The sequence below is a fragment of the Nocardioides sp. AN3 genome (assembly GCF_054653495.1).
In genome coordinates, this window is the sequence record NZ_BAAIGC010000003.1 from 223360 (window position 1) to 281030 (window position 57671).

Annotated in this window: 52 protein-coding genes (2 of these 52 only partly in view); 13 read left to right on the forward strand and 39 right to left on the reverse strand. The window is 71.5% G+C overall.

What is annotated here, in order from left to right; genetic code table 11:
- From ACYQ1K_RS05525 to ACYQ1K_RS05565, 9 genes are all read right to left on the reverse strand, one after another.
- Positions 1–56 carry the start of a VOC family protein gene (locus ACYQ1K_RS05525; RefSeq protein ID WP_459981807.1) on the reverse strand. 340 nt of this gene lie to the left of the window's left edge, so only the first 56 of its 396 coding nucleotides appear in the window; its start codon is at positions 54–56; its stop codon lies off the left edge, out of view.
- Between the two features lie 4 nt (positions 57–60).
- Positions 61–1440, reverse strand: a complete 1380-nt coding sequence (locus tag ACYQ1K_RS05530; RefSeq protein WP_459981808.1) for an anthranilate synthase component I family protein — start codon at positions 1438–1440, stop codon at positions 61–63.
- On the reverse strand, positions 1437–2054 hold the full coding sequence (locus ACYQ1K_RS05535) for an anthranilate synthase component II (protein ID WP_459981809.1): 618 nt from the start codon (positions 2052–2054) through the stop codon (positions 1437–1439). Before ACYQ1K_RS05535 ends, ACYQ1K_RS05530 begins: the two co-directional genes overlap by 4 nt.
- A gap of 6 nt (positions 2055–2060) precedes the next feature.
- Positions 2061–4082: an anthranilate synthase family protein gene (locus tag ACYQ1K_RS05540; protein ID WP_459981810.1), complete on the reverse strand. Its 2022-nt coding sequence runs from the start codon at positions 4080–4082 to the stop codon at positions 2061–2063.
- Positions 4083–4151: 69 nt separating this feature from the next.
- Entirely contained in the window at positions 4152–4748 is a 597-nt protein-coding gene (locus tag ACYQ1K_RS05545; RefSeq protein WP_459981811.1) for an SGNH/GDSL hydrolase family protein, read from the reverse strand.
- A 144-nt stretch (positions 4749–4892) separates the two neighbouring features.
- Entirely contained in the window at positions 4893–7079 is a 2187-nt protein-coding gene (locus tag ACYQ1K_RS05550) for a HelD family protein (RefSeq protein WP_459981812.1), read from the reverse strand.
- 174 nt (positions 7080–7253) lie between these two features.
- Positions 7254–7652, reverse strand: coding sequence for a type II toxin-antitoxin system VapC family toxin (locus tag ACYQ1K_RS05555; protein WP_459981813.1), 399 nt, complete (start codon positions 7650–7652; stop codon positions 7254–7256).
- Positions 7640–7894, reverse strand: a complete 255-nt coding sequence (gene vapB, locus ACYQ1K_RS05560; protein ID WP_459981814.1) for a type II toxin-antitoxin system VapB family antitoxin — start codon at positions 7892–7894, stop codon at positions 7640–7642. The genes ACYQ1K_RS05555 and vapB overlap by 13 nt, the downstream gene beginning before the upstream one ends.
- Positions 7895–7946: 52 nt before the next feature.
- Positions 7947–8699: an enoyl-CoA hydratase family protein gene (locus tag ACYQ1K_RS05565; RefSeq protein WP_459981815.1), complete on the reverse strand. Its 753-nt coding sequence runs from the start codon at positions 8697–8699 to the stop codon at positions 7947–7949.
- Between the two features lie 111 nt (positions 8700–8810).
- Between ACYQ1K_RS05565 and ACYQ1K_RS05570 the strand changes: the two genes are divergently transcribed.
- Entirely contained in the window at positions 8811–9368 is a 558-nt protein-coding gene (locus ACYQ1K_RS05570) for a protein-L-isoaspartate O-methyltransferase family protein (protein WP_459981816.1), read from the forward strand.
- A 4-nt stretch (positions 9369–9372) separates the two neighbouring features.
- Here ACYQ1K_RS05570 and ACYQ1K_RS05575 read toward each other — a convergent pair whose 3' ends face one another.
- Positions 9373–10650 carry a YihY/virulence factor BrkB family protein gene (locus ACYQ1K_RS05575; protein ID WP_459981817.1) on the reverse strand — a complete coding sequence of 426 codons (1278 nt, stop codon included), beginning with the start codon at positions 10648–10650 and terminating at the stop codon, positions 9373–9375.
- Between the two features lie 17 nt (positions 10651–10667).
- Positions 10668–11918: a DNA polymerase IV gene (dinB, locus tag ACYQ1K_RS05580; protein ID WP_459981818.1), complete on the reverse strand. Its 1251-nt coding sequence runs from the start codon at positions 11916–11918 to the stop codon at positions 10668–10670.
- Positions 11919–12086: 168 nt separating this feature from the next.
- Between dinB and ACYQ1K_RS05585 the strand changes: the two genes are divergently transcribed.
- From ACYQ1K_RS05585 to ACYQ1K_RS05595, 3 genes are read left to right on the forward strand one after another with little or no spacing between them, the layout of a single operon-like run.
- Positions 12087–12404, forward strand: coding sequence for an STAS domain-containing protein (locus tag ACYQ1K_RS05585; RefSeq protein WP_459981819.1), 318 nt, complete (start codon positions 12087–12089; stop codon positions 12402–12404).
- Positions 12401–14065 (forward strand): PP2C family protein-serine/threonine phosphatase, encoded by a 1665-nt coding sequence (locus ACYQ1K_RS05590; protein ID WP_459981820.1) that lies wholly within the window; start codon positions 12401–12403, stop codon positions 14063–14065. Before ACYQ1K_RS05585 ends, ACYQ1K_RS05590 begins: the two co-directional genes overlap by 4 nt.
- On the forward strand, positions 14062–14439 hold the full coding sequence (locus ACYQ1K_RS05595; protein WP_459981821.1) for an ATP-binding protein: 378 nt from the start codon (positions 14062–14064) through the stop codon (positions 14437–14439). The genes ACYQ1K_RS05590 and ACYQ1K_RS05595 overlap by 4 nt, the downstream gene beginning before the upstream one ends.
- Positions 14440–14519: 80 nt before the next feature.
- Here ACYQ1K_RS05595 and ACYQ1K_RS05600 read toward each other — a convergent pair whose 3' ends face one another.
- The 6 genes from ACYQ1K_RS05600 to ACYQ1K_RS05625 all read right to left on the reverse strand — a co-directional run bounded on the left by ACYQ1K_RS05600 (position 14520) and on the right by ACYQ1K_RS05625 (position 23880).
- Positions 14520–16787, reverse strand: coding sequence for an SCO7613 C-terminal domain-containing membrane protein (locus ACYQ1K_RS05600; protein WP_459981822.1), 2268 nt, complete (start codon positions 16785–16787; stop codon positions 14520–14522).
- Positions 16788–16860: 73 nt separating this feature from the next.
- Positions 16861–18408, reverse strand: a complete 1548-nt coding sequence (locus ACYQ1K_RS05605) for a hypothetical protein (protein ID WP_459981823.1) — start codon at positions 18406–18408, stop codon at positions 16861–16863.
- Positions 18383–19105 carry an ABC transporter ATP-binding protein gene (locus tag ACYQ1K_RS05610; protein WP_459981824.1) on the reverse strand — a complete coding sequence of 241 codons (723 nt, stop codon included), beginning with the start codon at positions 19103–19105 and terminating at the stop codon, positions 18383–18385. Before ACYQ1K_RS05610 ends, ACYQ1K_RS05605 begins: the two co-directional genes overlap by 26 nt.
- A gap of 116 nt (positions 19106–19221) precedes the next feature.
- A complete protein-coding gene (locus tag ACYQ1K_RS05615) occupies positions 19222–21393 on the reverse strand; it encodes a 3-hydroxyacyl-CoA dehydrogenase NAD-binding domain-containing protein (protein ID WP_459981825.1) in 2172 nt (723 codons plus the stop codon).
- A gap of 73 nt (positions 21394–21466) precedes the next feature.
- Positions 21467–22678 carry an acetyl-CoA C-acetyltransferase gene (locus ACYQ1K_RS05620; protein ID WP_459981826.1) on the reverse strand — a complete coding sequence of 404 codons (1212 nt, stop codon included), beginning with the start codon at positions 22676–22678 and terminating at the stop codon, positions 21467–21469.
- A gap of 68 nt (positions 22679–22746) precedes the next feature.
- Positions 22747–23880, reverse strand: coding sequence for an acyl-CoA dehydrogenase family protein (locus ACYQ1K_RS05625; protein WP_459981827.1), 1134 nt, complete (start codon positions 23878–23880; stop codon positions 22747–22749).
- Between the two features lie 173 nt (positions 23881–24053).
- Here ACYQ1K_RS05625 and ACYQ1K_RS05630 point away from each other — a divergent pair, with 173 nt between their 5' ends.
- The gene (locus tag ACYQ1K_RS05630; RefSeq protein ID WP_459981828.1) at positions 24054–24686 is read left to right on the forward strand and encodes a TetR/AcrR family transcriptional regulator; all 633 of its coding nucleotides are present in this window, start codon (positions 24054–24056) and stop codon (positions 24684–24686) included.
- Here ACYQ1K_RS05630 and ACYQ1K_RS05635 read toward each other — a convergent pair.
- The 5 genes from ACYQ1K_RS05635 to ACYQ1K_RS05655 form a co-directional block, all read right to left on the reverse strand.
- The gene (locus ACYQ1K_RS05635) at positions 24662–26098 is read right to left on the reverse strand and encodes a DEAD/DEAH box helicase (protein WP_459981829.1); all 1437 of its coding nucleotides are present in this window, start codon (positions 26096–26098) and stop codon (positions 24662–24664) included. The two genes, ACYQ1K_RS05630 and ACYQ1K_RS05635, sit on opposite strands and share 25 nt — an antisense overlap.
- Positions 26099–26308: 210 nt before the next feature.
- Positions 26309–27841: a flavin-containing monooxygenase gene (locus ACYQ1K_RS05640; RefSeq protein ID WP_459981830.1), complete on the reverse strand. Its 1533-nt coding sequence runs from the start codon at positions 27839–27841 to the stop codon at positions 26309–26311.
- Positions 27842–27884: 43 nt separating this feature from the next.
- Positions 27885–29054 (reverse strand): CaiB/BaiF CoA transferase family protein, encoded by a 1170-nt coding sequence (locus tag ACYQ1K_RS05645; RefSeq protein WP_459981831.1) that lies wholly within the window; start codon positions 29052–29054, stop codon positions 27885–27887.
- A gap of 74 nt (positions 29055–29128) precedes the next feature.
- Entirely contained in the window at positions 29129–31231 is a 2103-nt protein-coding gene (locus ACYQ1K_RS05650; RefSeq protein WP_459981832.1) for an MMPL family transporter, read from the reverse strand.
- A 133-nt stretch (positions 31232–31364) separates the two neighbouring features.
- Positions 31365–32708, reverse strand: coding sequence for a GH1 family beta-glucosidase (locus tag ACYQ1K_RS05655; RefSeq protein ID WP_459981833.1), 1344 nt, complete (start codon positions 32706–32708; stop codon positions 31365–31367).
- A 15-nt stretch (positions 32709–32723) separates the two neighbouring features.
- Between ACYQ1K_RS05655 and ACYQ1K_RS05660 the strand changes: the two genes are divergently transcribed.
- Together ACYQ1K_RS05660 and ACYQ1K_RS05665 are read left to right on the forward strand one after the other, a co-directional pair.
- Positions 32724–33395, forward strand: a complete 672-nt coding sequence (locus ACYQ1K_RS05660) for a pirin family protein (RefSeq protein WP_459981834.1) — start codon at positions 32724–32726, stop codon at positions 33393–33395.
- Between the two features lie 57 nt (positions 33396–33452).
- Positions 33453–34454 (forward strand): helix-turn-helix transcriptional regulator, encoded by a 1002-nt coding sequence (locus tag ACYQ1K_RS05665; RefSeq protein ID WP_459981835.1) that lies wholly within the window; start codon positions 33453–33455, stop codon positions 34452–34454.
- Positions 34455–34886: 432 nt separating this feature from the next.
- Here ACYQ1K_RS05665 and ACYQ1K_RS05670 read toward each other — a convergent pair whose 3' ends face one another.
- The 6 genes from ACYQ1K_RS05670 to ACYQ1K_RS05695 all read right to left on the reverse strand — a co-directional run bounded on the left by ACYQ1K_RS05670 (position 34887) and on the right by ACYQ1K_RS05695 (position 41930).
- The gene (locus ACYQ1K_RS05670) at positions 34887–35378 is read right to left on the reverse strand and encodes a hypothetical protein (protein ID WP_459981836.1); all 492 of its coding nucleotides are present in this window, start codon (positions 35376–35378) and stop codon (positions 34887–34889) included.
- A gap of 2 nt (positions 35379–35380) precedes the next feature.
- Entirely contained in the window at positions 35381–36010 is a 630-nt protein-coding gene (locus ACYQ1K_RS05675) for a phospholipase A2 (RefSeq protein WP_459981837.1), read from the reverse strand.
- Between the two features lie 175 nt (positions 36011–36185).
- Entirely contained in the window at positions 36186–37643 is a 1458-nt protein-coding gene (locus ACYQ1K_RS05680) for an NAD-dependent succinate-semialdehyde dehydrogenase (protein WP_459981838.1), read from the reverse strand.
- 286 nt (positions 37644–37929) lie between these two features.
- Complete coding sequence (locus tag ACYQ1K_RS05685) at positions 37930–39723, reverse strand: DEAD/DEAH box helicase (protein ID WP_459981839.1); 1794 nt, start codon at positions 39721–39723, stop codon at positions 37930–37932.
- A 97-nt stretch (positions 39724–39820) separates the two neighbouring features.
- Positions 39821–41656 (reverse strand): glutamine--fructose-6-phosphate transaminase (isomerizing), encoded by a 1836-nt coding sequence (gene glmS, locus ACYQ1K_RS05690; RefSeq protein ID WP_459981840.1) that lies wholly within the window; start codon positions 41654–41656, stop codon positions 39821–39823.
- A 13-nt stretch (positions 41657–41669) separates the two neighbouring features.
- Entirely contained in the window at positions 41670–41930 is a 261-nt protein-coding gene (locus ACYQ1K_RS05695; protein WP_459981841.1) for a hypothetical protein, read from the reverse strand.
- A 608-nt stretch (positions 41931–42538) separates the two neighbouring features.
- Between ACYQ1K_RS05695 and ACYQ1K_RS05700 the strand changes: the two genes are divergently transcribed.
- Both ACYQ1K_RS05700 and ACYQ1K_RS05705 read left to right on the forward strand, forming a co-directional pair.
- On the forward strand, positions 42539–43126 hold the full coding sequence (locus ACYQ1K_RS05700) for a YceI family protein (RefSeq protein ID WP_459981842.1): 588 nt from the start codon (positions 42539–42541) through the stop codon (positions 43124–43126).
- Between the two features lie 108 nt (positions 43127–43234).
- A complete protein-coding gene (locus ACYQ1K_RS05705) occupies positions 43235–44152 on the forward strand; it encodes a GNAT family N-acetyltransferase (protein ID WP_459981843.1) in 918 nt (305 codons plus the stop codon).
- A 91-nt stretch (positions 44153–44243) separates the two neighbouring features.
- Here the strand turns inward: ACYQ1K_RS05705 and mctP are convergent, their stop codons facing one another.
- From mctP to ACYQ1K_RS05745, 8 genes are all read right to left on the reverse strand, one after another.
- A complete protein-coding gene (gene mctP, locus ACYQ1K_RS05710) occupies positions 44244–45872 on the reverse strand; it encodes a monocarboxylate uptake permease MctP (RefSeq protein ID WP_459981844.1) in 1629 nt (542 codons plus the stop codon).
- Complete coding sequence (locus ACYQ1K_RS05715) at positions 45869–46135, reverse strand: DUF3311 domain-containing protein (protein ID WP_459981845.1); 267 nt, start codon at positions 46133–46135, stop codon at positions 45869–45871. The genes mctP and ACYQ1K_RS05715 overlap by 4 nt, the downstream gene beginning before the upstream one ends.
- Positions 46136–46215: 80 nt before the next feature.
- Entirely contained in the window at positions 46216–46599 is a 384-nt protein-coding gene (locus ACYQ1K_RS05720; RefSeq protein ID WP_459981846.1) for a DUF1707 SHOCT-like domain-containing protein, read from the reverse strand.
- Positions 46596–47291, reverse strand: a complete 696-nt coding sequence (locus ACYQ1K_RS05725; protein WP_459981847.1) for a PadR family transcriptional regulator — start codon at positions 47289–47291, stop codon at positions 46596–46598. The genes ACYQ1K_RS05720 and ACYQ1K_RS05725 overlap by 4 nt, the downstream gene beginning before the upstream one ends.
- Before the next feature lie 70 nt (positions 47292–47361).
- Entirely contained in the window at positions 47362–49299 is a 1938-nt protein-coding gene (locus ACYQ1K_RS05730) for a M3 family metallopeptidase (protein ID WP_459981848.1), read from the reverse strand.
- Between the two features lie 54 nt (positions 49300–49353).
- The gene (locus ACYQ1K_RS05735; protein ID WP_459981849.1) at positions 49354–50679 is read right to left on the reverse strand and encodes an RNA polymerase sigma factor; all 1326 of its coding nucleotides are present in this window, start codon (positions 50677–50679) and stop codon (positions 49354–49356) included.
- A complete protein-coding gene (locus ACYQ1K_RS05740; RefSeq protein ID WP_459981850.1) occupies positions 50676–51041 on the reverse strand; it encodes a YciI family protein in 366 nt (121 codons plus the stop codon). The genes ACYQ1K_RS05735 and ACYQ1K_RS05740 overlap by 4 nt, the downstream gene beginning before the upstream one ends.
- A 1-nt stretch (position 51042) precedes the next feature.
- Positions 51043–51414, reverse strand: a complete 372-nt coding sequence (locus ACYQ1K_RS05745) for a YciI family protein (protein ID WP_459981851.1) — start codon at positions 51412–51414, stop codon at positions 51043–51045.
- A gap of 194 nt (positions 51415–51608) precedes the next feature.
- Here ACYQ1K_RS05745 and ACYQ1K_RS05750 point away from each other — a divergent pair, with 194 nt between their 5' ends.
- On the forward strand, positions 51609–52883 hold the full coding sequence (locus ACYQ1K_RS05750) for an MFS transporter (RefSeq protein ID WP_459981852.1): 1275 nt from the start codon (positions 51609–51611) through the stop codon (positions 52881–52883).
- On the opposite strand, the gene ACYQ1K_RS05755 is transcribed toward ACYQ1K_RS05750, so the two are convergent.
- The gene (locus tag ACYQ1K_RS05755) at positions 52880–53380 is read right to left on the reverse strand and encodes a mycothiol transferase (protein ID WP_459981853.1); all 501 of its coding nucleotides are present in this window, start codon (positions 53378–53380) and stop codon (positions 52880–52882) included. The genes ACYQ1K_RS05750 and ACYQ1K_RS05755 overlap by 4 nt on opposite strands.
- A gap of 30 nt (positions 53381–53410) precedes the next feature.
- Between ACYQ1K_RS05755 and ACYQ1K_RS05760 the strand changes: the two genes are divergently transcribed.
- From ACYQ1K_RS05760 to ACYQ1K_RS05770, 3 genes are all read left to right on the forward strand, one after another.
- Complete coding sequence (locus ACYQ1K_RS05760; protein ID WP_459981854.1) at positions 53411–54400, forward strand: TIGR03557 family F420-dependent LLM class oxidoreductase; 990 nt, start codon at positions 53411–53413, stop codon at positions 54398–54400.
- A gap of 52 nt (positions 54401–54452) precedes the next feature.
- The gene (locus ACYQ1K_RS05765; protein ID WP_459981855.1) at positions 54453–54944 is read left to right on the forward strand and encodes a hypothetical protein; all 492 of its coding nucleotides are present in this window, start codon (positions 54453–54455) and stop codon (positions 54942–54944) included.
- 124 nt (positions 54945–55068) lie between these two features.
- Entirely contained in the window at positions 55069–55926 is an 858-nt protein-coding gene (locus ACYQ1K_RS05770) for a sigma-70 family RNA polymerase sigma factor (protein WP_459981856.1), read from the forward strand.
- On the opposite strand, the gene ACYQ1K_RS05775 is transcribed toward ACYQ1K_RS05770, so the two are convergent.
- On the reverse strand, positions 55927–56838 hold the full coding sequence (locus tag ACYQ1K_RS05775) for a pseudouridine-5'-phosphate glycosidase (RefSeq protein WP_459981857.1): 912 nt from the start codon (positions 56836–56838) through the stop codon (positions 55927–55929).
- Positions 56835–57671 carry the 3' portion of a carbohydrate kinase family protein gene (locus ACYQ1K_RS05780; protein WP_459981858.1) on the reverse strand. 60 nt of this gene lie beyond the right edge of the window, so only the last 837 of its 897 coding nucleotides appear in the window; its start codon lies beyond the right edge, outside the window; its stop codon occupies positions 56835–56837. Before ACYQ1K_RS05780 ends, ACYQ1K_RS05775 begins: the two co-directional genes overlap by 4 nt.

The window sequence follows — 57671 nt, forward strand, 5'->3', positions numbered from 1 at the left end:
GCCAGGCGCGGGACGTCCGTGGTGTCGAGGACGACGTTGCGCAGCGAGATGCCCATGTGCTCAGCCTGCCACGCCGCCGCTGCCGTCGTCGTCGACCGCCTCCAGCGCCGCGAGCAGACGCTGCGCCTTCAGGACCGTCTCGTCGTACTCCTCCTCCACGTCGCTGCGCACCGTGATCCCGCCGCCGGTGCCGACCGTCCACCGCTTTCGGTCAGGGCTGGTCAGCGTCCGGATGACCACTCCGAGATCGGCTCGTCCGTCGGCACTGACCCAGCCGAAGGCGCCGGCATAGGGACCGCGCGGACCGCCCAGCTCGGGCGGTGTCTCGACGCGGTCGATCAGCTCCATCGTCCTCAGCTTCGGAGCTCCCGTCATCGACCCGGCCGGGAAGAGCGCCCGGAGCGCCTGGATCGTCCCGACCCCGTCGCGCAGCCGTCCGCGGATCGTGCTGACGAGCTGGTGGACGCTCGCGTAGGACTCGACGTGCATCAGCTCCGGAACGCTCACGGTGCCGGGCTCGCAGACCATGGAGAGGTCGTTGCGGAGGAGGTCGACGATCATGAGGTTCTCGCCGCGGAACTTCGGGTCCTCCGCCAGGCGGCGGGCGTTCTCCCGGTCGGTCTCCGCGTCCTCGCCTCGGGGCATGGTCCCCTTGATGGGGCGGGTCTCGATCCAGCCGTCCGCGTCGACCAGCGCATACCGCTCCGGGCTCGAGCTGAGCAGCCACGCCTGCGCGCCGGGCACATCGTGCTGCAGGAAACCGGCGTAGGGCGCCGGGTTGAGGTGGCGCAAGGTCAGGTACGCCGCCGCCGGGTCCAGCGCCTTCCCCACAGCGACCCGGTAGGTCAGGTTGGTCTCGTAGGTGTCCCCCGCGTGCAGTGCCTCCTGCACCTGCTCGAACGCCCGGCGGTAGGGGGCGGGGGCGGGGGCGGAGTCACCGGTGAACCGGGGACTCCGGAACTTCTTGGGTGCCGTGGCCCCTGAGAAGTTCCGTTCTTCCCTGGGTCCTGTGACCGATGTGACCGTTGGGACGACAGGCTCGTGCTCGATCATCCGGAGATGACTCGGCCGCATCCAGACCGCATCGGGCAGGTCGGCGGACGGCGCGGCGGGCAGATCGGCCCGGCAGGCGTAGCCGAGGTAGCCGAACCACTGCCCCCCGGTCGCGACCTCCCGCTCGAGCACCTCGAAGATGTCCTCACCGACCACGAGAGCGCGGCCCTCAGCGTGCCGGGTGACCTCCCGACGCGCAGCCGAGTAGGACAGCGACACGTCGGACGGCTCGAGCCATCCGAGCACCGAGCGCCGGCCCGACCACTCCCGACCGCCGCCTCCGTCGAGCCACACGCAGCGTGGGTGCGCGCCGGCGACCCGGGTGAAGAGCTCCTCGACCCCTCGTGCTGAGTGGGACGGTGACCCATGGGTCGCGTCGGCACTCACGAGACCCCCAGGAAGTTGGCGACCAGCGCCTCTCCGTGCTCCGACAGCACCGACTCGGGGTGGAACTGGACGCCCTCCAGGGGCAGGGTCCGGTGCCGCACGCCCATGACCACGCCGTCCGAGGTCCAGGCCGTCGCCTGCAGGCAGTCGGGCAGCGCCACCGCGGCCAGCGAGTGGTAGCGCACCACCTCGAACGGTGACGGCACGCCCGTGAACACGCCTCGCCCGTCGTGCGACACCGCCGCCACCTCGCCGTGCGCGGGCGCGACGCGGTCGACCACGCCGCCGTAGGTCGTCACGATGCCCTGCATGCCGAGGCAGACGCCGAGCACGGGACGGTCGGCGGCGAGCAGCACGTCGCGCCCGAGAGCGAAGTCGCGCTTCGAGCCCGGATGGCCGGGCCCTGGTGAGAGCACCACGTGCGAGTAGCCATCGAGATCCGCCCAGGTCGCCTCGTCGTGCTCCAGGACGTCGGGAAGGGCGCCGGTGACGCCGGCGATGAGGTGGACCAGGTTCCAGGTGTAGGAGTCGTGGTGGTCGACGACCACGACGCTCGGGGTTGTGAAGCCCAGCGTGACCCCAGGGGCACGCTGGGCTTCACGAGGCAGTGCCACGGCGCGTCAGTCCAGCAGCAGACGGGCCACGAGCTCGTGGAGCACGTCGTAGCCGCGCTCGGTGAGGATCGACTCCGCGTGGAACTGGATGCCCTCGAAGTGCGGGCCGTGCACCGCGTGGACATCGCCCGAGTCCGGGTCCGTGTCCACGGTCACGCCGGCGGGCAGGGTCTCGATACGCTCGCTGGCGCTCGCTACTCGACCTCCGAGATCGCTGGCGCTCGCTACTCGCCCGACGAACGTGTTGTAGAACCCCACCCGCTCGGTGCGGGCCTGCCCGCGGATCGTGAGCGGCACGGCCGACTGCGTGCCTTGGAAGACGATGTCCTTGTAGTGCAGGCCGATCCCGAGCTGGTGGCACAGCGCCTGATGCCCGAGGCACACCGCGAGGAAGGGCCGCCGCGTGGCGAGCAGCGAGGAGACCGCCGCGCGGAGGTTGGCCATCTTCGGGTCGGCGTCGTCGCGGGGGTCGCCGGGACCTGGGCCGACGATGACGAGGTCGTAGCCGTCGAGGCAGCCCTCGGCGTAGTCCTCGTGCCGCACCACCGCCGAGGTCATGCCGAAGACCCCGAGGATGTGGCGCAGCATCTTCACGAAGTCGTCCTCGCCGTCGAGGATGACCACGGAGCGACCGGCCAGGCGCGGGTCGGGCGCCGAGCCGGCCTGGTCGGTCAGCCAGAACGAGGACAGCCGCCGGTTGCGCTTGTTGAGCTCGAGCAGCACGTCCTCGTCGGCGACCAGCTCGGGGACGCCGAGCCCCGAGGGGACGGGCGCCGGCGGGACGAGTCCGAAGGCGGCGAGGATGCCGCCGGCCTTGGCGTGGGTCTCGGCGACCTCGTACGCCGGGTCGGAGTCGCGCACGAGTGTCGCACCCGCGGTGACCTTCAGCTCGCCGGAGACCGACACGTCGGCCGTGCGGATGACGATCGGGCTGTCGAGGATCGGCGCGCCCGACGGGTCACGCCCGAGGATGGCCAGGGCGGCGCCGTAGTAGCCACGCCCCTCCGGCTCGTAGGCCTTGATCAGCCGGCACGCGTTCTCGACCGGGGAGCCGGTGACGGTGGCGGCGTACATGGTGTCGCGCAGCACCTCCCGCGGGTCGCGCTCGGTGTGGCCGGCGAGGAGATACTCGGTGTGGATGAGCCGTGACATCGGCTTGAGGAACGGCCCCAGGACCTGGCCGCCCTCGGAGCAGATGTCGCACATCATCTTCAGCTCCTCGTCCACGACCATGTAGAGCTCGTAGATCTCCTTCTCGTCGCGCAGGAAGTCGAGGAGGGCGGGCTTGAGCTCGGCCGTGACGGCCTCGACGGAAACATCTTCGGTGGTCGAGTAGCGAGCGCCAGCGAGCGTATCGAGACCCGGCAGGCGGAACGTGCCGGAGATCGGGTTCATCCGGACGTCGCCGTCGACGATGGACACGTGCCGCTCGGGCGAGGCCCCGATCAGATACCGGTCGCCCGTGAAGAACAGGAAGGTCCAGTAGGCGCCACGCTCGCGCTCGAGCAGCCGGCGGTAGACCGTCAGCGCCTTCTCGACGCCCCAGTCGGCCACGACGGCGCGGTAGTGCCGGCCGATCACGAGGTTGGCGCCCTCGCCCTGGCCGATCTCGTCGCGGATGATCGCCTCGACGGTCTTCTCATACTCGGCGTCGGAGGTCTCGAAGCCGCCCCGGTCGGTGAACTCGATCTCGCCTGCCGGCAGAGCCTCGATCACGTCGGCGACCGTCAGCTCGATCTCGGTCTCGACGTCGACCACGACCAGAGGCGTCCCGTCGTCATGCGCCTCGAAGCCGCGCTCGGCGACCTGGCGGAACGGCACCGCGACGAGCCGGTCGACGGTGTGGCCGGGCTCCGGCGCACCGGTCTCGAGAGGTACGTCGAGAAGCGACTGCGCCACCCAACGTCGCCCACCGAGCGCACCGATGGTGTCCTTGCCGCCCACCCTCGTCGAACGACGGATGAGCGCCCACGCCTCGTGCCCCTGGATCGCGGCGATGGCGTCCCGGGCGTTCGTGTGCGTGGTCATGGACAGCAGGGTAGTGGCCGGTCGCCACCTCGTTTCCGACGAGCACCCGCCGTGGACGGCAGGTCGGGATCAGCGACAGCCGCTGTCCGTCTTGAGCAGGAGCTCGACCCAGCGGGGGTAGCCGTCATCCGTGGGATGGAGGCCGTCACGCAGCCACTGCGGATGCGCAGCGGCGACCGCGCGCCACGGCACGGCGCAGGTGTGCGGCCGCTGCCGGCTGATCTGCTGCATCCAGCGCGCATAGCGCAATGTCGCCTGCACCCCGGTGGTCGACCAGCGCGCGTTCGGGGACTTGTACGGCGTCACCAGCAGCACCCTCGTCGAGGCCGGGAGCCGCGCGATCGCGGACACGTAGTCGGCCTTCGACCATCGCGGCGTCTGGTTGGAGCCCAGCTCGATGACGACCCGGGAGGGGTGTCGATCGACGGCCCGCACGTTCTCGATCAGTTGCGGGAGCGTCGAGACAGGGCGCCCGTGCAACGCGTTGATGGTCCAGTCGGGCCGGCGACGCGCGAGCTCGGAGGCGGCTCCTGCCGTGATCGAGTCGCCGATGACGTAGGACCCTGCCGGCGACCAGGCGATCCGGTTGACCGGCGGTCCGACCTGCCGGCCGTGCAGCTCGCGGCCGGCGTGCGCGGGGCAGAGGAGCGACGCCGCCACGGCCACCGCAGCGAGAGCAGCGAGAGCACCAAGGGCAGGACTGAGGAGCAGGCGCAACGGCGAGCGGTCGCAGATGCCCGCGGACGACCGACCATCTGCGTCCGCTCGCCGCGCATCCCGTGAACATCTGCGACTGCTCGCCGTCATCGGTCAGCCGATCGTCGTGAGCAGCTGGGTCGCGCGGGTGAGGACGACGTACAGCGTCGCACGCCCGGTCGGTGACTCGTCCTCGATCTCCTGCGGCCGCACGACGACGATGGCGTCGAACTCGAGGCCCTTGGTGTCGAGGCCGGTGAGGACGACCACGCGGTCCTCACCCGAGGGTGCCGACCCGGCGTCCGCCGCCGAGGCTCGCGCCGACGGGGCGTCCTGCGCGAGCTCGGGCCACGAGGCGAGCCAGGAGTTGACCTCCGACCGGCGGGCGAACGGGACGACGATGCCGACGGTGCCCGTGACCTCTGCGGCGAGGCGGACGACCTCCTCGCGGGTGGTCGCCTCGAGATCGGTGACGGCGTCGAGCACGCGAGGCTCGACCCCGGTCGACCGCACGGCCGTCGGCAGGTCGGCGTCGAGTCCGACACGTTGGGCGTACGCCGCCGCGAACGCGTAGATCTCAGCGCTGTTGCGGTAGTTCGTGCCGAGGTGGAAGTCGTGCACCGGCTTGCCCTCGAGCGCCTCGGCACGTGCCGCGGCCGCCTCCTCCGGGACGGGCCACGAGGACTGCGCGGGGTCGCCCACGATCGTCCACGATGCGGTGCGACCGCGCCGTCCCACCATCCGCCACTGCATGGGCGTCAGGTCCTGCGCCTCGTCGATCAGGACGTGGGCGAACGGGTCGTCCTCGATGCGGTGGGTCGGCGGCCGCCAGCCAGGGCCGGTCGCGAACTCCCGGTCCGCCGCCGTCATGAGCTCCTGCACGTTGATGCCGAGCTCCGGGTCCACGTCCCGCTCGTCCTCCGGGGCCTCGGGCATGTCGCCCAAGGCGTAGCGCAGCTCGTCGAGGAGCGGCACGTCCTGGATGGAGAGATCGACCCCTCCGTTCGCGGCAGGGTGCGAGGACCACGACTTCAGCAGCAGCGTCTGGTCCTCGGCCGAGACGACACCGTCGCCCACCCGGGCTAGGAACTCCGGCTCACGCAGCCAGCCGAGCACGGTCTGCGCGTCCAGCGCCGGCCACCACCCGGCCGCGAAGTCGAGGAAGCGCTGGTCGCCCAGCATCTCGTCCTCGAACGCCTCCTTGCCACGCTCCCGCCCGCGCTCACCGCGGACCTGGCGCCACAGGGCGTCCAGCAGCGTGTTCGCCACGCGTGGGAGCTGGCGGTTGCGTCGGCCCTGGCTCATGAGCTGCCGGCGCAGCTGGCCGAGCTTGCCGCGGTCGAGGGTCAGCACGTCGTCGCGGTAGAAGATCCGGAACTCGCTCGGGCTGCTCGGCGCCTGCTGCCGGGCGGCGCGACGCAGCAGCTCGGCCATCCGGGCCGAGCCCTTGACCGCGGCGACGGCCGGCTCGTCCTGCCGGGTCGCCCTCACGCCGTCGACGACCTCGCCGAGGCTGCGCAGCGCCACCGCCGTCTCGCCGAGGCTCGGCAGGACGCGGGCGATGTAGGTCATGAAGACACCGGACGGGCCGACGATGAGCACGCCGCCCGACTCGTAGCGGCGACGGTCGGTGTAGAGCAGGTACGCCGCTCGGTGGAGCGCGACGACCGTCTTGCCGACACCCGGGCCACCGGAGATCGACACCACGCCCTTGCCCGGCGCGCGGATCGCCTTGTCCTGCTCGGCCTGGATGGTGGCGACGATGGAGTGCATCTGCCGGTCGCGCGCACGGCTGAGCTGGGCCATCAGGGCGCCCTCGCCGACGATGGGCAGCTCGGTCTCGACGGTGCCGTCGAGCAGCTCGTCCTCGACACCGAGGACGTCGCGCCCGCGCGAGCGCAGCACCCGGCGGCGTACGACGCTCTGCGGCTCCGCCGCGGTCGCCTGGTAGAAGACCGCGGCCGCGGGTGCGCGCCAGTCGATCAGCAGCGAGTCGCGGTCGTCGTCGCGCAGGCCGATCCGGCCGATGTAGCGCGGCTCCTCGTCGACGTCAGGGCGCAGGTCGAGGCGGCCGAAGACCAGCCCCTCGTGCGCGGCGTCGAGCTGCGCGATGCGCCGCGCGGCCTGGAAGACCATCGCATCGCGCTCGACCAGCCCGCCCTCGTGACCGAGGCCGCCGCGCGCGTAGCCCTCCGTCGCCAGCGCCTGGGCCGACTTCGCCGACCTCTCGAGCTGCACGTAGACCCGGTCCACGAACGCCTGCTCGCGCGCGATCTCCTGTTCGACAAGCTCCTCGCTCAACCCGCTGTCCCCTCGAGGCTCATCTGTGTCCCAGCCACCCCTCTCCTACGGGGGCAGCGAGTCGACAAGCCTACCCGTCGACCCGCCGCGGACGCAGATCGTCTCGACAATTCCCCACCCGGGACGTCATGCGAGACGGCTGTCACAACGGCCACCTCGTAGGACGCTGCGGGGTCACCACACCTCGATGACGAGTCCCTCGACCCGCTCGAAGTCGCGGCGGTTGCGGGTCACGAGCGGCACCCCGAGGGCAAGCGCGTGTCCGGCAATCAGGAGGTCGTAGCCACCGATCATCGTGCCGGCCTCGGCGAGGGCGGCTCGCACATCGCCGGACCGCTGCGCGGCGGCAAGGCTCAGGTCCTCGATGTGCAACCGGCTGAGCGCGGCCTCGACCAGTCGCCTCTCGAGGTCCGGCTGTCGCGCCCGCGCCGCGCCTAAGCGCAGCTCCGCCACGGTCACGACGGAGACGCACACATCAGGCGTTGCCTGCAACCGTCGGTCGAGCTCGACGTCGCGACCACGCACCAGCTCGACCATGACATCGGTGTCGAGCATGCGCATCAGTCGCGCCACACACGCTCCTGCGGCTCAGGCTGGTCGCGCTCGGGGAGCTCGCTGTCGGGAAACTCTCGCCTCAAGGCGTCGCGGAGCTCGAAGAAGCCGCCCCATGAGATGTCGACGCGCACCGGCCGGATGAGGCGCGCCTCGCCTTCGACCGTGATCTCGACCTCGCTGACGTCCTCAGGGAACGCGACGTCCTTGGGCAACCGCACCGCTTGGGTCCGGTTGCTGAGGAAGAGCTTGGTATGAACCACGACCACCTCCTTGTATATACCCATCGTATATACAAAGATCCGTCCACGCCAGTCACGTCCGGGAGAGGAAGGCCCGCATCGCCTCGCGAGCCTCATCCGACGCGAACAGCCGCGCGCTCAGGGCCGCCATCTCGTCGGCCCCGGCGTCGATACCGGCCAGGAGCGGCCGGGCGAGCAGCGCCTTGGTCTCCCGCAGCCCCTGCGGTGCCCCGGAGGCGACCGAGCCGCACACCCGCGCGACCTCCTCCTTCACCGCGTCACCGGCGACGACGCTCGTCACCAGGCCGAACTCGCGCGCCGCAACGGCGCCGAACCGCTCGCCGGTCAGGCACGTGTACGCCGCCGCCCGGCTGCTCAGCCGCGGCAGCACCGTCAGCGAGATCGCCGCCGGCGTCAGGCCCAGCTTCACCTCGGTCAGCGCGAAGTCCGCCTCCTCGGCCGCCACCACGATGTCGGCGGCGGCCACGATGCCGATGCCGCCGGCGCGGACCGGTCCCGCCAGCTCGACCACGACCGGCTTCGGGTGGGCGACGATGGCCCGCTGCAGCGCGACGATGGAGCGCGGCCCGTCCTCCGCGGCGCCGCTCGAGGCCTCGGAGAGGTCCGCTCCGGAGCAGAACACGCGCCCCGAGGAGGCGAGCAGGACGACCTTGACCTGCTCGTCGCCGGCCGCGCGCTCGAGCCGCTCCAGCAGCTCGGCCATGAGCTGCCTCGACAGCGCGTTGCGGTTGTGCGGGGAGTCGAGGGTGATCGTCGCGACCGAGTCTGCGACGTCGTAGTGGACCAGCTCTGCGCTCTCAGCCATGGTCGTCATCCTGCCCCACTCCCTCCCTGCACCTGGACCGAGGAGTCCGGACGGCCATTAGCATCGGCGTCGTGGCCTCGCACGAGGACGCGTGAAGGGATACCGGGAGGCATGGACCGCGTCGACGAGGCCTTCGCGGCAGTCCCGCGGGAGGGCTTCCTCCCCGAGGCGGAGCGACACCGCGCCGCCACAGACGCTCCGCTGCCGATCGGTCATGGGCAGACCAACTCGCAGCCGTCGACCGTGGCCGCGATGCTGCGGCTGCTCGACGTCCGCGCCGGCCATCGGGTCCTCGACGTCGGCTCGGGGTCGGGCTGGACGACCGCCCTGCTCGCCCACCTGACCGGACCGGGTGGAGCGGTCGTCGGCGTCGAGCTCGACCCCGAGCTCGCTCGCTGGGGCGCCTCGAACCTCGCCGCCACGGGCCAGCCGTGGGCGCGGATCGAGCCGGCCACGCGAGGCGTTCTCGGGGTGCCGGCGGAGGCGCCGTACGACCGGATCCTCGTCTCCGCCGGTGCCACTCGGATGCCGCGGCCGCTGCTGGACCAGCTGGGCGACCCGGGCCGGCTCGTGGTGCCGGTCGGCGGCTGGATGACGCTCGTCGTCCGCCGTGAGGGGCGCGAGGAGATGTCGACGCACGGCGCCTACCGGTTCGTGCCGCTGCGCTGAGCCCTCAGCGCCGGTCGCGCGGCTGGCCGGCCCCGCGCGGCCCCGGCGCCTCGACCGCCGGCGCCGGCCCGCCGACCGCAGGCCCGCCGACCGCAGGCCCGCCGACCGCAGGCCCGCCGACCGCAGGCCCGCCGACCGCAGGCCCGTCGACGGCGGGGCCGTCGACGGGGGGGCGCCCGGGCGCGTCGACCTCCGGCCGGCCGGCTGTCTCGATCTCCCCCGGCCTGGACCCATCCGCCTCGAGGCGGCGCCGCGAGCGTCGGCTCTTCCGCGCCCAGCTCGGGTCCATGACGATCTCGTGGGTGTCACCGTCACGACCGTCGAAGGTCACCGCCACGGTCTCGAACCCCTTGTGCCGGTTCATCAGCGCGTACGACGCATAGGCCCGCCGGTCCGCGTCGGTCAGGTCCACCGCGTCGGTGAACGGCGTCAGCAGGGCGCGCGGCCACAGCCGGCGGACCAGCACCACGTTGATCTCGATGCCGAGCACGCCCATCACCGCCGCCACGTAGATGAAGGCGACCAGGCCGAGGATGGTGGCGAAGGTCTTGTTCATGCCCTGGGCCTCGTTGATGACCTTGGTCACGTAGACCGCGCCGCCCCACTGGAGGATCTGCCACATGATCGCCAGCGCGAACGCACCCGGCGCCGCCGAGCGCAGGGAATGGTCCCGGGCGGTGGCGAGGCGGAACAGCAAGGTGAGCATGGTCCCGATCAGGAGCACGGTGACGGTCGTGATCAGCCACCGCAGCGTGGTGTTGATGCCCGTGCCGAAGACCTGGGTGTTGGCGCCGAGCGTCGAGACGATGGAGAGCGCCAGCACCGCCACACCCGCCGTCGCGAGCACGAGGAGGCTGCGCAGCCGCAGCAGGAACGGGTTGGGGCGGCTGTTGCGCGGCACCGACCAGGCGGTGTTGAGGGTGTTCTGAATGGCCTGGCCCAGGCCCATCGCGCCATAGAGAGCGGCCAGCGAGCCGACGATCACACCGCCTGTCGAGCCCTGGATCGACTCCGGCCGGCCGAGCTGGTCGCCGATGATCGGGAACTGGCTGAACGCCGAGTTGAGCAGCTCATGCTGCAGCTTCGGGTTGCCGTCGAGGAAGAAGCCGAGGATCGAGGAGCCGATCAGCATCAGTGGGAAGATCGCGATGAAGGCGTAGTAGGTGACGACGGCGGCGAGGTAGTTGCCCTGGTCGTCGAAGAACTTGTAGATCACGCCGATCGGGAACGCCACCGGGGGAAACCGGCGCTGGGCCTGGTCCACCGCCGCCACGACGCTCACGCGGGCAAGGCTAGTGGCTAGGGCATCGCACCCTCGCGATCGCGAGCGGAAGCGCGCGTCGGGGCTGCACCGGACCCGGCCAGGCCCGGGTCCGGGAGGGTAGGCATCTCGTGCCCGACGTGCCGGCCCACCAGCACCGCCCGTGTCACCGCCTGCTTCCCGAACCGGTCGCTGATCGCATCGAGGGCGCCGTCGAGCTCGACGCCACGCGTCTGGGCGGTGAAGAGCGGCAGCTCGAGCTGCTCGGTGCGCGCGTCGACGAGGCCGGAGATGGTGATGCCGAGCAACGTGCAGCCACGCTCCTCGATGAGCGGACGCGCGTCGTGCAGGACGCGACGGCCGGTCGCCAGCCAGGTCGCGGTCGCCCCGGTCGAGCGTGGGATGGTGGCCGATCGTGTGGCACGGGTGTAGTCGTCGAACCGCAGCCGGAGCGTGAAGGTCCGCCCGATGCGCTCACCGGCACGCAGCCGACGGGCGACACGGTCGACCAGGGCCGCGAGCAGCGCCTCCAGGTCCTCGAAGGAGCGGTGACGCCGGCCGAACGCGCTCTGCGACCCGATCGATCGGCGCCGTCGGCCCACCTCGACGGGGCGAGGGTCACGGAGGTTGGCGAGGGCATGCAGGTGCCGCCCGGACGCCTTGCCGACGGCGAACGTGAGCTCGGCCTCCTGGCGCGCCGCGAGCTGGCCGATCGTGAAGATGCCCTCCGCATGCAGCTTGGCCGCGGTCACCGCACCGACGCCCCACAGCCGCTCGACGGGGAGCGGGTGGAGGAAGTGCTCCTCGCCGTGGGGAGGGACGAGCAGCAGACCATCGGGCTTGCTCACCGCGCTGGCCACCTTGGCGAGGTACTTCGTCCGTGCGATCCCCACCGAGATCGGCAGGCCGACCTCCTCGCGCACCCGCGCTCGCAGGGCAGCCGCGATCTGCTCGGGCGGCCCGACCAGCCGCCGCAGACCGCCGACGTCGAGGAACGCCTCGTCGATCGAGATGCCCTCCACCAGCGGCGTCGTGTCGCGGAAGATCTCGAAGACGCGCTTGCTCGCCTCGACGTACGCCTCGAACCGCGGCGGCACGACGACCGCATCCGGGCACGCCGCCTCAGCGGCGCGGCCGCCCATCGCCGAGCGGACGCCGAACGCCTTGGCCTCATAGCTCGCCGCCAGCACGACCCCGCCGCCGACGATCACCGGCCGGCCGCGCAGCCGAGGGTCGTCGCGCTGCTCGACCGACGCGAAGAACGAGTCGAGGTCGGCGTGCAGGATCACGCCTCCATGGTCGAACACACGTTCGATGAACGTCAAGCAGGCGCGCCCTCGAGGCGACCGGCAGCCGCGGGACTCCGTTCTCATAGATCGGGGATCCGTCGCCGTGACGCCGCAGGTGGCGCTAGGTTTTCTCCGACCCTCCCCACTCGCTCGTAAAGGGTGACACGCATGGCTGAGTTCGGGACCGTGACCGGTCAGGACGGCGCATCGGCGCTGGCCGTGTCAGGCGATCTCGACATCTCGGGAGTCGACGAGTTCCTCGCTCACGTCGGCGAGCTCCTGACCACCGGATCCGGGCCGTTCGTCCTCGACCTCGGCGGCGTCACCTTCATCGACTCAAGCGGACTGGGCGCTCTCGTCCGCGTCCAGAAGTCCGCCTCGTCGGTCGGCAGGGACCTGCGCCTGGAGCACGTGCCGCGCTCGGTCTCCCGCATCCTCGAGCTGACGGGCCTGACCGATCTCTTCCCAGAGCGGCACGAGAGTTGACCCTGCCGCCGCAGCCCACGCCAGCCGCCACCGCGAGCCGGGCCTCGCGGCGGCTGGCGCGTGACCCGCGCCGCGTCACGGCCATCGTCGTGGCGCTCGGCGTGGTGCTGACGGCGGTGGCGGTGTGGTCGACGGCACGCGTCGACGCCAACAGCGAGAAGAGCCTCCTCGACCAGCAGACGAAGCAGGTCGCCGCCGTCCTCTCGACCGCCATCCTGGTCGTCGAGCAGCCGCTCACGACGGCGCTCAGCCTCCAGGCGATGTCCGGCCCGACCGGGTCGCCGACCGCGTTCACACGCTTCATGGCGTCCTACGTCGGCTCCGGCCCGACCCGGCCCTTCGTCTCGGCCTCCCTCTGGCGGCGCCAGGGCGACCGGATCACCGAGGTCGCGACGACCGGCGCCGCCCCCGCCCTGCCGCCGGGCGGCTCGCAGATGCAGGGCTACCTGCGGCACGCGTTCGACGTCACCACCTCGAGCGTCCACCAGGTCACAGCGGGCGCCGAGACGCGCATCACCTGGACGAAGGCCGACCCGCGGACGGGCTTCGTCGTCTACGCGGAGCGGGCGCTTCCCGCCAACAGGCGCTCGCCGGCCGACCGCAACTCGGCCTTCTCGACGCTGCACTACGCGATCTACGTCGGCCCCAGGACGACAGCCTCGGCGCTCTCGACGACCGACGTGTTGCCGTCGGCGCTGCCGATGGCCGGACGGACCTCGCGGGCCGCCGTCCCGCTCGGCGACACCGTGCTGACGGTGGTCACCACGCCACGCGACCACCTCGGGTCCTCGTTGAGCCGTTGGCTCCCGCTGTGCCTCCTGCTCGGCGGGCTGCTGCTCACGGCCCTGGCCGCGATCGCCGCGCGACGCCTCGCCCGAGGGCGACACGACGCGGAGCAGGACGCCGCGACGATCACCCGGCTCTACGAGCAGGTCGAGACCCTCTACGGGGAGCAGCGTGTGCTCTTCGAGCGGCTGCAGCGGGCACTGCTGCCGCACGTCATCCCGACGCTGCCCAACCTCGAGGTCGCCTCGAAGTATGTCGCGGGTGCCCTCGGCACCGAGATCGGCGGCGACTGGTACAGCCTCGTCGCGATCGACGAGCACCGGTTCGCCTTCGTCGTCGGGGACGTGTCGGGGCGCGGCGTCGACGCGGTCGCCGTCATGGCGCAGGCCCGGTTCACGCTGCGCGCCTATCTCCTCGACGGCCAGGGGCCGGCCGAGGCGCTCGAGAAGTGCTCGCGCCAGTTCGACATCGCCTCAGATGGGCACCTCACTACCGTGATCACCGGAGTGGGCGACGTCCGCACCGGAGAGATCACGATCGCGAACGCGGGCCACCCGGCGCCGATGCTCCTCAACGGTGTGGTCTCGCCGCTCATCGCCCCCGTCGGCCGCCCGCTGGGCACCGGCCCGGCGTGCTACCGAGAGGCCACGTTCCAGCTGCCGCCGGGCGCCACCCTGTTCTGCTTCACCGACGGGCTGGTGGAGCGACGGGGCGAGGACATCGACGTCGGCCTTGCTCGGCTGGCCAGCACCCTCGCCGGCGCGGACGAGCGCTCTGTCGACGAGCTCGTCGCACATGTGGTGGACACCCTGAGGAACCCCGACGCGGCCGACGACATCGCCGCGCTCGCCGTGCGAAGGGTCGGTGCGAGGTGAAGACCGAGCTCCGGGGTGATTTGCAGGCGCCTGCCGCCGCCCGGCGGTTCGTCGACGCTCCCCTGCGCGACATCCTCGGTCGTGCGGCCCGTCCCACCGCCGAGGACGTGGTGCTGGTGGTCAGCGAGCTGGTGACGAACTCCGTGCGCGCGAGCGCGGTGGTGATCGGCCTCGCGCTGCGCGTCGACGACGAGCGCGTCGAGATCGAGATCTCCGACGACGCTGCCGGATGGCCCGTGCCGCGCGACGCCTCCTGGGACGATGCGAGTGGCCGAGGGTTGGCCATCGTCGACGAGCTGGCCGACGACTGGCATGCCACCGAGCTCCACCCCGGCAAGCGGATCACGGTGACCTGGTTCCGCCAGTCACCGTGAGCCAGCCACGCCGAGCCGCTGCCTGGCCACGCTGAGCCGGACGCAGGCGGGCCGCAGCGGGGCTCAGCCGAGGGAGGCGCTCAGCCCAGGGAGGCCAGCCACGCGGTGCTGCGGCGCCCGGCCACGATGGCGCGCTCCCAGGAGACGCCCACGGCCAGGAGCACGGCGCCGGCACCACCGATGGTGACCCACCCGGGGACGTAGGAGAGATAGGGACCGCCCTGGGTGACGGCGATGACGGCGAGACAGATCGATCCCACCAGGACCGGCGCCTTCAGGCGCCGCACGAACCCGATGACGACGCAGGCCACGCCGGCGGCGAGGACGAGCGCGACCCGGACGGCGTCGCCGCCGCTGACCGCCACCACGGTGCTCGGCCCCAGTGCGACGCTCAGGGCGGGGGCGAGGAAGACCATCGAGCCGATGGTGCGACCTTCGCGGCGAGCCCGCGCTCGGGTCACGGCTCCGACGATGGCCAGCATCGCGGCGGGCGGCAGCGTGTACGCCTCGATCAAGGTCACCCCTCCCTGCCCGAGGAGAAGCCAGCTCGCCGCAGATGTCAGCGCGGTGCCGGCGTACGCGACGGCCAGTCGGCCGCGTTGGCCTGCATAGACGAACACGAGGACAGCGGCGGTGTAGCAGGCCCCCGCCACCAGGTCAACGGCGGTCGTGCCGACCTCGGCCGCGGCCGGGACGGCCGCCAAGCACGCTGCAAGGAGATAGCCTCCAGCGGCCGCGACCGCGAGCCCTTCCAGCAGCGGCCACACGCGCGGGAGGTCGTCGTCGAGCAGCCACCTCCGCAGATCGGCCGACCGCACGATCAGGACGGCGAGCACCATCTCGGCGGCCATCAGGGCCAGGACCGAGCCGAACACGACGATCGCAGGGGCGTCCACGAGGGCCGACCAGGCGGTGACGGCGAGGGCGACCTGCACGGCGCCCACCCACCCCGCGCGCCGGAAGAGCCCGAGTCCGGCAGCGTTGACGACCAGCAGGCCGAGCGCCGGCACGACGAGGGACCAGCCCCCGTGCGCCGCCTCGAGGCCCGTCGAGACCACGTCGTCACCGGCGCCGGCGGCCACCGCGAAGAGGACGACCTGGACCCACACGGAGCACGCGGTCAGGGGCCGGATCCAGGTGCCCCAGGTGGCTCCCGGACCCTGACGCCAGGCGCGCAGAAGGGCGATCGAGGTGCCGGCTGCGAGGACCGCGCCGAGCGCGGCGAGCACGTGCGGCGCCTCGAGGACCGCGGCGGGCACGACGAGCGCGAAGGCCGCCGTCACCACGACCGGCGTCAGTCGCGCCACCGGCGTGAAGCGGGTGGCCCCGGCGCCGGCGACGACTAGGGCCCCGGCGACCCATCGCGTCCATGCCGGCTGCCCGGCGTCGTACGCCAGCCCCAGCCCCACCGCGAGGAAGACGGTCGCGCCGGTCAGCGCCACCGCGGCCAGCACGACCGCGGCGGCCAGCGTGCAGCTCCGGGCGGCCGTCCTGGCTGTGGCCAGGGCCGCCAGTCCCAGTGCCGCAGCGGCAGCGCCGACGCCGATCTGCAGTGCCACGCCGCTCACGTCGAGTGCCGCGAGCGCGCACCAGGGAACGCCGCAGACCGCCACCGCCGCGGTCGGCTGGTAGGTCCAGACACCTCGACCTCCGTCGTGGGCCGGCACGACCCGATCGAAGGCGACGAACAGGAGGGCGCAGATCGCGAGCGCGCCGGCCCAGTAGGAGTCCTCAGCCACGCGGTCCAGACCGGCGAGACCCCGCGCATGCGCGGCGTTGGCCCCGACCAGCGTCAGACCGACGGCGATGACCGCCGCGGTCTCCGCTGCCGCGGGCAGGCGCCGGCCGGCGAACAGGCGGCTGCCCAGCACAGCGGTCACCACCAAGGAGGCGAGGATGACGGCCTGCCCGACGAGACCGACGACCAGCCAGACCACGACGGTGAACAGGGCTGCGGCAGAGATGAGGAGCAGGGCCCCCAGCCCCAGCACGACCTGCTGGCCCGAGAGCGAGCGACGCCGGCCGTCTGCTGTGGCGACCGGCTGGGAAGCACCGGGCGCGGTGGGGAAGCGCGGGAGGCCGGCGGTGCCCGCGGCGCGCGTCCCGCTGACGGTCGACGCCGCGCCCCCCGTGGTCGACCCCCGCTGTCCGCGCAGCCGGGCGAGGAGCTCGAGACGCTCGAGACGCAGGGCCTCGAGCTCCTGGTCGACCTGCCAGAGCCGGCCCGCGTCGGGACCGGTCAGGACGATGCCGCACGCCGGACACGTGGCGCGCGGAGCCGAGAACATCACCCCGCAGGACGGACACGGGACGGTGGCGGACGGTGTGGTCCTGGTCTGGTCGTTCACGCTTCCACCCTGGCCCAGCTGCTCCTCTGTCCGCATGAGCACCTGTACTCAACCCGACGACCGTGTGCTCAGCTCAGCCGGCGACGGTCATGACGACCCGAGCCCGGGTCGTCGGCTCCGTCCAGCCGTCACGGGCCCTCAGCAGCCGCGTGAGGGACCAGCCCACGAACGGGGCGGCCACGAGCACGGACAGCGGCCAGGCATCCACCTGCGCAAGGCCGGAGAAGATCAGGCTCGTGAGCGTGGTGCAGGCGGCGAGCTTCGTCGAGTAGCCCACCATGGCCATCGGCGGCGCCGGGGTGGCCCGGGCCGAGCGCAGGTCGACGGAGTACGGCGAGCGCAGCGACCAGCGCATCGAGGCACTGAGCACCTGCAGCACGACGACCAGCCACGTGCACAGCAGCGCCGCGAGCTCGGCCGCCGTCGGCAGACCCGCGCGGAGGGCCGCCAGGCCCAGCGTGATGCCGGAGGCGACGACCAGGAACTCCAGCAGGACCCACGCACGTGCGGCAAAGACAGTGTCAGGGGTGACGGGGAGCGACTCGCGCCACAGCGCACCCCGCGCCTCCAGGCTCCACGCGTTCACACCGAACAGGAGGGCGCCGCCCGAGGCCACGAGGCCGGGCAGGATCGTCATCTGGTTCCACGGCAGGTCCCCGGCCAGGGAGACCAGCCCCGGGCCGACGGCGAGCACGACGAGGCCCCGGCGCATCGGCACCGCGCGCCAGACCGACGCCCGGTCCACGCGGAGCAGCGCCCCGAAGTCCGACAAGCTGGTCGGGCGGGCCCGGTAGCGACCGCTCTCCACCCGCAGCTCCTCCCGCGGCTGGAGCCGGGCGGTGAGATGCGCGGGGATGGCGCCGACGACGACGGCGACGACGAAGAGCGCGACGACCACCGTCACGGTGAGGAGCCAGCGGCCGCCGAAGCCGGCGAGGAGGCCCTGCACCACCCACCGGGTGGGCACGGCGTCGAGGACATGACCCAGGTGGTGGGTCAGTTGGAGGGCGGCCGCCGCCGAGATGCCGGCGATGGCGATCCCGCGGGCGACGAGGACGCCGTACGTCGTCCTGCGCAGTCCCTCGATCGACCAGGCCACGACCTGGCCGATGGCGGTCGCGGCCAGGACCCAGGCGAAGGCACCGAGGGCGACCGGCGCGAAGTGGCCGCGGCCGAGGGCGTACGCCCCCGAACCCAGCAGCAGCCAGCACTGCAGCAGCCACGCGATGTTGAGTGGCGCGAGCAGGAGCGCGCCGAGGTGGTCCGTTGTCGGGCTCACCGGGTAGGCGACCAGCTGGTCGCGCGGCACCATCTCGCGACCGCCGCCGGAGGCCACCGCAGACGCCAGGGTGATCACGAGGAACCCGGCGAACGCGGTCGGCATGAGCAGCAGCAGGTTGAAGGCGTAGCCACCGCCTCCGGCCCCCGGGAGGTACGCCGGCACGACGGCGGCGCTGAGAGTGATGACGAGGAAGATCGTCAGCCCGACCAGGGTGCGCCGCCGTCGGACGGCGCTGGCGCGCAACCGCAGCAGATGGCCGACATCCTGGACGGCCCACCACTCCTGCCGAAGCCGTCGGGCGAGCCCGCGTGGGTCAGTCGAGGAGCCCGCGGTAGGCACGCGCCCCCTCCTCGCCGGCCATCTCAGTGGCGGACACGGCGGCGACGCGCGACCCGCCGCGCAGCACCAGGACCGAGGTGCACGCCTCGATGGCGAGCTCTCGAAGGTGCGTCGAGACCAGGACGCAGGCGCCTCGGGCGCGGGCGTCGCTGACCACGTCGAGGGTCGCCTCCACGCCGATCGGGTCGACGCCGTCGAAGGGCTCGTCGAGCAGCAGCACCTCGGGCTTGTGGAACGCAGCGAGGACCACCGAGAGCCGCCGCCCCATGCCGTGCGAGAAGCCGCTCGTGACGCGGTGCGCGACGTCGCCGAGCTCGAAGCGCTCGAGCAGGTCTCGCGCCCGGTCCTCCCACCCGGGCCCGAGCCGGCGCAGCCTCGCCGAGAGCTGCAGGTGCTCCCAGGGGGTCGCCCGCGGGACGAGGCCACCGACGTCGGGGCAGTAGCCCACCGCGCGCTTGACCGCGAGAGGCTCGGCCCGCACGTCCGACCCGGCGACGACCACGCGTCCCCGGGTCGGTGGGACCACACCCGCGACGACGCGCATCGTCGTGGACTTGCCGGCACCGTTCCTGCCGAGGAGGGCGGTGCTCTGGCCGGCGTACGCCGCCAGGTCGACGCCGTTGACCGCCTCGACCTCGCCGAAGCGCACGTGGAGGCCCTGCACGTCGACGACCGGCAGGGGGACTTGCTCACTCACTGGCCGATCCTCCCCGCTGTCACGCCTGCGGGGCCACCCTCGCACGGCTGGACCTCGCCGCGCGAGGGTGACTAGGAGCACCCTCCGAACGGACTATCCGCACGGACGACGCCGCGTCACGCGGGGAAGGACTCGCCCTTCGCCGCCATCTCGCGCAGGTACGCCGTCGGCCGCAGCTGCTCGCCGTACCTGTCGGCCAGCTCGTCGCCCCGCTTGATGAACGCGTCGAGACCGATCGAGCCGTCGGCGGCCTCATACCCGGTGATGAACTGCGCCGCACCGCCCAGCGCCGGCGGGAATCCGATGCCGAAGATCGAGCCGATGTTGGCGTGCGCCGCCGAGGTCAGGACGCCCTCCTCGAAGCACTTCGCCGTCTCCACGGCCTCACGGAAGAGCATCCGCTCGCGGGCGTCCTCGATCGGGATCTGCTCCGCTGCCAGCGGGAACAGCGCGGCCAGGCCGGACCAGATCGAGCCGCGCTTGCCGTCGACGTACTCGTAGAACCCGGCGCCCTTGAGCTTGCTCGGCCGCCCCGCCTCGATCATCGCGCCGCAGACCTGCTCGGTGACGGTGGGCTCCTCCACTCCCGCCGCCTCGCGCGTGGTCCTGGCGATCTTCACCATGAGCTCCATGTTGAGCTCGTCGGTGATCTGGAGCGGGCCGACCGGGAAGCCGGCGGAGGTGGCGGCGCGCTCGAGGGAGTACGGCGCCAGGCCCTCCTGCAGCATCGCGAGGCCCTCCTCGATCTGGGTGCCGATGACCCGCGAGGTGTAGAACCCGCGCGAGTCGTTGACCACGATCGGCGTCTTCTTGATGGCCAGCACGATGTCGTAGGCCTTGGCGAGCGCCTCGTCGGAGGTCTCCGCGCCGCGGATGATCTCGACGAGCGGCATCTTGTCGACGGGGCTGAAGAAGTGCAGGCCGATGAAGTCGGCCGGCCGCTCGATGCCCTTCGCCAGGTCGGTGATCGGCAGCGTCGAGGTGTTCGAGCACAGCAGCGCGCCGGGCGCCAGGTGCGGGGCGATCTCAGCGAACACCTTCTGCTTGAGCGCGACGTCCTCGAAGACCGCCTCGACGACGAGGTCGGCGCCGGCCGCGTCCGCGGGATCCGCCGTCGCCGTGATCCGCCCGAGAACCTCGTCGGCCTTCTCCTGGGTGAGCCTGCCGCGGGAGACGGCCTTGTCGTTGAGGCCGGCGGTGTAGGAGCGGCCCTTCTCGGCCGCCTCGATCGTGACGTCCTTGAGGACGACCTCCACCCCCGCGCGGGCGAGCACAGAGGCGATGCCGGCGCCCATCATGCCGGCGCCGAGCACGACCGCCTTCGCGGGCTGGTAGGTCTCGAAGCCGTCCGGGCGCAGGGTGCCGGCGTTGATGGAGCCGAGGTCGAAGAAGAACGCCTGCGTCATGTTCTTCGACTGCTGTCCGGTCACCAGGTGGACGAAGTAGCGCGACTCGATGCGCGAGGCGGTGTCGAAGTCGACCTGAGCACCCTCGACCGCCGCCTCCAGGATCGCCTTCGGCGCCCGCATGTCGGCCTGCTTGAGCTGGCGGCGCAGGATCGGCGGGAACGCCGGAAGGAACGCGGCCAGGGCCGGGGAGCTCGGCTTGCCGCCGGGCATCTTGTAGCCGGGCCTGTCCCACGGCTGCTGAGTGTGCTCGGGGTTCGCCTTGATCCAGGCCTTGGCGGCCGGCACCAGTTCGTCGGGGGTCGCGACGACCTCGTCGACGAGCCCCTTCTCGAGCGCCTGCGCGACCTTGAAGCGGGTGCCCTGGCCGAGGATGTCGGTGAGGGCGGTCATGATGCCGAACATCCGTACCGTCCGGGTGACGCCGCCACCGCCCGGCAGGAGCCCGAGCGTGACCTCGGGCAGCCCGATCTCGTAGCGGCCCTCGACCGCGATGCGGTGGTGCGTCGCGAGCGCGATCTCGAGCCCGCCGCCGAGCGCGGCGCCGTTGATGGCCGCGACGACCGGCTTGCCGAAGGTCTCCAGGCGACGCAGCGTCGCCTTGATCGCCTCGACCTCCGCGAACAGCTCGGCGGCCCTGTCCTGGCGGACGGGCATCATCTTCTTCAGGTCGCCACCGGCGAAGAACGTCTTCTTCGCCGAGGTGACGACGACGCCGGTGACGCGGTCGGCCTCGTCGTGGAGGCGGTCCACGGCGGCCTTCATCGAGGCCGCGTAGGCCTCGTTCATGGTGTTGGCCGACTGGTTCGGGTCGTCGAGCGTCAGGGTGACGATGCCGTCGGCGTCGATGTCGTAGGTGACGGCGGTCTGGTTCTCAGTCATGGGTCATTCCTTGAGGTCACAGGGTCGGTGGTCGAGTGCCGTCGTGAGGGACGAGCGACGGTGTATCGAGACCTCAGAGGAGCTCGACGATGGTGGCGATGCCCATGCCGCCGCCGACGCAGAGCGTGGCGAGGCCGCGGCGCTTGCCCTGGCGGCCGAGCTCGTCGACGAGCGTGCCGAGGATGATCGCGCCGGTGGCACCGAGCGGGTGGCCCATGGCGATGGCGCCGCCGTTGACGTTCGTGACGTCGTGGCTGATCCCCATGTCCTTCATGAAGCGCATGGCGACGGCCGCGAACGCCTCGTTGATCTCCCACAGGTCGATGTCGTCGACCGTCAGACCCGCGCGGGTGAGCGCCTTCCGGGCCGCCGGCGCGGGACCCGTCAGCATGATCGTCGGGTCGGCGCCGGACACGGCGGCCGAGATGATCCTCGCCCGAGGCGTGAGGCCGAGGTCCCGGCCCACCTGCTCGGTGCCGATGAGCGTGAGCGCGGCGCCGTCGACGATGCCGGAGGAGTTCCCGGCGTGGTGGACGTGGTCGATCCTCTCCAGCCAGTGGTACTTCGACAGGGCCACGTCGTCGAAGCCGGCCTCCTGGCCGTGCTGCAGGAACGACGGCTTCAGGCCGGCCAGGCTCTCGGCCGTCGTGCCGGGCCGGATCAGCTCGTCGTGGTCGAGCACGACCTGGCCGTTGAGGTCGACGACTCCGATGACGGCGTCCTTGAAGTAGCCGGCCTCCCAGGCGGCGGCGGCCCGGCGGTGCGACTCGGCAGCGTAGGTGTCGACGTCGGTGCGACTGAAGCCCTCGACGGTCGCGATGAGGTCGGCCCCGATGCCCTGCGGGACGAAGTCGGTCTGCAGCGCGGTGGCCGGGTCCATCGCCCAGGCGCCACCGTCGGAGCCCATCGGCACGCGGCTCATCGACTCGACGCCGCCGGCGAGGATGAGGTCCTCGAAGCCGCCGCGGACGCGGGACGCCGCCTGGTTGACCGCCTCGAGGCCGGAGGCGCAGAAGCGGTTGAGCTGGACGCCCGCGGTCGTCTCCGGGAGACCCGCCTTGAGCGCCGCCGTCTTGGCGATGTCGCTGCCCTGGTCGCCGATCGGGGTGACCACGCCGAGGACCACGTCGTCGATGCGCTCGACGTCGAGCGTGGGGTTGCGCTTGCGGAGCTCGTCGATGAGGCCGACGACGAGGTCGATCGGCTTGGTCTCGTGCAGCCCGCCGGTCGCCTTGCCGCGGCCCCGCGGGGTGCGCAGGTGGTCGTAGATGAACGCTTCAGCCATCAGATCTTCCTGTTCGGGTGAGGAGGGTGGGCGGCCGGTCGGTCCGGCTGGGCCTCGAGTGCATGGGGTCAGGCCGGCGGCGTCAGGGAGCGCGAGATGATCTCCTTCATGATCTCGCTGGTGCCGGCGTAGATCTGTGAGACGCGGAGGTCGGCCCAGGCGCGGGCGATCGGGTACTCGTTCATGTAGCCGTAGCCACCGTGCAGCTGCAGGCACGTGTCGGCGACCCGCTGGGCGCGCTCGGAGCACCACAGCTTGACCATCGCCGCGGTCGGGATGTCGAGCCGCCCCTCGAGGTGGAGGGCGATGCACTCGTCGAGGAAGGAGCGTGCGACACGGGCCTCGGTCGCGACCTCGGCCATCTTGAACTTGGTGTTCTGGAAGGCCCAGATCGGCCGGTTGAAGGCGTGCCGGTCGTGGACGTAGCGCAGTGTCTCGTCGAGACACATCTCCATCGCGGCCACGTTGGCGACTGCGACGAGGAGCCGCTCCTGGGGCAGCTGATCCATCAGCTGAGCGAACCCCTGGCCCTCCTCGGCTCCCAGCAGCGCCGAGACCGGCACGCGCACGTCGGAGAAGACCAGCTCGGAGGTGTCCTGGCCCTTCATCCCGATCTTGTCGAGCGCCTTCCCGCGGGAGAAGCCGGGGGTGTCGGTCGGGACGAGCACGAGGGAGATGCCGGAGGCCGCCTGCTCGGGGTTGGTCTTGACGACGGTGATGACGAGGTCGGCCTGGGTGCCGTTGGTGATGAAGGTCTTGGCTCCGTTGATGACGTACTCGTCACCCTCCCGGATCGCCTTGGTCGTGACGTTCTGCAGATCCGACCCGGTGCCGGGCTCGGTCATTGCGATCGCGCCGACCACCTCGCCGCTCGCCATCTGGGGCAGCCACGCGCGCTTCTGCTCGTCGGTGCCGTAGGCCAGCAGGTAGTGCGCGACGATCCCGTTGTGGAGGGAGACGCCCCATGAGGAGTCCGTCGCCCGCGCCTGCTCCTCGATGAGGATCGCCTCGTGCGCGAAGGTCCCACCGCCGCCGCCGTACTCCTCGGGGATGGAGAGGCACAGGAGGCCGACGTCGCCGGCCTTGTTCCACAGGCCGCGGTCGACCTGCCGGTTGGCGATGTAGGCGTCGACGTTCGGCTTGATCTCCTTCTCGCAGAATGTGCGCGCCAGGTCGCGGAAGTCGTCGAGATCGGGGTCCATCCACGATGATCGACGTGGCGGCATCGCTCCTCCGATCGCGGTCGCCCGGGAGAACCCGCGGGGTGGTACAGCCTGTACCTTGGTACAAGGTGTACCACCGGAGACGGGTCCGCTACAAGCACACCTACAGTGACGTGACGCCGCTCACAGGAGGGCGTACAGGAGGCCACGAGATGACGGAGTCGAAGGCGACGGGCGCCACCCGCCGCGACGCGCTGGTGGCGGCCGCGGTCTCCTGCATCGAGGAGCTCGGTCCCGGCGTCGGCATGGCGCAGATCGCCGAGCGGGCCGGCGTGCCGCGACCCCACGTCTACCGGGTGATCGCGAGCAAGGAGGAGCTCGACGCCGAGGTCGGCCGCCTGGTCGCGGAGGAGTTCGTCGAACAGGTCCGGCCGACGCTCGCCGAGCCGGCGACGATGCGCGAGAGCACGTATGCCGCGGCGGAGGCCGCCGTCGGCTGGGCCGCCGAGCACCCGAACCTCTACCGCTTCCTCGCCGCACGGCAGCACGCGCGCGCGGCGAGCGGCCCGCGGCACGGCGGCGGCCGCTTCCTCGAGATGCTCGTGGCCTCGAGCAGCGAGTACGTCCGGCGCGCCGGCAACGAGGTCCCCGTGATCCCACCGGGCGTGTACGCCGGCATCATGGGCCTGATCGACGCCAGCATCGTGTGGTGGCTCGACCACCAGGACGAGACCCAGCAGCACGTCGTCGAGCGCGTCGCGCGCCAGGTCACCCTGATCCAGCAGGACCTGCTCGCCCAGCTGGGCATCGCCTCCGACGACTACGCGGTCTTCGGCGCCCTCTGACCGCCTCCGCGGCGGCGACGGCGACCCGAGCCGCTCCGCGCGCCTGCTCCGTCGGCACGGTCCTCGGTGCGCGAGCGGGTGCCGCCAGCGGCCTGGCCGCGCGACTGACCTGCGGCCCGGCCGGCGCTGGAGCCGACGCTGGAACCGCCTGAGCCGCCGGCACCGCGCGAGGAGCTGCGTCGACGCGGGGAGCCGCTCCTGGCCGGCTGTGCGACCGGCTGCACCGGCTCGGCGACGTACCCACCCTCGATGAGGACGCGCTCACCCGGGGCGAGCCGGGCGAGCATGGGGTGACGGGGTCCGTCGACTCGCGTGATGGTCGGCTTGATGCCCGCGGCCCGGGTCAGGGCGCGGACGTCCTTCACCTGGTCGTCGAGCATGAGCGTGATCACCGTGCCGGCCGCGCCGGCGCGGGCCGTGCGGCCCGAGCGGTGCAGGTAGGCCTTGTGCTCGGCCGGCGGGTCGGCGTGCACGACGAGCGCCACGTCGTCGACGTGGATGCCGCGCGCGGCGATGTCGGTCGCGACGAGCGTCGTCGCCGCTCCCGAGTGGAAGGCCTCCATGTTGCGCGTGCGCGCACCCTGCGACAGGTTGCCGTGCAGCTCGACGGCGGGGGCACCCGCCTTGTTGAGCTGGCGCGCGAGCGCCTTGGCGCCGTGCTTGGTGCGGGCGAACACGACCGTCCGGCCGGGCGCGGTGGCCAGGTCGACGAGCACGGGGAGCCGGTCCTCGCGGCTCAGGTGCAGGACGTGGTGGTCCATGGCGGCGACGGGGGACTGCGTCGAGTCGGCCTCGTGGGTGACGGGCTGGGAGAGGAACTGCTTGACCAGCACGTCGATGCCCTGGTCGAGCGTCGCCGAGAAGAGCAGGCGCTGGCCGTCGCGGGGCGTCCTCTGCAGCAGCCGGCGGACCGCGGGCAGGAAGCCGAGGTCGGCCATGTGGTCGGCCTCGTCGAGCACGGTGATCTCGATCGCGGACAGGTCGGCGTGGCCCTGGCCGATCAGGTCCTCGAGCCGGCCGGGGCAGGCCAGCACGATGTCGGCGCCCTTGAGCAGCCCCTGGACCTGCGGGTTCTGACCCACGCCGCCGAAGACGGTCTGGACGGTGAGGCCCGCGTCGGCGGCCAGCGGGTCGAGCGACTCCTTGATCTGCGCGACCAGCTCACGGGTCGGGGCGAGGATGAGCGCGCGGGGCTTGCGTGCCTTCGCGCGCGGCCCGTCGAGCAGGCGCGTGACGAGCGGGAGCAGGAACGCATACGTCTTGCCCGAGCCGGTGCGGCCGCGGCCGAGGACGTCACGTCCGGCGAGGCTGTCGGGCAGGGTGGCGGCCTGGATCGGCGTCGGCGTGGTGATGCCGCGCTGCTCGAGGAGGGTGGACAGGCGTGCGGGCACGCCCAGGTCGGTGAACGACAAGGGATCTCAATCTTCTGCGAGGGCGTCTCGCCAGAACGGAACCGACCCCTGCGGGGTGGGAGTGGGCGGGCCGGGGCAAGACACGAACGGCCTCCGCCACGCTCATCTTACGGGTCTGGACCGGGGTTGGACGATTCGCCACGGGACGTCATGCGGAGGGAGCCACTCCACGGACGGAGCGCATGACGCTACGGGGGCTTGACGTGTGCATCAGCCGAAGTGCAGGTGAGCGTCGGCGTACGTCCGGCGCCCGAGCACCTTGAGGTCGGTCAGGTAGCTCTGCTTCGCCGCGAACGGGACGCTCTCTCCCTGGCGGGGCATGCTGGCCGCACCGCGCAGGAGATAGCCGGACTGCATGTCCATCAGCGGACGCGTCGCGGGCGTGGCGGGCTCCGAGACGGTGAAACGGCTCACGCCGCGCCGGTCCATCTCCCCGATCAGCCCGGCGAACCAGCGGGACACCAGGTCGGCCTTGAGCGTCCACGAGGCGTTGATGTAGCCGATGGTGAAGGCGAAGTTCGGCACCCCGGTCAGCAGTGCGCCACGGTAGGCCGTGGTCTCCCCCGGCGCGACCGGCCGACCGTCGACGCTCACCTCGATGCCGCCGAAGATCTTGATGGCCAGCCCGGTCGCGCTCACGATGATGTCGGCTTCCAGGTGCTCGCCGGACTCGGTCTCGATCCCGGTCGGGGTGATCCTGCGGATGCGGTCGGTGACGATGTCGGCCCGCCCCTCGCGCAGCACCGTCCACAGGTCGCCGTCGGGGACGAAGCAGAGCCGCTGGTCCCACGGGTCGTACGGCGGGGTGAGGTGCCGGTCGACGTACGCCTCCGCCTCCCCCTCGGTGAAGCCCTGCCCGCCGTCGCGGGCGGTCAGCGCGGCCACCTGCTGCTTGCGGATGAACGCCTTCGCGCGCTCCGGCGAGCGCTTGGCGAACCGGTAGAGCCCGGTGGCGAGCGCGATGTTCTCCCAGCGGAGGATCTCGTGGTAGGTCGCCTCGCGCAGCCGCTTGAACGGCAGCCGGTCCCGGAGCGGCAGGCGGCGCAGCCCGCGCCCGACCGGGTCGTTCCCGGGCCGCGAGAGGATGTACGACGGCGTGCGCTGCAGCATCGTCACGTGCTGCGCCCCCGACTCGGCGATGGCGGGCACCAGGGTGACCGCCGTGGCGCCGGAGCCGATGATGACGACCTTCTTGCCCGCGTAGTCGAGGTCCTCGGGCCAGAACTGGGGATGGACGAAGGTGCCCTCGAAGTCGTCGACGCCCGCGAAGTCGGGCTGGAAGCCCTGCTCGTAGTCGTAGTAGCCCGTGCAGCTCCACAGGAACCGGGAGGTCAGCGTGACCGGCTCGCCGTCGCTCTCCGCGTGGATCGTCCAGCTGCTCGCCTCGGTGTCCCACGCGACCGACCGGACGCGGTGGCGGTAGCGGATCAGCTTGTCGACGCCCTCCTCGGCGGCGACGGTCTCGAGATACTCCTTGATCTGCGGCCCGTCGGCCAGCGTCCTGGTCGACTCCCACGGCCGCCACCGGTAGGCGAAGGTGAACATGTCGGAGTCGGACCGGATCCCGGGGTAGCGGAACAGGTCCCACGTGCCGCCGAGGTCGTCGCGCTGCTCGAGCACGACGACGGTCTTGTCGGGGTGCGCGCGCCGAAGCGTCGCGGCGGCGTCGATGCCGGAGAGGCCGGCACCGACGATCACGAGGTCGACGTGCTCGATGCCCGAGGGGAGAGACGTGGGGGCCATGCGCACAACTTAGCCGTTGGCAGCGGTTAGCGCGACACGTGTCTCAGGTATTTGACTGCACGGCAATGCCGTCGGCGAGGAGCTTCTCCACGTCCTCGATCCCCCAGGCCGCGAGCGCCTCGCGGGTATGGGCCCCCGCCGACGCGGCGGGCCCGGCGCCCAGCGACGGCGTCGTGCGGCTGAAGCGCGGGGCGGGCGCCGGCTGCAGCACGCCGTCGCGCTCGACGAGGGTGCCCCGCGCGGACATGTGCGGGTGCTCGGCCGCCTCGACCATCGTCAGCACCGGCGCGACGCAGGCATCGGTGCCCTCGAAGGTCTGGGCCCACTCCGCCATCGTGCGGCCGGCGAAGGTGGCCGCCAGGGTCGAGCGCATCTCGGCGAAGCGCGCGAGGTCGTACTGCTCGGGGAGCTGTTGGCCGTCGAGGTAGGGGGCGAGGAGCTCGCAGAAGCCGGCGTAGAACTTGGCCTCCAGCGGGCCGACGGCGACGTGGCGGCCGTCGGAGGTGCCGTAGACGTCGTAGAACGGGACGCCGCCGTCGAGCAGCCCGGACACCCGCCGGTCTGGGCGCTGGGTGCCCTCGGCCAGGTGGCTGTAGCTCATCGACTGGAGGTGCGCGACGCCGTCGACGATCGCCGCGTCGACGACCTGGCCCCGGCCGCTCGTGCGTGCCTCGAGGACGGCGGCGAGGACGCCGATCACGAGGTAGGTCGAGCCGCCCCCGAAGTCGCCGAGCAGGTTCAACGGGAAGTGCGGACGCGACGGGTCCTGGCCCAGGCCGAAAAGCCCGCCGGCGGTGGCGAGGTAGGTGAGGTCGTGGCCGGACGCCTGCGCCAACGGCCCCGACTGGCCCCAGCCGGTCATGCGGGCGTAGACGAGCCGCGGGTTGCGCGCGAGGCAGTCGTCGGGCCCCAGCCCGAGCCGCTCCGTCACGCCCGACCGCATGCCCTCCACGAGCGCATCAGCCGACTCGACGAGGCGGAGCACGGTCTCGATGGCCTCCGGCCGCTTGAGATCGAGCGCCACACTCGGACGTCCCCGCGTGGTCAGGTCGTGGGGTCCGCCCCCGAGGCCGTTGCCGCCCGGCCGCTCCACCCGGATGACGTCGGCGCCGAGGTCGGCGAGGATCTGACACCCGTGCGGTCCGGGGCCGATCCCGGCGATCTCGACGACCCGCATGCCCGCGAGCGGTCCCGTGCCCTGTCCCAGCTGCATGGTCGCGATCATGGCAGAGGCTGAGTCGTCGAGAGGACGCCGGTCGGCCCCGGACCCCGCTGGTCAGGCGATGGTCAGGCGCGGACCGGCTCGTCGAGCTCGGCGGCGTCGTCCTCGACGGACACGGTCGGCAGGAGGCGGTCCAGCCAGGCGGGAAGCCACCAGTTCCAGCGACCCAGCAACGACATCGTCGCCGGCACGAGCACCATCCTGACGAGCGTCGCGTCGAGGAGGACGGCGACCGCCATGCCGATGCCGAGCTGCTTGACGGTCCAGTCGACCTCGCTGGCGAAGCCGAGGAAGACCGCCACCATGATCGCGGCTGCCGCGCTGATCACCCGGCCGGTGTCCGAGAGCCCCGCGACGACACTGGAGCGCGGGTCGCCGCTGTCGAGCCAGCGCTCGCGCACCCGGGAGAGGAGGAAGACCTCGTAGTCCATCGACAGCCCGAACAGGACCGCGAAGACCAGCACCGGCATCCAGGCCGAGACGGGGAACGCGTGGTCGACGCCGAGGATCCCCCCGCCCCAGCCCCACTGGAAGACCGCGACCATGACGCCGTACGCCGCGGCGACCGACAAGAGGTTCATCACGGCGGCCTTCACCGGCAGGAGCACCGACCGGAAGACCATCGCCAGCAGGAGCATCGACACCGTCACCACGAAGCCGATGACGATCCAGAGCCGCTCGCCAAGCATCGCGGTGATGTCGGAGAAGTACGGCGTCCGCCCGGTCAGCTCGACGCCGTCGGGCAGCCCGGCCCGGATGTCGGCGACCAGCTGGCTCGTGCGGGAGTCGGAGTCGCCGAACCTCGGCACGACCCGGAAGACGTGCAGCGCTCCGTCGGGCGAGGCGGTGACCGCGCCGACCTCGACGACGCCGGGGATGCGGGCCACCGCGGCGTGAGCCTGGTCCACGGCACGCTCGGAGACGGAGGGACCGGCGACCACGGTGTAGTCGGTGTTCGCACCGACGCCGAACTCGGAGGCGATGAGGTCGTGCGCCCGTCGCGTCGTGAGGCTCCGCGACTGGTCGCCGGGGTCCCCGGGCCAGGTGTGCAGGTCGAGGGCCGGCAGGGCCAGCGCCACCATGACGAGCACCGCACCGACCGCCCACGGCAGCGGACGACGGCCGACGCGCGCGGCCCAGCGGGCAGTGAACGGCTCACGGTCCCGCGTGCGCTGACGCCGCACGCCGCGCGGCAGGACCCGTCGTCCGGCGAGGCGGCACAGCACGGGGACGACCGTGAGGGAGGCGGCCGCGACGCCGACGACGGCGATGGCGGTCGCGAAGCCGAAGGTGGAGTACGTCGACAGCCCGGCCAGCCGCAGGCCCATCAGCGAGACCAGCACGGTGCCGGCCGCGAAGACCACGGACCGTCCGGCAGTCGCCGTCGCGCGCCCAGCCGCCTCGACCGGGGTGAAGCCGGCGTGGAGGAACTCCGCATGCCGGGTGACGAGCAGGAGCGCGTAGTCGATGCCGACGCCGAGGCCCACCATCGTCGCCACCGTGGGCGCCATGGTGCTCACGTTCGTCAGACCGGCCAGGATCGTCAGCCCGCCCGCGCCGATGCCGAGACCGACCAGCGCGGAGCCGATCGGCAACCCGGCGCTGACGACCGAGCCGAACGCGAAGAGGAGGATGAGCAGGGCCGCGATGATCCCGATGAGCTCGCCTCGACCCTGCATCGGCGCCGCGGCGTTCTCGGGCACGTCACCGTTCAGCTCGACCTGGTAGCCGGCGTCCTCGAGCGGAGCGATCGCCCGGTCCAGGGCGTCGCGCTTGCCGAACAGGTCGTGGTCGGTGACGGGGACGTCGTAGCCGACCTCGAGGATCGCGGTGTCGCCGTCGGCGGAGAGGCGCGGGTCGCTCACGGTCACCGCGTGCGGCATCGCAGCGAGCCTGTCACCGAGGGCGGTGAGGTCGTCACCCGCGAACGCGCGCTCGCCATGGAGGACCACCCGAGCGGTGGCGTTGCCGGCACCGGGCAGGTGCTGGCGGAGCAGGTCGATGCCGTGCTGCGCCCGAGCGCCGGGGACATCCCAGTCCTCCTGGGTCGGCCCGCCCACCGTGCCGGCGAGAGAGAAGACGGTGGCGGCGACGAGCAGCCAGCCGGCGAGCACGCGCCACGGGTGAGCGGCCGAGCCGCGCCCCAGGCGGTAGAGCAGTCGGGTCATGATGGTGTCCTTGGTCGGAGTGGAATCTCGGTGGAGACGAGGTTCCGCTGCCGACCTTGGGAGCCGCTTGGACCCGACTTGGGGCGCACTCCTTGGCCCGTCCTGGGCTTGCTCCAGAGGTCACTCCCGAGCGCTACTCCGGGGTGGTCGCGGCCTGGGCGGCGATGAGCTGGCCGAACCACTCGAAGGAGCGCTTGGGCGTCCGCTCCAGCGTCGTGCGGTCGACGTGCACGAGCCCGTACGGCGTCGTGTAGCCGCTCGACCACTCCCAGCAGTCCAGGAGCGACCAGACGTAGTAGCCCCGGATGTCGACTCCGCGCTGCACGGCGGCCGAGATCGCCTCGATGTGCGCCTGCAGATACGCGATGCGCCTCTCGTCGTCGACGACCCCGTCCTCCCCGGGTCCCTCCTGGAAGGAGGCGCCCGACTCCGTGATGACGAACGGCGGCAGGCCGGCACGGAAGCGAGCCCGCGTGAGGATCAGCCACTCGCGGAGCGCGTGCGGCACGATCGCCCATCCCGACGCCGTCTGTTCGTGGCCGAGGAGCGGCACGAACCGGAACGGGTTCTCCGCCCCTTCGTCGGCCGCGGCGACGCGGATGGGGCTGTAGTAGTTGACGCCGTAGAAGTCGAGCGGCTGGCGGATGGTCGCCAGGTCGCCGGGCCGCACGACGTCCTCCAGCAGGGGTGCCAGGTCTGCCGGGTAGCGGCCCAGCAGCATGGGCTCGAGGAAGAGGCCGTTCCACAGCGCGTCGAAGAGCTTCGTGGCGCCGATGTCGGCCTCGTCGTCGCTGGCGGGCCACATCGGCGAGTGGTTGTTGGCGCAGCCCACGCTGGTCGCACCGGCGGCGCGCAGCTCGATGGCGGCACGGCCGTGCGCCATGAGCAGGTGGTGGGCGACGCCGAGCGCGTCGAGGAAGAGCTTGCGTCCCGGCGCGTGCTGTCCGATCCCATACCCGAGCATCGCCGCCACGGCCGGCTCGCTGACCGGCACCCAGTGGGTGACGCGGTCGGCGTAGCGGGCGCCGACGAGGGCGGCGTACTCCGCGAAGGCGTCCACCGTGCCCCGATTGAGCCAGCCGCCGTCGTCCTCGAGGTGCTGCGGCAGGTCGAAGTGGTAGAGCGTCGCCATCGGCTCGATCCCCGCCTCGAGGAGGCCGTCGATCAGCCGGTCGTAGAAGGCGAGCCCCTTCGGATTCGGTGTGCCGCGGCCGCTGGGGAGGACACGTGGCCAGGAGATCGAGAAGCGGTATCCGCGCGCTCCGAGACGGCGCAGCAGCCCCAGGTCCTCGTCCAGCCGGTGGTAGTGGTCGGCCGCCACGGAGGCGTCCGTCCCGTCGGCGATGACGCCCGGTTGCTCCGTGAACGTGTCCCAGATGCTCCGCCCCCGGCCGTCCTCGTCGACGGCACCCTCGATCTGGAACGCCGAGGTGCTCGTCCCGAATACGAAGCCCTCCGGAAGCAGCGGAACGGACACAGGACAATTGTGCGCGTGAGCGCCCAGATCCGCAGAGGAACCACCCGTTTCACCGAGCGCGAGGCGGGCCGCGCGACGCGTCATGCGTTCTCGTTCGGTGCCGCCTACGATCCGGGCCATGTGGCCTTCGGGCCGATGATCTGCCATGACGAGCATCTGCTTGCTGACGGCCGCGGGTTCGAGCCCCATCGCCATGCCGATCTCGACATCGTCACCTGGGTGGTCTCCGGCGCGCTGACCCACACCGACTCGACCGGTGAGTCGCACGTGCTGAGGCCCGGCCAGCTCGGGCACCTGCATGCGGCGGCCGGCGTGGAGCACAGCGAGATCGCTGCGGCGCCGCAGACACGATTCGTGCAGGTGTGGTTGCGCTCGGACGGCAGTGGCGAGCCGGCGTACGCCGTGACCGACGTCCCTGCCGGTGACCTGGTGCCAGCCCTCACCGTGGATAGCTCGTCGCTGTGGGTGTCCCGGCTCGGCGCGGGCCAGTCGGTCACCCTCCCGGACGCCGAGCTGCTACACGTCTACGTCGCCTCGGGAGCGCTGCTGCGCAACTCGCTGGCGGAGCCCCTGAGTGCCGGCGACGCGCTGCTCGCCACCGGGGAGCCGGGGCCGCTGGAGGTCACGGCGGCCGTCGAGAGCGAACTGCTCATTTGGGTCTTATCGGCACAGGACCAGACCAGCTGAGCAAATTCCTGCGATTTCTCCCACGGGTGAACGGCGGGCCCCCTACTCTCGCCTCCCGTGGCCCCGACGCTCCCAACGCCGCGGCCGACCTCGTCCTTCTCGGGCCGGCTCGCTGAGAGCTGGGGGCTGGTTCGGACCGGCCTCATCCGACGCGCCGCGAGCGAGCTCGCCAGCGCCTCCCGACGTGATCTCACCCCCATCGAGCAGGTCGAGCACTCCTCGCTGCTCCTCACCTGCCGGTTGGCGGTGGGCGACCTGACGGCCGCCTCGACGGTGGGGGTGCAGCTCGAGCCGGCGCTCGCCGGGACCGGTGCCTCGGCCGTGCTGGCGCACCTGGGCCACGGTGAGCTGACGGCCGCGCTCGGCGACCACGAGCGAGCGGTGGCCGCCTTCCGGCGCGCCGGTGATCTGGCCATCGAGGATGACATGGCCGTCGCCCCCTGGCGAGCGGGTGCCGCCCTCGCGCTCGTGCACCTGCGCAGGCGGACCGAGGCGACCCGCCTCGCCCGGGAGCTGATGAGGCTGGCGAGCCGGACGACCGACGCGTGGCAGATGGCGACCGCTCTGAGGACGCTCGCCGTCGTCGACGCGTCGACCGACGCCCTGACCGTGCTCGACCAGGCCCGGAGACTGGCACGCACGGCCGGCGACATGCGGCTGGCCGCTCAGGTCGACGCCGACCTGGCCGGACTGCTCCTCCTCGCGCCGTCCGGCGACCGCGGGCAGGCGGTCGGCCTGCTCCGCGGCGCCGAGGAGTACGCCGGCGCCGAGGCCCTCTGGCCGCTGCACGCCCGCATCTCCCGCCTCCTCGAGCGGGCCGGCGAGCGAGCCCGCCCCGTGCACGGCGACGCCGCCGCCCTGCTCACCAACGCCGAGCATCGGGTCGCCCGCCTGGCCGCGCGAGGCCTGACGAACCGCGAGATCGCCGAGCAGCTCGCCGTCACCGTGAAGGGTGTCGAGTGGCACCTCTCGCGGGTCTACCGCAAGCTCGGCATCCGCTCGCGTGCCGGCCTCGTCGATCTCGTCGATGCCGGAGGGTCGTACTCGGCGACGGCGTGATCGCTGCTCGCGGCGGTCCTGCGGCGCGACCGGGGCCCCCCGGCCCTGCGGTGCGGCGGAACTGCTGCGACACGCCGATCGGCCAGGCGTGTCGCAGCACTTCGCCGCAACCAATGGCCGCCCGCGACCCACGGTGGCGGCAGGCCGCGACCCGACCCCTCGGCCCCGGCCATTCGCTGCAGCCGCCCGCCACGACACGCCGATCGGCCCGGCGTGTCGCAGCAATTCCGCCGCACCGCAGGGCCGCCCACCCGGGGGCGCCCGCTCCCGCGGCGGCGGCCCGCCGCGACGAGACCCCTCGGGACCCGGCCGTCCGCTGCGCCCGACCGGCGCAACACGCCGATCCGACCGGCGTGTCGCAGCATTTCGCCGCACCGAACGGCCGCCCACGCGGGGCGCCCGCCACGCGGCGCGCCCCGCTTGCGTGCCGTCTCAGCGGGCCATGTTGCCGCACTTGTCCACGGTCAGATCCGACTCAGGCACCGTGGTGTTCTCGTCGAAGCCGGTCACCTTGCCATGCTCAAGCTGAGCGATCTGGTTGAATCGGAACGTCGTCTGACTGCTCCCGCTCTCATCGCCCCAGGCATCCGCCACGATGAGCCCCGGCTTGACAGTGACCGGTGTCTTCACGCGCCAGTTGGCGTCGGGATGAAGTAGGTCGACCCGGTGCACCCCCACCCCGACGGGATCGTCGGCGACGTACTCCCCGATCGTCTTCGACTTCCCATCGCCGAGCATCTCGAGGACTTGCAGGTGGTCGAAGGAGCCTTTACACACCAACACCACCAGCGTCGGATGGTTGCCGGCCCCTCGGGCGATCCCCACCGCCCCCGCCGGCGTGTCGTCCTGGGCCAAGGCGCATCCGCTGAAAGCCAGCATGAGCGCGGTTGCCGAAAGGGCCGACAGGCGGATCGTCGTTGTCACCCTCAGTGTCCCGTCGCCCAGAGGTACGTGGTCCTCGCCGTGACGACTTGGTAGTACTTCTCGGCCACGCCTCGGCAGTTGCACCGGCGCCAGTCCCATCTGCCCCTCGTGTAGTCGCAGTTGGACCTCAGATCCTTGCGAAGCGCACTGTCACAGGTCCCACGGAACGTGCGCACGGCCCGACCCTCGTTGTGAGCGATGCACATGTCGTGCCGTGCGCAGGGTCCCTTGAAGCTGACGCCGAAGTAGGCGTCGGGAGAAGCGGTGCAGTAGTCATGCAGAGACTTCTGCGCATCCCTTGGGTTGTAGTGATAGTTGCTCGGAACAGACACATAGGTCGCGCCGTTCTTCGTCGACGGACTCGCCATGACCAGAGCCGCCCGCGCCGCTGGGGCGCCGGCGGGTCGGCTGGAGACAACCCGAGCTCCCGCCGACACCTCGATCGGCTCGGCCATGCTGACGGCCGGCTCGGCCGCTGCCCGCACGCTGGCCATATCGCGTCCAGCGACGTCCGTGGACGCCTCAACCGGCCCGGCCGCGGACAAGGCCGCGCCGACCAGCAACGCTCCCGATGCCGCCACCGCACGCCACCGCGCGATCGACGCATGGCCTCGGTAGAACCTGCGATCCATCTTCTCTCCCCCCGGAGTGCGCGGGCCGGATGGGCGCGCGCAGGCTTTCGATTCGGGGGAAGTACAACCCGATCAGGCGCCGTGCTCCAGAGGGAGTTTTTCGTCTGTGGAGAACCGAGAAAGTTCGCGATTTGCCGTAACGAAGGGGTCGCGGAAGACGTCTATTGAGTCATTCTCAGCCGGCCGGCAAGGCGACGTACGTCGTCTCCAGATACTCCTCGATGCCCTCGAAGCCGCCCTCGCGGCCGAAGCCGGAGGCCTTGACGCCGCCGAAGGGGGCCGCGGCGTTGGAGATGAGCCCGGTGTTGACGCCGATCATCCCGTAGTCGAGCGACTCTGCGATCCGGATCGTGCGCGCGAGGTCCCGGGTGTAGACGTAGGAGGCCAGGCCGTACTCTGTGGCGTTCGCCTGCCGGATCGCCTCCGACTCGTCGGTGAACGTGACGATCGGCGCGACCGGCCCGAAGATCTCCTGGGTGTTGATCTCCGACTCGGGGTGCACGTCGAGCAGGACCGTAGGGCTGTAGAAGAAGCCGGGCCCGTCGGGCGCGCCCCCGCCGGTCAGCACGCGAGCCCCGTCGTGCACCGCGTCGGTGACCAGCTGGTGCACCGCCTCGACGGCCTTCTCCTCGATGAGCGGGCCGACGTCGACGCCGGCGTCCTGGCCGCGACCGACGACGAGCTTGCCCATCCGCGTGGCCAGCTTCTCGGCGAACTCCTGAGCGACGTCGGCGTGCACCAGGAAGCGGTTGGCCGCCGTGCAGGCCTCCCCCATGTTGCGCATCTTCGCGATCATCGCGCCGTCGACGGCGGCATCGATGTCGGCGTCGTCGAAGACCAAGAACGGCGCATTGCCGCCGAGCTCCATGCTGACCCGTTGCAGCTGGTCCGCGGACTGCTTGACGAGGAGGCGGCCGACCGGGGTGGAGCCCGTGAACGAGACCTTCCGCAACCGGTCATCGGCCATGAGGGCCTTGGACATGTCTCCGGAGTGGTGCGTGGGCACCACGTTGAGCACGCCGTCCGGGAGCCCGGCCTCGGCGAGGATCGAGGCGAGCGCGAGCATCGTCAATGGCGTGAGCTCCGCCGGCTTGACCACCATGGTGCAGCCGGCCGCGACCGCAGGGCCGATCTTGCGGGTGCCCATCGCGAGCGGGAAGTTCCACGGCGTGATGAAGAAGCACGGCCCGACCGGCTTCTTCATCGTCAGCAGGCGCGAGGTGCCGGCGGGGTTCTGCATCCAGCGGCCGTGGATGCGGACGGCCTCCTCGGAGAACCACCGGAAGAACTCGTTGCCGTAGGTGACCTCGCCCTTGGCCTCCGCGACGGTCTTGCCCATCTCGAGGCTCATGAGCTCCGCGAGGTCGTCGGCGCGCTCGTTGATCAGCTCGAAGGCTCGGCGCAGGATCTCGCCACGGTCGCGAGGCGCCGTACGCGCCCAGTCGGCTTGGGCGGCGACCGCAGCATCCAGCGCGTCCATCGCGTCGTTCACGGTCGCCGAGGCGACGCGAGCGAGCACGGAGCCGTCGGCCGGGTCGTAGACGGCGAACGTCTCACCGCCCTCCGCCTCGCGCCAGCTGCCGCCGATGAACAAGCCCCGCTGCTCGGGGCCGAGAAGGTCGAGTCCGCTCATGGGCCCAGCGTGCCACTTTCAACGAACTTTTCGACACACCCACGACCGGCGTCCTATGCTGGCAAGGTCGACTTGGGGAGGGAGCACTCCGCATTCGACCGCGCCCCTCACTGACCCCATGCAGAGAGGGGCGCGTTTCATGTGCCGCGCCGTACTCCAACGGCGGCCGGCCGGCGAGCGGACGCAGATGTCCGCGGCTCGACCGGCCATCTGCGGCTGCTCACCGGCTCCCCGGGCCATCTGCGCCTGCTCACCGGCTCCACGGTGGGCATCTGCGTCTGTTCGGCTACTTGTGGCGGGGCTTGCGCTCCTTCTTCGGCGCACCGTCGCCGAAGCCGTCGTCGCGGCGGCCCCGAGGGGCGCCGGAGCGGAAGCCGGGAGCGCCCCGGTCCAGCTGCAGCTCGATCAGCTTGCCGCTGATCCGGGTGCTCTCCAGCGCGGCCCACGTCTCGGGAGCCAGGTCCGCGGGCAACTCGACAAGGGAGAAGTCGGGTCGGATCGAGATGTTGCCGAAGTCTGCACGCCGCAGGCCGCCCTCGTTGGCGATCGCCCCGACGATCTGGCGCGGCTCGACGCGGTGACGCTTGCCGACGCTGATGCGGTACGTCGCCAGCGGCTGGTCGCTGACCCGGGAGCGGCTCGACTCGCGGGGCCGCTCGCCGCGCTCGCCACGCTCGGGGCGGTCGCCACGCTCGGGCCGCTGGCGGCGGACCGGCTCCGGCTGCTCCTCGAGCAGCAGCGGCTCCTCGCCGTGGAGCTGCGCGGCCAACGCGGCGGCGACCTCCAGCTCGGGCACGTCGTACTCACTCACGTAGTGGGCGACGACGTCGCGGAAGAAGGAGATCCTGTCCTTGCCGGCCAGCGCAGCGGTGATGCCGTCGTCGAACCGGGACAGGCGGGTCGCGTTGACCTCGTCGACGGTCGGCAGCTGCATCTGGTCGGGCGAGGCCTTGGTGTGCTTCTCGATGGCCTTGAGCAGCCAGCGCTCGCGCGGGGTCACGAAGGAGATCGCGTCTCCCGTGCGCCCCGCGCGGCCCGTCCGGCCGATGCGGTGGACGTAGGACTCGACGTCGGTCGGCAGGTCGTAGTTGACGACGTGCGAGATGCGCTCGACGTCCAGCCCGCGCGCGGCCACGTCGGTCGCGACGAGGATGTCGAGGGAGCCGTCCTTGAGCTGGTTGACGGTCCGCTCGCGCTGGTTCTGGGCGATGTCGCCGTTGATGGCGGCAGCCGCGAAGCCGCGGGCCCGCAGCTTCTCCGCCAGCGAGTCGGTCTCGGACTTCGTGCGCGCGAAGACGATCATCGCCTCGAAGTTCTCCACCTCGAGGATCCGGGTCAGCGCGTCGAGCTTCTGGGGGTAGCTGACCATGAGGTAGCGCTGGGAGATGTTGGCGTTCGTGGCGGTCTTCGCCCGGACCTGGATCTCCTTCGGGTCCCGCAGATACTGACCCGTGAGCGCCTTGATCTGGCGCGGCATCGTCGCGGAGAAGAGCGCGACCTGCTTGTCCTCCGGCGTCGAGGCCAGGATCGTCTCGATGTCCTCGGCGAAGCCCATCGAGAGCATCTCATCGGCTTCGTCGAGCACCAGGAACCGCAGCTCGGACAGGTCGAGCGTGCCCTTGTCGAGGTGGTCCATGATGCGGCCGGGCGTGCCGACGACGATGTGGACGCCTCGCTTGAGCGCCGTGAGCTGGGGCCCGTACGCCGAGCCGCCGTAGATCGGGAGCACCCGGATGCCCGGCAGGTTCTGCGCGTAGCGCTCGAAGGCCTCGCAGACCTGGATCGCGAGCTCGCGGGTCGGCGCGAGCACGAGCGCCTGCGGACGCTTCGTCTCGTAGGGGTCCAGGTTGGAGAGGAGCGGCAGGGCGAAGGCGGCCGTCTTGCCGGTGCCGGTCTGGGCGAGGCCGACCACGTCGCGCCCCTCCAGCAGCACCGGGATGGTGGCGGCCTGGATCGCTGAGGGTGTCTCGTAGCCGAGGTCCCTGATCGCCTCCAGCACACCGGCGGACAGGCCCAGCTCGTCGAAGGTGGGGCCGACCGCTTCGGGGGCTGTGCTGTCTGGGCTGGGCTCGCTACTCACCCGACAACGGTAGTGGCTCGGCCCATATCATGGAGATTCGCCGTCGCGGTGCGCTGGGTCACGCGCCCCGGTCACTCCACCGGGCCACTCCACCGGGTCACTCCACCGTGACGGACTTGGCGAGGTTGCGCGGCTTGTCGACGTCGAGCCCGAGCGCCTGCGCGGCGTGGTAGGCCAGCAGCTGGAGCGGCACCGTGAGCAGGATCGGGTCGAGCTCGCGCTGCAGGGGCGGTACGTCGATCCGCCGTACGTCCAGGTCGCCGAGGTCGACCTGCTCGTGCGTGACCACGACCAGCGGACCACCCCGGGCCGCGATCTCGTGCAGAGCCGCGACGTTGCGGTCGGTCAGCTCGTCGTCGGGCACGATCGCGATCGACGGCACGTCCGGCGAGATCAGCGCGAGCGGCCCGTGCTTGAGCTCGGAGGTCTGGTAGGCCTCGGCGTGCCGGTAGGAGATCTCCTTGAGCTTCTGGGCACCCTCACGGGCGACGGGGTAGCCGCGGACCCGCCCGACGAAGAACATCGAGTCGTGCCGGGCCAGCTCCGAGGCGATCTCGGCGATGTCGTCCTCGAGCTTGAGCACCTCGTCGATCTTCGCGGGAAGGTCGGTCAGCGCCGCCACGAGGCGCTTGCCGTCGGCGATGGACAGGTCGCGCACACGGCCGAGCTGGAGGGCGAGGAGCGCGAAGGCGACGTACATGTTCGTGAGCGCCTTGGTGGAGGCCACCGCGATCTCAGGGCCGGCGTGGAGGTAGATCCCGCCGTCGCAGGCGCGGGCGATCGCACTGCCCACGACGTTGACGAGCCCGATGACACGCCCGCCCTTGCGCCTGATCTCCTCGACGGCGAGGAGCGTGTCGACGGTCTCGCCGGACTGCGAGACGGCGACGTAGAGGGTGTCCGGCTCGATGATCGGGTTGCGGTAGCGGAACTCCGAGGCCGCCTCGGCGTCCGCGGGCACCCGGGCCAGCTCCTCGATGAGCGCGGCGCCCATCTGGCCGACGTAGTAGGCCGAGCCACAGCCGAGCATCTTCACCCGGCGGATCGCGCGCAGCTCGCGGGCGTCGAGGTTGAGACCGCCGAGGTGCGCCGTCCCGAACCGGTCGTCCAGCCGACCCCGGAGCGCCCGCTCGACAGCAGCCGGCTGCTCGAGCATCTCCACATACATCCGGGGCACGGTGGACCCGTCGGTCGACGTGGAGAGCTCGTACGCCGACGGGTCGACGTCCAGCGTCGTCGCGGTCGTGGTCGAGGTGCTCAGATCCTGGTGGAACGTCGTGAACCCGCTCGCAGTGACGGTGGCGAGCTCGCCGTCCTCGAGGTGCGCGACGGTGGTGGTGTGGCGGACGATCGCGGCCAGGTCGGACGCGACGTACATCTCCTTCTCCCCCACGCCGATGAGCAGCGGGCTCCCGTTGCGGGCCACCACGATCCGGTCGGGGAAGTCGGCGTGGACGACGGCCAGCCCGTAGGTGCCCTCGACGAGCGCGAGCGCCTCGACGACCTTGCCCTCGAGCGTGTCGGCGTTGCTGCGCCCGACGAGGTGGGCGAAGACCTCGGTGTCGGTGTCGCTGGCCAGCTCGACGCCCTCGTCGGCCAGCTGCTGGCGCAGCACGGCGGCGTTGTCGACGATGCCGTTGTGGACCACGGCCACCGTGCCGGTCGCATCGGTGTGGGGGTGGGCGTTCACGTCGTTGGCGGGGCCATGGGTGGCCCAGCGGGTGTGGCCGACGCCGAGCCTGCCGGCGAACCGCTTCGGGAGACCCTCGCCGAGGTCGCGCACACGGCCGGCGCGCTTGGCGACGCGGACCCCGCTCGGGCCCACGACCGCCATGCCCGCAGAGTCGTACCCCCGGTGCTCGAGCCGCGCGAGGCCCTCCAGCAGCAGCGGGCCGGCTTGCTGCGACCCGACGTACCCCACGATCCCGCACATGCGTTGGCCCCTTCTATCCGTAGATCATCCGGCGCAGCTGACGTTCGGTGAGCCGAGGGGCGGCGACGACTCGGTGCGCCAGCTCCTCGGCTATCCGGGCGAAGATCTCGTCGTTCTTCGCGCCCTGCGTCTTCAGCTGTGCGTGCCTGCGCCTGACGAGCTCCTCGACCGACTCGGCGTGAAAGGCGATCACGTCGCCGATCACCCGGGCCGCCTCGTCAGGCGTCAGACCGGTGGAGGCCACCACGTGGTCGACCAGGGTCCGTTCAGGCACGAAGACCACCCTGACCGCACTAGACGGCGCTTGGCAAGTTCCTGCCCGAATTCGGGCAGGAACTTGCCAGGAATCGGTGAAACGGGACTGTCCTGGTTCGCGAGAGGGCTCGGGTGACGCCCAACGCGACCTTTCCGCGTCAGCCGCGGGAGGGCCGCAGACGCCGCCGTGGAGGAGCCCGCGCTGTCCGGAGGCGACCCAGCCCCGCCAGGGGAGCAAAGAGGACAAGAATTTGGAAATCTTGGCGCGCCGAGTGGAGGTGCGGTACCTTTGGTGAACACAAGGTGAACGGAAGGTGTCTGATGAAGGTCTCTCAGGTGTCTGAGCAGTTGGTGCTCCACTGGATCCCCGTCGTCGACCCCTCGGGCGAGTCTCATCTCGAGGCCGTCTGGACGACCACTACTGCCGCGGTTCCGACCGGCCACGCCGCCTGAGGAGGACTCTCCTCGACCGCGCTCGATTCGACCGCCCGGTGCCCCCTCACCAAGGGGCACCGGGCGGTCGTCGCGCGTTTGCCTGAAGTTCTCACGGAGACCGGGAATGAATCCGCGTCGAGATGAATTGATGTGGTTGAAGGTTCTACCACCTAGTCTCCAGGAGCATCATCCATGGGCATCTTCAAAAAGGGCGGCGACGATTTCGACGCCCCGACCACCGTCGTCGAGGACCTGACCGGCGACTGGACGCTCGACCCGTCGCACACCCGGATCGGGTTCAGCGCGCGCCACGCGATGGTCACGACGGTCCGCGGCCAGTTCACCAAGTTCGAGGGCAGCGCCCACATCGACGGCGCCAACCCAGCCGCCTCGACGGTCTCGGTCACCATCAAGGGCGACAGCATCGACACCGGCAACGCCGACCGCGACGCTCACCTGCGCTCGGGTGACTTCTTCGAGAACGAGACCTACCCCGACATCACCTTCGTCTCCACCTCGGTCGAGCGCGACGGCGACGACTGGGCCGTCACCGGCGACCTGACCATCAAGGGCGTCACGAAGCCCGTCACCGTGGTCTTCGAGCCCACCGGCTCGGCGAAGGACCCGTTCGGCAACACTCGCGCCGGCTTCGAGGGCACCGCCACGATCAACCGCAAGGACTGGGGCATCTCCTGGAACGCGGCGCTCGAGACCGGCGGCGTGCTCGTCTCCGACAAGGTCAAGCTCGAGTTCGACGTCTCGGCGATCAAGAACGCCTGAGCTCGGCACGCACCGGAAGCCGGGTCCTCCTCGAGGACCCGGCTTCCTGCATCTCGACAGGCCGTCGGCTCCAAGAGTTCTCCAAGTGCCGGCTGGTTCCCTCGAGGCATGGCTGACGCACTCACCCTTCCCCCGGGCTACACCGAGCGCCCCCTGACCCTCGACGACGCCGAGCACATCGCGGCGGTGATGGCGGCCGAGGAGCTCGCCGACACCGGCGAGGTCGCCATCGAGGCGGCCGACCTGGTCGCGGACTGGTCGGAGCCGTCCTACGACCTCGGCGCGCACAGCGTCGCAGTCGCCGGCCCCGACGGCCGGCTGGTCGCCTATGCGGAGGCGTACGGCGGCGATCGCGGCGACGCCTCTGTCCACCCCGACCATCACGGGCTCGGGATCGGCACGGCCCTGGCCCAGTGGGTCCGGGCGCGGGCCGGCGAGCTCGGCTCGGACCGGATCGGCATGCCGAAGCCCGTCGGCTCGCCGGGCGACAAGCTGCTCGAGACCCTCGGCTGGGAGGTCCGTTGGACGTCCTGGGTGCTCGACCTTCCCGCCGGTCGCGCGATCCCGGAGCGCCCGCTGCCCGCCGGCTACGCGATCCGTGAGGCGACCGGTGCCGACTACGAGCAGGCGTGGGACGTCGTCGAGACGGCCTTCCTCGAATGGTCGGTACGGCCGCGTCAGCCCTTCGACACGTGGCTCCACCACGTCGTCGGGCGACCCGGCTTCGAGCCCTGGAACCTCCGGGTCGCCACCGACGGGTCCGGCACGGTCGTCGGCGCCGTCATCATCGTGCTGGCGAACGACGGCCAGGAGGGCTTCGTCGACAAGGTCGCCGTCCGGCGCGACCGACGCGGTCTCGGCCTCGGTCAGGCGCTGCTCGCCGACTCGTTCGCGACGGCGCGTGCGCGGGGCGCCGTACGGTCCCGCCTGTCCACCGACTCGCGCACCGGCGCGCTCTCCCTCTACGAGAAGGTCGGCATGCAGGTCGTGCAGGAGTGGGTGAACCGGGCGGTGTCGACGCGGTAGGCGAGCAGACGCAGATGTTTCACGGCAGGGGCCGCGAGCGGGCGCAGATGACCGGTCGAGGGTGAACATCTGCGTCCGCTCGCCGGAGACCTCAGTGCGCGGGCGTCTGGGGGGTCAGCTCGGCCTCGACGCCGGTGTCGCCGGCATCGACGCTGTAGTCGTTCAGCCGGGTGACGTCCACGCCGTCGGGCACCTTCAGTGCGCGGAGGACCACCGTGCCGACGACCGCGACGATGATATTGAGCCCGAACGCGAGCAGAGCGATGTAGACCTTCGTCTGCGTGCCGGGGAAGGCGGTCAGCGGGCCACCGAAGTGCGCCTGCGTCGGCGACGCGACCTCGTAGGCGAGCCATGTGCCCCAGGTCATCGCGACGGCCCACGCCAGCAACAGGGCCCAGCGGTGGAACCAGCGGGTGTAGAGCCCGGCCACGATGGCCGGGAAGGTCTGCAGGATCCAGACGCCGCCCAGGAGCTGGAGGTTGATGGCGAAGTCCTTCGACAGGGCCAGCACGAAGATCAGCGCGCCGAACTTCACGACGAGGGAGACCAGCTTGGACTGCCGGGCCTCCTCCGCCGGCGTCGCATCGGGCTTGATGAACGCCTTGTAGATGTTGCGCGTCCACAGGTTCGCCGCGGCGATGGACATGATCGCGGCGGGGACGAGCGCGCCGATCACGATGGCGGCGTAGGCGACCCCGGCGAACCACGGCGGGAACTCCTGCTCGAAGAGCTGCGGCACCGACTGCTGCGGGTTCGTCACCTTCACGCCCGCGGCGATGGCGACGAAGCCGAGGAGCGCGAGCAGGCCGAGCAGGAAGGAGTACGCCGGGAGCAGCGACGCGTTGCGCCGGATGACGTTGCGGCTCCTGGTCGAGAGCACGCCGGTGATCGAGTGTGGATACATGAAGAGCGCCAACGCACTGCCGAGCGCCAGCGAGGCGTAGGCCCAGTGCGCCGCCGGCGGTGGGATGATGCCGCGCCCCTGCGCCTTCCCCGCGGCGATCGCGTCGGCGTTGGTCTTGTTGAAGTCGGCGAAGCTGCTCTGGGCGGAGCTGAAGACGTGGCCCCAACCGCCGAGGTGGTGCGGGATGTAGATGACCGCGACGATGATCACGACGTAGATCAGCGTGTCCTTGACGAACGCGATCAGCGCGGGGGCCCGCAGTCCGCTGGAGTAGGTGTAGGCCGCCAGGATGACGAACGCGATGAAGAGCGGCAGGTCCTTGACGAACCAGTTGTCGCTCGAGCTCTGCAGGCCCATCACCTGCAGCACGACCTGCATGCCGACGAGCTGGAGGGCGATGTAGGGCATCGTCGCGACGATGCCGGTGACGGCGACGGCGAGGCCGAGTCCCTTGGACCCGTAGCGCCCCTCGACGAAGTCGGCCGGCGTGATGAAACCGTGCCGGTGGCTCACCGACCATAGCCGCGGCAGGAAGGCGAAGATGATCGGGTAGACGACGATCGTGTAGGGCACCGCGAAGAATCCCACCACGCTGCCGGCGTACAAGGTCGCCGGGACGGCGATGAAGGTGTAGGCGGTGTAGATGTCGCCGCCGATGAGGAACCAGGCGATGAACGTGCCGAAGCCGCGTCCGCCCAGGCCCCACTCGTCGAGGTTGTCGAGGGCCGCGGCCCGGCGCCAGCGCGCAGCGGCGAAGCCCAGCACGGTGACGACGAGGAACAGGAAGATGAAGACGGAGAAGGCGACGGCGTTCATCGTCGCTCACCGCGCTCGTCGAGCTCCGGAAGCCCCTTCGCGAGCCGGTCGCGACGGACGGCCTCCTTGGCGACGTAGTAGGCGGTCACGGTGAACGCGGCCGCACAGGGGATCAGCAGGAACTGGAACCAGTAGTAGAAGGGGAAGCCCCACAGGGTGGGCTTGACCTTGCTGTAGACGCTCACGAGGAGCGGCACGACGATCGGGGGCACCAACAGCACCCCGACGATGACCCACAACGGACGCGACGAGCTAGACGGCATGGGCGTTCACCTTCCCGAGATAGAAGTACCCCCCGGTCGGCGACCTTAGTCACCGCCGAGGGGTACGTCGGGGAAGGTGGCTACCAGCGCGTCGAGGTGGGAGCCCGCGGTCCGCCGCAGAGGTGCGAACGATGACGACCGAGCTTGAAGAGCAGCACGGCGCCCAGCACGAGCAGGATGATCGGCAGGTGCGTGAGGACCAGGATGGCGGCCAGGACGACGAGGACGGCGGCCACCGGGAAGGGGAGTCCGCCCCGCCGGCGCTGGCGCACGGGGGCCTGCGGCGCCAGTCGGGGCAGGTCGTGGAACAGGATGTCGAGGTCCGCCCGCGTGCGGGCCGTCCAGATCGCGTCCAGCCGCTCGGCGTACTCACTGTGGTCGAGTCGGCCCGCCGCGTAGTGGTCGCCGAGCACCGCCGCCGCGCGCTCCCGCTCGGCGTCGCCGACCCGGGTGTCGCCGTTCATGACTCCTCGTCCTCCTCTGCGTCGGCGGAGGGGTGGCGCTCCGGGCCGTCGGCGAGGATGCCGTAGAGCCTGCGCCGCGTCTCGACGAGGACGTCGAGGGCTGCCGTGCGCTGCGACTCGGAGCCCTGGGTGGCCAGCTGCCAGACCGCGCCGGCGACCTGCCCGATCTCGGACTTGAGCGTGCGGCCGAACTCACCACCACGGGTCGCGTCCGCGTGCGCGTCGAACGGGCGCCACACGGAGGCGAGCTCGTCGGCGTGCTCCGCGACCCAGGCGTCGCCCTGGTCGGTCAGCCGGATCGCACGGCGGCCGCCGGCCTCGTCCGTCTCGATGAGCCCCTCGTCCTCGAGCTGCTGGATCGTCGGGTAGACCGAGCCGGGGCTCGGCCGCCACTCGCCCTTGCTGCGGTCGGCGATCTGCTGGATGACCTGGTAGCCGTTGACGTGCTCACCCGATGCCTTCGCCTCGGCGAGCACGCTCAGGATCGCCGAGCGTACGTCGCCACGGCGCACGCGCGGTCCCCGCCGCTGCTCGGGCTGGGTGAACCCGAAGAGCGCGCCCGCCCACGGGGGCGGGCCGCCCCGGTGACTACGGCCGCCGCCCCAGGGCTGGTCGATCCAGTCGCTCCACGGTCCTCGGGCGCCGGGGTGGTGACGCCAGGCGCGTCGCAGCTGCTCCTCGAAGTCGTTCATCATGGCCTCCCTGCAGGATCGGCGAATGTCGCCGTACGTTCGCGATATATCGCGAGCGTACGCTCGTCGATCAGAAGAGCCAAGCCCCTTTTCGACCGGCGCGCGAGGCGGCGTAGGCGTCGAAGCTCGACGGGCGCCCGAGGAAGTCGGCCACCAGGTCGGCCGCATCCTTCGAGCCGCCCGGGGCGAGGACCCGGTCGCGGTAGCGGCCGGCCACCTCGGGCGCGAACAGGTCGGCGCGGTCGAAGGCGCTGAAGAGGTCCTTCGCGATCACGAGCGACCACATGTAGGTGTAGTAGGCCGACGAGTAGCCGCCGAGGTGCCCGAAGCTCGCGAACATGTGGGTCCCCTCGATCCACGACGTCGGGGCGTAGCGGTCCTGAAGCTCGACCATCGCCTTCGTCAGGTCCGCAGGCAGGTCGGCGTGGAAGCGGTAGGACATCGCCGCGTAGAACATCTGCTGACGCGCCTGGACGCCCTTGCCGAAGTCGTCCGCCGCGCGCATCCGCTCGACCAGCTCGGCCGGGATCGGCGTGCCCGAGGCGTCGCTGGCGAAGCTGCGCAGGACCGACGCGTCCCACGCCCACTCCTCGAGCATCTGCGACGGCGCCTCGACGAAGTCCCACTCCGTCGCGACACCGGCGAACCGCGCCCACTGGCCGTGTCCCCCGAGGACGTGGTGCAACAGGTGCCCGAACTCGTGGAAGAGCGTGACGACGTGGTCGTGCTCCATCAGGCCGCGGGAGAAGTTGCAGACCAGGACGCCCTCGGGCAGCTGGCGCCCCGCCACGCCGTCGGTGAGCGTGAACTGCGCCGCGTGCTTGTACTTGCCCTCGCGCGGGTGCAGGTCGAGATGGATGCGGCCGAGATGCACGTCCTCGCCCGTCGACGAGACCCGGAAGACGTCGTACGACGCCACGTCCTCGTGCCAGGTCGTCACCTCGACCGGCTCGTAGCGCAGCCCGAAGAGCCGGCCGGTCACGTCGAGGAGACCGGTCCGCACCTTGGCGAAGTCGAAGTAGGTGCGCACCACGTGCGAGTCGACCTCGAGCTGCTCCTTGCGGACGAGCTCCTCGTAGTAGGGGAGGTCGGCCGAGGTGATGACGGTGGCGTCCGGCACGTCCTGGCGGTAGCGCTCGAGGACGACGTCGAGGTCGCGGCGCATCGGCTCGGCCGCGGCCTGCGAGATCTTCTCGATGAAGTCCGCGATCGCGGGGCCGGAGCCGATCATCTTGACCTCGGCGTCGTACGACGGCCAGTCGGCGTAGCCCACCAGGCCGGCCAGCTCGTTGCGGAGCGCGAACATCTCGCGCAGCACGGCGTCGTTGTGCGGCCAGCCGCGCTCGAGGAAGGCGATGGTGACGTCACGTCGCACACTCGGGTCGTGCACGAACATCCTGGCCGGGACGGAGTCGGGGTAGTCGGTCGTCACGCCGACGAGCCCGTCCTCGCCGACCGGGTGGGCCTCCAGCCAGTCCTCGGGCATGCCTGCCAGCCGCTCCGGCTCGACACGCACCTCCCGCACGTCGTCGCGGATCACGCGCGAGAACTCCTGGCCGAGCTCGGTGAGCCGCTCGTTGATCTCCTTGAGCCGCGCACGCACCTTCTCGTCCCGGTCGACGCCCGCGCGCCGGAAGTCCCGCAGGATCCGGTCGAGCAGACGGGCCGCGAGGGGGTCCTCCGGCGTGGCGAGCCCGGCGAAGACCTCGTAGAGGGCGCGGTCCTGGTTGAGCTCGGTGACGAGCCGGTCGACCTCGACCTCGGCGGCCTCCGACGCCGTGCGGACCTCCTCGAGCGGGTGCACGTTGGCCAGGAGCGAGGCGGCGGCCGCCACGTTCCCGAGCTCCAGCGTCAGCTCGTCCCAGATCAGCAGGACCGGCACGGTCTCCGTGGGCGGATCGGTCTTGAGCCCCTCGGCCGCAGAGCGCGCACGGGCCAGACCGGCCTGGGCGCGTTCCTGGATCCAGGCGAGCGTGTCGGACGGGGCGGGGAGATCCAGAGGCGTCACCTCCCGAAGACTAGGAGGTCCCACCGACGAGCGGGGGCGCAGTGGCGGAGTGGATCAGACCAGCTGCTCCCGACGCCGTGCCAAATACGCGCGCTCGGCGGCGTTGCCGGTCGCCTCGATGGCGGCGCCGTACTCCTCGCGCGCCTCGGCGCTCCGACCGACCCGACGCAGCAGCTCGGCCCGCGTGGCGTGCCAGGCGTGGTACGCCGACAGCGGCAGCCGGTCCACGATCGCGAGCGCCACGTCGGCACCGTCGACCTCCGCCACGGCGACCGCCCGGTTCAGGGCGACCACGGGCCCGGAGTCGAACCGCTGGAGCTGGTCGTAGAGCGCGAGCACCTGGGACCAGTCAGTGTCGGAGGCCCGTGCGGCATCGGTGTGCACCGCGTTGATGGCCGCCAGGATCTGGTAGCGCCCGGGCCGGTTGGTCCGCAGACACTCGCGGACCAGGGCGTGCCCCTCCTCGATGAGCGCGCGGTCCCAGCCGGATCTGTCCTGCTCCGCGAGCGGCACCAGCTCGCCGCCGGCGAACCGGGCCGCACGCCGCGCATCGGTGAGGAGCATCAGCGCCAGCAGGCCTGTCACCTCCGGCTCCTGCGGGAGAAGCGACCGCAGGACCCGCCCGAGCCGGATCGCCTCGTCGGAGAGGTCGACCCTGGTCGGGCTGTCGCCCTCGCCGGCGAGGTAGCCCTCGTTGAAGACGAGGTAGACCACCGCGAGCACGGCGTCCAGCCGAGCCGGAAGGTCCTCGACCTCGGGCACCTTGAACGGGATCCGCGCCGCCTTGATCTTGGCCTTGGCCCGCGTGATCCGCTGGCCCATGGTCGGCTCGGCGACGAAGAACGCCCGGGCGATCTCACCGACGGTGAGACCGCCGAGAAGCCGCAGCGTGAGTGCGACCCGCGCCTCTGGCGCAAGTGCCGGGTGGCAGCAGGTGAACACCAGCCGGAGCCGGTCGTCGACCACCGGGCCGGTCGGCTCGCGAGGGGTGCCGTCGCCCCATCGGTCGGGTTCGGTCATGAGGGCCGCCTGGTGCTTCGCGTCGCGCTGTGACTCCCGCCGGAGCCGGTCGAGGGCCTTGTTGGCGGCCGTGGTCGTGAGCCAGCCGCCGGGGTTGGGCGGCATCCCGTCAGCCGTCCACTTCTCGACGGCGACCACGAGGGCCTCGCTGGCCGCCTCCTCGGCGAGGTCGAGATCGCCGAAGCGGCGGGCCAGCGAGGCGACGACGCGCCCGTACTCGTCGCGGAAGACGCGCTCGAACGCGGCGCCGAGACCGGCGCCGGCCCCCGTGCCGGCCCCGATGTCGGCAGGGGCGTCGGCCGGGGCGTCGGTCCGAGGGTCCGACACTGCACCGGACTGAGCGTCGGGCGCGGTGGTCATCCCTCGAAGGGCCGGACTTCGACCTTGCCGCGGCAGGCCTTCGAGGCCCCGGCGGCGATGGCGAGCGCGGTCTCGTCGTCGGGCGCCTCGATGATCCAGAAGCCGCCGATGTGCTCCTTGGACTCCAGGTAGGGGCCGTCGGTGATGACCCGGGAGTCGCCTTGGCCGTCGACGACCACGGCGGTCGAGGGCGCCTTGAGGCCGCCGGCGAAGACCCAGTAGCCGTCCTCCTGGAGCTTGTCGTTGAACCGGCCGGTCTCCTCCATGGCCTCGCGCATCACCTCCGGCGAGCCGTAGCCGCCGCCGGTCTCCATGTCGTGGTCGGCCTCGGTGCCGTGCACCGACAGCAGATACTGCGCCATGTCAGACACCCGCCTCGGTCGTCGCCGGCTCGTCCATGAACGGCCGCACCTCCTGGGGGCACCGGCACGCGGCGGAGAGCCTCCCCGCCCACGCCAACGCGGCGTCGAGGTCGGCCACGTCGATGATCGAGAAGCCGCCCATGGCCTCCTTCGTCTCGGCGTACGGGCCGTCGGTCACCACCGGCGTGCCGCTCGTCGCGTCGACGACGGTCGTCGCGTCGGAGCCGTGCAGGCCACCTCCGAACACGAAGATCCCGGCGGAGCGGGCGTCCTCGACGACCGCGTCGACGTCGGTCATGATCTGCTGGAGGTCCTCGGGTGACATGGACTCGTAGTCGGGCTCACCGACCACGGCGATCAGGTACTGCGGCATGTGACGTTCTCCTCTTCTCACGCGGCCAGCTCTCGTAGGGCCGCTCTCATGGTGTCCACGAACGAGCCGGCACCGATCCGACAGCCTTCGATGAGAACTTTTCACGCGGCACTCCGATTCGGGAAGCAAATGCCGCCCCGGTTAGGTTGTGGTGCGCGGGAGCAGAGAGGCGCACAGTGGGGCTGAAGGATCTGATGGCGGACACACGTCCGCTCGAGAACGCTCACTTCCGACGCCTCTGGCTCGCCAACATCGTCACCGTCATCGGGGCGCAGCTGACGGTGGTGGCGGTGCCGGCTCAGATCTACGCCGACACCGGCTCGACGGCGTACGTCGGGCTGACCGGTCTCTTCGGCCTGGTCCCGCTGGTCGTCTTCGGGCTGTACGGCGGCGCGCTCGCCGATGCCTTCGACCGGCGCACGATCCTCCAGGTCACGACGACCGGGCTGATCCTCACCAGTGGCCTCTTCTGGCTGCAGGCGCTGCTCGGCAACACGGACGTGTGGGTGCTGCTCGCGCTCTTCTCCGTGCAGCAGGCGTTCTTCGCGGTCAACCAGCCGACCCGCAGCGCGGTGCTCCCGAAGCTGATGTCGACCGACCTGCTGCCGGCGGCGAACTCGCTCAACATGACGATCATGCAGGCGGGCGCGATCGCCGGACCGCTGGTGGCCGGCCTGCTCATCCCGATCACGGGCTACACCTGGCTCTACCTGCTCGACACGCTCTCGCTGCTCGCCACGCTGTGGGCCGTCGTCCGGCTGCCGCGCCTGAGCGTCGAGGGCGCCGCGGGCGCGCCGGGCTTCGCCGCGGTGGTGGACGGGTTCGCCTACCTGCGGCACCAGCCGGTGCTGCTCATGTCGTTCGTCGTCGACATCATCGCCATGGTGTTCGGCATGCCGAGGGCGCTCTTCCCCGAGATCGCTCACGTGAACTTCGGCGGCCCGAAGGGCGGTGGCCTGGTCTTCGCGCTGCTCTTCGCCGCGATCCCGGTCGGTGCCGTCCTCGGGGGCGTGCTCAGCGGTTGGGTCTCCCGCGTCGAGCGGCAGGGGCTCGCGGTGGTCGTCTGCATCCTGGTCTGGGGCTTGGCCATCACTGGGTTCGGCGTCGCCGTCGGGATCGGCGGAGCGGTCTCGGGCGCCGCGAGCGCGACGATGCTGGTCCTCGCGCTCGTCCTGCTCGCCGTCGGCGGCGCCGCCGACATGGCCTCGGCCGCCTTCCGGACCTCCATGCTGCAGAGTGCCGCCGACGACTCGGTCCGCGGACGTCTGCAGGGTGTCTTCACCGTCGTCGTGGCGGGCGGTCCCCGGGTCGCCGACACGCTGCACGGCGGAGTCGCGGCGGTGGCCGGCGCGGCCGCGACCGCCGCGGGTGGCGGAGTCCTGGTGGTGGTCGGAGTCGTCGTCGCCGCCATCGCCGTGCCGTCGTTCGTGCGCTACCGGGTCACCCGACCGGCGCCGGCTGCGGTCTAGAAGAGCAGCCCGCGGACGTACGCCGCCTGGCCGACGTGCTGGAGGTCGTCGTCCACGATGCTCACCAGCCGGACCCCGAGCGTGACCGGCGGGTCCCAGCGCTCGTCGACGACCCGGTCGAGGTCCTCCTCGGTCAGGGTGTCGAGGTAGGCGATCGTCGCCGTGTGGGTCGTGCGCAGGTAGTCGACCAGGAGGTCCGCGCTCGCCCGCACGCGCGCCACCTCGTCGCTGGTCATGCCGTAGCCGTGCGCCTGCGGGTCGAGCGGCAGCGCGAAGCGGTCCACGAAGCCCTGGGACGTCCACACCTGCTCGGTCCCGGCCACGTCGGCGATCTGGGCGTCCTGGCCGCGGGCGATGTGCCAGACCAGCCAGGCGATGGTGTTCGCGTCGGGGCCGGGACGCTGCGCGAGCTGGTCCTCGGTGAGGCCGTCAACCACGCGCTCAGTGGCCTCGAGGACGCGGCCGAAGGCGTCCTTCAACACATCAGTGGGGGTCATGGGTCGAAACTAACCCGGTTACCGAGCCCCATGACCAGGTTCGGCTACACCCTGATGACCGAGCAGAGCGGACCGCGGGAGCTGGTGGCCTACGCCGTCGCCGCCGAGCGGGCCGGATTCGACTTCGAGGTCTCCAGCGACCACTACTCGCCGTGGCTCACCGAGCAGGGCCACGCGCCGTACGCCTGGGCGGTGCTCGGCGCGGTTGCCCAGGCGACCGAGCGGGTCGGGCTGATGACCTACGTGACCTGTCCGACGATGCGCTACCACCCGGCGGTGGTCGCCCAGAAGGCGGCCACGCTCGGCCTGCTCAGCGAGGGGCGGTTCACGTTGGGGCTGGGCAGCGGCGAGAACCTCAACGAGCACACCGTCGGGGCGGGCTGGGCCGCCCTCGAGACGCGGCACGAGATGCTGGCCGAGGCCATCGAGATCATCCGGGAGCTGCACGCGGGCGACCTGGTGACCTTCCGCGGGGAGCACTTCGACGTCGACTCCTCCCGGGTCTGGGACCTCCCGGAGGAGCCGGTGCGACTGGCCGTGGCGGTGGCCGGGGGCCGCGCGGTGGAGCGCTTCGCCCCGCTCGCCGACGACCTCATCGCGGTGGAGCCGAAGGCGGAGGTGATCACCGCCTGGAACGGCACCGCCGGCGCACGCACGATCGGCGACGAGGCCCGTGCGATCGGACAAACCCCCTTCTGCTGGGACCCCGACGAGAAGGTGGCCGTCGAGCGCGCGCACGAGCAGTTCCGGTGGTTCGGCGGTGGGTGGAACGTCAACTCCGACCTGCCCACGACCGCTGGCTTCTCCGCGGCCTCGCAGTTCGTGCGGCCCGAGGACGTCGCGGAGTCGATCCCCTGCGGTCCTGACCTCGACAAGATCGTGGAGGCGGTCTCGGCGTACTGGGAGGCCGGCTTCACCGACGTCGCCCTCGTGCAGGTCGGCGACGAGGGCCAGCAGCGGTTCCTCGACGAGGCCGCCACCCCCCTGCTGGAGCGCCTGCGCGCCGCCGCGCCGTCTTGATTCCTGGGAGAGGTGTGTGACCTAGCGCACACGTCGGCGCTACGGTGACCCCATGCCACTGCAGCAGGAGCTCGAGAAGAAGCTGCGCCGGGGGCTCACCCCCGAGCGGCGGGCCGCCCTGTGGGTCCTCGCGATCGTGCTCGCCGCAGTCGTGGCGGAGTTCCTCTGGGTCGGCATCACCCGACTCCTCGAGGGGCCGAGCGCGGGATGCGACCGCTCCGTCGGCAGCTGGCCTTCCGGACCGCTGACCTTCCTGACCGGCGGCGTGCTCGGCCTGGCGCTGCTGTCGATCCCCATCGGGCATCGGCTGCACCGCAAGGGCGCGCTCATCATCAGCAGCGGCGCAGTCTTCGTCGTCTCACTCGGATCGGTGCTCTTCATCCTCGGCTGGTGGCTTGCCGGTCACTCGCCCTCGTCGGCGTGCGGCAGCGTCGCCGGCTACTTCGGCCCGCTGCTGCCGCTGCTGCTCGTGGCGCACATCTCCGGGTTCCTCTTCCGCGACACGGTCAAGGGCGGGACGCCGCAGCCGCTCGCCGAGGACTGACGTCAGACGCGGTGGTCGTCCAGGCCACCGCAGCGCATGACGTCCGCGGATGTCACATCGACGTTGCGGCGTACGTCGACACCCTGACGAGCCGACCGCGGCTCGGACCGGGAGGATGGACCCCATGGAGCAGCTCGCCGCCGAGTTCGAGGCCGAACGACCCCGGCTGCGCGCGATCGCCGTGCGCATGCTCGGCTCGACGGCCGAGGCTGACGACGTCGTCCAGGACGCCTGGCTGCGGCTGGCCAAGACGCCTGATGTCGACAACACGCCCGCCTGGCTCACGACCGTCGTCTCACGCCTCTGCCTCGACCAACTGCGGGCGCGCAAGCGGGTGGAATCCTACGAAGAGTCCTACGACGCCCCCGCACCCGTGCCGCAGACCGACCCCGAGGCCGACGCCGTCCTCGCCGACCAGGTCGGGGCCGCGCTGCTCATCGTGCTGGAGACGCTGTCACCGGCCGAGCGGGTGGCGTTCGTGCTGCACGACCTCTTCGCGGTGCCCTTCGACGACGTCGCGGGGGTGCTCGGGCGCTCGCCGGCCGCCGTACGCCAGCTCGCCTCCCGCGGCCGTCGCGCGGTCGCCGGCGGCGACGTCGAGACCGAGCGTCGGACGCACCACGAGGTCGTCGACGCGTTCCTGGCCGCCGCCCGCGGGGGCGACCTCAGCCGCCTGCTGTCGCTGCTCGCGCCCGACGCGGTGATGCAGGCCGACGCGGCGGGCATCGCGATGGGCACCGAGCCGGTCTACGCCGGAGCCGAGGCCGTGGCCGCCCGCTTCAACGGCGTGAGAGGCGCCGCACCCGTCACGATCGACGGGTGGTCCGCCGCCGCCTGGGTGCACCATCGCGAGGTCAAGGTGGCCTTCCTCTTCACGGTGGCCGACGGGGTCATCACCGGTGTCGACCTCGTCGCCGACCCCGACGTCCTGGGGCGAATGGAGGTCACGCTCGCCGGCAACCCGGCGCGCGAGGCGGACTGATCACTCGGCCGCGTAGGCCACCGCGACGGCCGCCCCGAACCGGGCGTTGTCCTTGACGAGCGCGACGTTGGCGGTGAGCGACGCGCCGTCGGTGATCTCGACGATCCGGCCCAGCAGGTAGGGCGTGATGTCCTTGCCTGTGACGCCGAGCCGCGCGGCATCGGCGAGGGCCCGGTCGATGATGCCGCCGATCTCGTCGGCGGGGATCTCGTCCTCGACCGGGATCGGGTTGGCGATGACGACGCCGCCCGGCAGCCCGAGCGACCACTTCGCCCGCAGCACGGCCGCGGTCTCGGCCGGCCCGTCGACCCGCATCGGCGCCGCAAACCCCGACGAGCGCGAGTAGAAGGAGGGGAACTCGTCGGCACCGTTGACCAGCACGGGCACACCGAGGGTCTCGAGCGTCTCCAGGGTCAGCCCGATGTCGAGGATCGACTTCACGCCGGCGGAGACGACGGCGACGGAGGTCTGCCCGAGCTCGGTGAGGTCGGCGGAGATGTCGAAGCTCTGCTGGGCGCCCCGGTGGACGCCGCCGAGACCTCCGGTGACGAAGACGCGTACGCCGGCCAGCGACGCCAGCCGCATCGTCGCCGCGACGGTCGTGGCGCCGTGCAGGCCGCGCGCCACGACATAGGGAAGGTCGCGCACCGACACCTTGACGACGTCGGGATCGGAGCCGAGCAGCTCCAGGGCGTCCTCGCCGAGACCGACACGCGGGATCCCGTCGAGCACCGCGATCGTGGCCGGCACGGCACCCTGCACGCGCACGATCGCCTCGACCTCGCGGGCCATCTCGACGTTGCGCGGGTAGGGCATCCCGTGGCTGATGATCGTGCTCTCCAGGGCGACGACAGGCCGCCCGTCGGCGAGCGCGTCGGCGACCTCCTCGGTCAACCGGATCTGGTCGTTCACGCGCGGCTCCTGACGAGGGTCTCGGTGAGGTCGGGGCGGACGGTGGACGCGCTGGCGACGGTGAGGGCGGCCGCCGAGTGGCCCAGGCGGGCGGCCTCCGCGGGTGCGGCACCGGCGAGGAGGAAGTGGCAGAAGGCGGCCAGCATCGCGTCACCGGCGCCCGTCACGTCGACGACCTCGTCCGCGGTCGAGGCGAGCACAACCGGGCCATCCGGCGTCGAGAGGACCGAGCCGGCCGGCCCTCGCCGGAGCCAGACGAGCTGGGCGCCACGACGTCGCAGCTCCGCGATCGCGGCCGTGTCGTCGGCGAGGCCTGTCAGCGCGCGGAGCTCGTCGGCGTTGGGGGTGAGGAGGAAGAGGGGGCGTCGTACGGCGTCCGCCAGGCGCTGGGCCTTGGGCACGGAGACGGGGTCGACGACGACGCGTACGCCGGCCCTGTCCGCGATGTCGACCCCCGCGCTGAGGGTCGCCGGCATCAGGTTCCCGTCGAGGATCAGGAGCTCAGCCTCGGCGATCCGGTCCGCCACCGCGTCGACGTCGCCGGGCGACAGCGACTCGACGGCGGCCATGTCGGCCACCGCGACGACGAGCTCACCGCCCTCGTCGAGCACGGCCGTGTAGGTGCCGGTGGGGAGCTGGGTGCGACGTACGCAGGAGATGTCCACGCCCGCCGTCGCCGTGGACCCGAGCAGGTCGTCGCCGAGCAGGTCGGCTCCGACCGCGGTGACGAGCGTGGTGGCCGTCCCCAGGCGGGCGAGGTTGTCGGCGATGTTGCGGCCGACGCCGCCGGGCGACAGCGTCGCCCTGCCGGGGTTGCTGGTGCCGGGCACCAC

What these genes read in the sequence shown, in the direction of transcription:
- ACYQ1K_RS05715 (WP_459981845.1), bottom strand. Translation starts at nt 46,135, where the DNA reads ATGCCGTCTAGCTCGTCGCGTCCGTTGTGGGTCATCGTCGGGGTGCTG.
- ACYQ1K_RS05650 (WP_459981832.1), bottom strand. Translation starts at nt 31,231, where the DNA reads ATGACCCGACTGCTCTACCGCCTGGGGCGCGGCTCGGCCGCTCACCCG.
- ACYQ1K_RS05620 (WP_459981826.1), bottom strand. Translation starts at nt 22,678, where the DNA reads ATGGCTGAAGCGTTCATCTACGACCACCTGCGCACCCCGCGGGGCCGC.
- ACYQ1K_RS05765 (WP_459981855.1), top strand. Translation starts at nt 54,453, where the DNA reads ATGCCACTGCAGCAGGAGCTCGAGAAGAAGCTGCGCCGGGGGCTCACC.
- ACYQ1K_RS05675 (WP_459981837.1), bottom strand. Translation starts at nt 36,010, where the DNA reads ATGGATCGCAGGTTCTACCGAGGCCATGCGTCGATCGCGCGGTGGCGT.
- ACYQ1K_RS05680 (WP_459981838.1), bottom strand. Translation starts at nt 37,643, where the DNA reads ATGAGCGGACTCGACCTTCTCGGCCCCGAGCAGCGGGGCTTGTTCATC.
- mctP (WP_459981844.1), bottom strand. Translation starts at nt 45,872, where the DNA reads ATGAACGCCGTCGCCTTCTCCGTCTTCATCTTCCTGTTCCTCGTCGTC.
- ACYQ1K_RS05770 (WP_459981856.1), top strand. Translation starts at nt 55,069, where the DNA reads ATGGAGCAGCTCGCCGCCGAGTTCGAGGCCGAACGACCCCGGCTGCGC.
- ACYQ1K_RS05585 (WP_459981819.1), top strand. Translation starts at nt 12,087, where the DNA reads ATGGCTGAGTTCGGGACCGTGACCGGTCAGGACGGCGCATCGGCGCTG.
- ACYQ1K_RS05745 (WP_459981851.1), bottom strand. Translation starts at nt 51,414, where the DNA reads ATGCCGCAGTACCTGATCGCCGTGGTCGGTGAGCCCGACTACGAGTCC.
- ACYQ1K_RS05640 (WP_459981830.1), bottom strand. Translation starts at nt 27,841, where the DNA reads ATGGCCCCCACGTCTCTCCCCTCGGGCATCGAGCACGTCGACCTCGTG.
- ACYQ1K_RS05720 (WP_459981846.1), bottom strand. Translation starts at nt 46,599, where the DNA reads ATGAACGGCGACACCCGGGTCGGCGACGCCGAGCGGGAGCGCGCGGCG.
- ACYQ1K_RS05755 (WP_459981853.1), bottom strand. Translation starts at nt 53,380, where the DNA reads ATGACCCCCACTGATGTGTTGAAGGACGCCTTCGGCCGCGTCCTCGAG.
- ACYQ1K_RS05645 (WP_459981831.1), bottom strand. Translation starts at nt 29,054, where the DNA reads ATGCAGCTGGGACAGGGCACGGGACCGCTCGCGGGCATGCGGGTCGTC.
- ACYQ1K_RS05750 (WP_459981852.1), top strand. Translation starts at nt 51,609, where the DNA reads ATGGCGGACACACGTCCGCTCGAGAACGCTCACTTCCGACGCCTCTGG.
- ACYQ1K_RS05615 (WP_459981825.1), bottom strand. Translation starts at nt 21,393, where the DNA reads ATGACTGAGAACCAGACCGCCGTCACCTACGACATCGACGCCGACGGC.
- glmS (WP_459981840.1), bottom strand. Translation starts at nt 41,656, where the DNA reads ATGTGCGGGATCGTGGGGTACGTCGGGTCGCAGCAAGCCGGCCCGCTG.
- ACYQ1K_RS05570 (WP_459981816.1), top strand. Translation starts at nt 8,811, where the DNA reads ATGGACCGCGTCGACGAGGCCTTCGCGGCAGTCCCGCGGGAGGGCTTC.
- ACYQ1K_RS05630 (WP_459981828.1), top strand. Translation starts at nt 24,054, where the DNA reads ATGACGGAGTCGAAGGCGACGGGCGCCACCCGCCGCGACGCGCTGGTG.
- ACYQ1K_RS05565 (WP_459981815.1), bottom strand. Translation starts at nt 8,699, where the DNA reads ATGGCTGAGAGCGCAGAGCTGGTCCACTACGACGTCGCAGACTCGGTC.
- ACYQ1K_RS05735 (WP_459981849.1), bottom strand. Translation starts at nt 50,679, where the DNA reads ATGACCACCGCGCCCGACGCTCAGTCCGGTGCAGTGTCGGACCCTCGG.
- ACYQ1K_RS05705 (WP_459981843.1), top strand. Translation starts at nt 43,235, where the DNA reads ATGGCTGACGCACTCACCCTTCCCCCGGGCTACACCGAGCGCCCCCTG.
- ACYQ1K_RS05760 (WP_459981854.1), top strand. Translation starts at nt 53,411, where the DNA reads ATGACCAGGTTCGGCTACACCCTGATGACCGAGCAGAGCGGACCGCGG.
- ACYQ1K_RS05725 (WP_459981847.1), bottom strand. Translation starts at nt 47,291, where the DNA reads ATGAACGACTTCGAGGAGCAGCTGCGACGCGCCTGGCGTCACCACCCC.
- ACYQ1K_RS05700 (WP_459981842.1), top strand. Translation starts at nt 42,539, where the DNA reads ATGGGCATCTTCAAAAAGGGCGGCGACGATTTCGACGCCCCGACCACC.
- ACYQ1K_RS05740 (WP_459981850.1), bottom strand. Translation starts at nt 51,041, where the DNA reads ATGGCGCAGTATCTGCTGTCGGTGCACGGCACCGAGGCCGACCACGAC.
- ACYQ1K_RS05625 (WP_459981827.1), bottom strand. Translation starts at nt 23,880, where the DNA reads ATGGACCCCGATCTCGACGACTTCCGCGACCTGGCGCGCACATTCTGC.
- ACYQ1K_RS05540 (WP_459981810.1), bottom strand. Translation starts at nt 4,082, where the DNA reads ATGACCACGCACACGAACGCCCGGGACGCCATCGCCGCGATCCAGGGG.